At 70.4% G+C, this 41,135-nt stretch carries 33 protein-coding genes; 20 read left to right on the top strand and 13 right to left on the bottom strand.

The genetic code is table 11. From position 1 onward, the window contains the following. Positions 1–301: 301 nt before the first annotated feature. A complete protein-coding gene (locus M4D54_RS07755; protein WP_311199689.1) occupies positions 302–970 on the bottom strand; it encodes a hypothetical protein in 669 nt (222 codons plus the stop codon). A gap of 11 nt (positions 971–981) precedes the next feature. Here M4D54_RS07755 and M4D54_RS07760 point away from each other — a divergent pair, with 11 nt between their 5' ends. The 3 genes from M4D54_RS07760 (at position 982) to M4D54_RS07770 (ending at position 5,087) form a co-directional block, all read left to right on the top strand. Continuing rightward, the gene (locus M4D54_RS07760; protein WP_311199690.1) at positions 982–2,418 is read left to right on the top strand and encodes an MFS transporter; all 1,437 of its coding nucleotides are present in this window, start codon (positions 982–984) and stop codon (positions 2,416–2,418) included. Between the two features lie 23 nt (positions 2,419–2,441). After that, the gene (locus M4D54_RS07765) at positions 2,442–3,731 is read left to right on the top strand and encodes a hypothetical protein (RefSeq protein ID WP_259890877.1); all 1,290 of its coding nucleotides are present in this window, start codon (positions 2,442–2,444) and stop codon (positions 3,729–3,731) included. 270 nt (positions 3,732–4,001) lie between these two features. Beyond that, on the top strand, positions 4,002–5,087 hold the full coding sequence (locus tag M4D54_RS07770) for a transglycosylase family protein (protein ID WP_311199691.1): 1,086 nt from the start codon (positions 4,002–4,004) through the stop codon (positions 5,085–5,087). A 43-nt stretch (positions 5,088–5,130) separates the two neighbouring features. Here M4D54_RS07770 and M4D54_RS07775 read toward each other — a convergent pair whose 3' ends face one another. Then, a complete protein-coding gene (locus M4D54_RS07775) occupies positions 5,131–5,670 on the bottom strand; it encodes a TetR/AcrR family transcriptional regulator (protein ID WP_193865726.1) in 540 nt (179 codons plus the stop codon). A 183-nt stretch (positions 5,671–5,853) separates the two neighbouring features. Here M4D54_RS07775 and M4D54_RS07780 point away from each other — a divergent pair, with 183 nt between their 5' ends. From M4D54_RS07780 to M4D54_RS07800, 5 genes are all read left to right on the top strand, one after another. Beyond that, a complete protein-coding gene (locus M4D54_RS07780) occupies positions 5,854–7,377 on the top strand; it encodes an MFS transporter (protein WP_259890879.1) in 1,524 nt (507 codons plus the stop codon). 195 nt (positions 7,378–7,572) lie between these two features. Next, positions 7,573–8,589, top strand: a complete 1,017-nt coding sequence (locus M4D54_RS07785; RefSeq protein ID WP_193865725.1) for a methylenetetrahydrofolate reductase — start codon at positions 7,573–7,575, stop codon at positions 8,587–8,589. Then, positions 8,586–11,033, top strand: coding sequence for a 5-methyltetrahydropteroyltriglutamate--homocysteine S-methyltransferase (gene metE, locus M4D54_RS07790; RefSeq protein WP_193865724.1), 2,448 nt, complete (start codon positions 8,586–8,588; stop codon positions 11,031–11,033). The genes M4D54_RS07785 and metE overlap by 4 nt, the downstream gene beginning before the upstream one ends. A gap of 338 nt (positions 11,034–11,371) precedes the next feature. After that, the gene (locus M4D54_RS07795; protein WP_193865723.1) at positions 11,372–12,754 is read left to right on the top strand and encodes a hypothetical protein; all 1,383 of its coding nucleotides are present in this window, start codon (positions 11,372–11,374) and stop codon (positions 12,752–12,754) included. Between the two features lie 66 nt (positions 12,755–12,820). Continuing rightward, the gene (locus M4D54_RS07800; RefSeq protein ID WP_193865722.1) at positions 12,821–14,029 is read left to right on the top strand and encodes an ATP-binding protein; all 1,209 of its coding nucleotides are present in this window, start codon (positions 12,821–12,823) and stop codon (positions 14,027–14,029) included. On the opposite strand, the gene M4D54_RS07805 is transcribed toward M4D54_RS07800, so the two are convergent. The 4 genes from M4D54_RS07805 to M4D54_RS07820 all read right to left on the bottom strand — a co-directional run bounded on the left by M4D54_RS07805 (position 13,986) and on the right by M4D54_RS07820 (position 17,567). Further along, on the bottom strand, positions 13,986–14,186 hold the full coding sequence (locus M4D54_RS07805) for a hypothetical protein (RefSeq protein ID WP_193865721.1): 201 nt from the start codon (positions 14,184–14,186) through the stop codon (positions 13,986–13,988). The two genes, M4D54_RS07800 and M4D54_RS07805, sit on opposite strands and share 44 nt — an antisense overlap. A 603-nt stretch (positions 14,187–14,789) precedes the next feature. After that, the gene (locus tag M4D54_RS07810) at positions 14,790–15,689 is read right to left on the bottom strand and encodes a hypothetical protein (protein ID WP_228019181.1); all 900 of its coding nucleotides are present in this window, start codon (positions 15,687–15,689) and stop codon (positions 14,790–14,792) included. Then, positions 15,686–16,174: a hypothetical protein gene (locus tag M4D54_RS07815; RefSeq protein ID WP_259890881.1), complete on the bottom strand. Its 489-nt coding sequence runs from the start codon at positions 16,172–16,174 to the stop codon at positions 15,686–15,688. The genes M4D54_RS07810 and M4D54_RS07815 overlap by 4 nt, the downstream gene beginning before the upstream one ends. A gap of 43 nt (positions 16,175–16,217) precedes the next feature. Beyond that, positions 16,218–17,567, bottom strand: coding sequence for an MATE family efflux transporter (locus tag M4D54_RS07820; RefSeq protein ID WP_259890882.1), 1,350 nt, complete (start codon positions 17,565–17,567; stop codon positions 16,218–16,220). 90 nt (positions 17,568–17,657) lie between these two features. Here M4D54_RS07820 and M4D54_RS07825 point away from each other — a divergent pair, with 90 nt between their 5' ends. The 5 genes from M4D54_RS07825 to M4D54_RS07845 all read left to right on the top strand — a co-directional run bounded on the left by M4D54_RS07825 (position 17,658) and on the right by M4D54_RS07845 (position 26,197). Next, the gene (locus M4D54_RS07825) at positions 17,658–17,852 is read left to right on the top strand and encodes a hypothetical protein (RefSeq protein ID WP_193865720.1); all 195 of its coding nucleotides are present in this window, start codon (positions 17,658–17,660) and stop codon (positions 17,850–17,852) included. A gap of 10 nt (positions 17,853–17,862) precedes the next feature. Then, positions 17,863–19,110, top strand: coding sequence for a hypothetical protein (locus M4D54_RS07830; RefSeq protein WP_259890883.1), 1,248 nt, complete (start codon positions 17,863–17,865; stop codon positions 19,108–19,110). A 220-nt stretch (positions 19,111–19,330) separates the two neighbouring features. Then, on the top strand, positions 19,331–22,768 hold the full coding sequence (locus M4D54_RS07835; protein ID WP_193865718.1) for an efflux RND transporter permease subunit: 3,438 nt from the start codon (positions 19,331–19,333) through the stop codon (positions 22,766–22,768). A gap of 216 nt (positions 22,769–22,984) precedes the next feature. Next, positions 22,985–24,823 carry a hypothetical protein gene (locus tag M4D54_RS07840; RefSeq protein WP_193865717.1) on the top strand — a complete coding sequence of 613 codons (1,839 nt, stop codon included), beginning with the start codon at positions 22,985–22,987 and terminating at the stop codon, positions 24,821–24,823. A 339-nt stretch (positions 24,824–25,162) separates the two neighbouring features. Next, positions 25,163–26,197, top strand: coding sequence for an IS30 family transposase (locus tag M4D54_RS07845; protein WP_193865716.1), 1,035 nt, complete (start codon positions 25,163–25,165; stop codon positions 26,195–26,197). Between the two features lie 166 nt (positions 26,198–26,363). Here M4D54_RS07845 and M4D54_RS07850 read toward each other — a convergent pair whose 3' ends face one another. After that, a complete protein-coding gene (locus M4D54_RS07850; RefSeq protein ID WP_396121479.1) occupies positions 26,364–27,848 on the bottom strand; it encodes a pyridoxal phosphate-dependent decarboxylase family protein in 1,485 nt (494 codons plus the stop codon). Between the two features lie 100 nt (positions 27,849–27,948). On the opposite strand from M4D54_RS07850, the gene M4D54_RS07855 reads away from it, so the two are divergent. Next, complete coding sequence (locus M4D54_RS07855; protein WP_193865715.1) at positions 27,949–28,281, top strand: GNAT family N-acetyltransferase; 333 nt, start codon at positions 27,949–27,951, stop codon at positions 28,279–28,281. Between the two features lie 106 nt (positions 28,282–28,387). Here the strand turns inward: M4D54_RS07855 and M4D54_RS07860 are convergent, their stop codons facing one another. Beyond that, positions 28,388–28,960, bottom strand: a complete 573-nt coding sequence (locus tag M4D54_RS07860; protein ID WP_193865714.1) for a MarR family winged helix-turn-helix transcriptional regulator — start codon at positions 28,958–28,960, stop codon at positions 28,388–28,390. A gap of 209 nt (positions 28,961–29,169) precedes the next feature. On the opposite strand from M4D54_RS07860, the gene M4D54_RS07865 reads away from it, so the two are divergent. Beyond that, the gene (locus M4D54_RS07865; protein ID WP_193865713.1) at positions 29,170–31,785 is read left to right on the top strand and encodes an MMPL family transporter; all 2,616 of its coding nucleotides are present in this window, start codon (positions 29,170–29,172) and stop codon (positions 31,783–31,785) included. A 344-nt stretch (positions 31,786–32,129) separates the two neighbouring features. On the opposite strand, the gene M4D54_RS07870 is transcribed toward M4D54_RS07865, so the two are convergent. Next, positions 32,130–33,557, bottom strand: coding sequence for a peptide MFS transporter (locus M4D54_RS07870; RefSeq protein WP_193865745.1), 1,428 nt, complete (start codon positions 33,555–33,557; stop codon positions 32,130–32,132). A gap of 534 nt (positions 33,558–34,091) precedes the next feature. Further along, positions 34,092–34,388 (bottom strand): hypothetical protein, encoded by a 297-nt coding sequence (locus M4D54_RS07875; RefSeq protein ID WP_259890886.1) that lies wholly within the window; start codon positions 34,386–34,388, stop codon positions 34,092–34,094. Between the two features lie 86 nt (positions 34,389–34,474). Between M4D54_RS07875 and dnaB the strand changes: the two genes are divergently transcribed. The 3 genes from dnaB to M4D54_RS07890 all read left to right on the top strand — a co-directional run bounded on the left by dnaB (position 34,475) and on the right by M4D54_RS07890 (position 38,024). Beyond that, positions 34,475–35,851, top strand: a complete 1,377-nt coding sequence (gene dnaB / locus M4D54_RS07880) for a replicative DNA helicase (protein ID WP_193865711.1) — start codon at positions 34,475–34,477, stop codon at positions 35,849–35,851. Positions 35,852–35,989: 138 nt separating this feature from the next. Then, on the top strand, positions 35,990–36,565 hold the full coding sequence (locus M4D54_RS07885) for a DUF421 domain-containing protein (RefSeq protein ID WP_259890888.1): 576 nt from the start codon (positions 35,990–35,992) through the stop codon (positions 36,563–36,565). Positions 36,566–36,893: 328 nt separating this feature from the next. Continuing rightward, positions 36,894–38,024, top strand: a complete 1,131-nt coding sequence (locus tag M4D54_RS07890) for an alpha/beta fold hydrolase (protein WP_259890889.1) — start codon at positions 36,894–36,896, stop codon at positions 38,022–38,024. A gap of 65 nt (positions 38,025–38,089) precedes the next feature. Here M4D54_RS07890 and M4D54_RS07895 read toward each other — a convergent pair whose 3' ends face one another. The 3 genes from M4D54_RS07895 to M4D54_RS07905 are packed head-to-tail and all read right to left on the bottom strand — an operon-like array spanning position 38,090 to position 40,175. After that, positions 38,090–38,569: an NUDIX hydrolase gene (locus M4D54_RS07895; RefSeq protein ID WP_259890890.1), complete on the bottom strand. Its 480-nt coding sequence runs from the start codon at positions 38,567–38,569 to the stop codon at positions 38,090–38,092. Next, complete coding sequence (locus M4D54_RS07900; RefSeq protein WP_259890891.1) at positions 38,569–39,957, bottom strand: NADP-dependent succinic semialdehyde dehydrogenase; 1,389 nt, start codon at positions 39,955–39,957, stop codon at positions 38,569–38,571. The genes M4D54_RS07895 and M4D54_RS07900 overlap by 1 nt, the downstream gene beginning before the upstream one ends. A 41-nt stretch (positions 39,958–39,998) precedes the next feature. Continuing rightward, the gene (locus M4D54_RS07905; protein ID WP_259790003.1) at positions 39,999–40,175 is read right to left on the bottom strand and encodes a hypothetical protein; all 177 of its coding nucleotides are present in this window, start codon (positions 40,173–40,175) and stop codon (positions 39,999–40,001) included. 87 nt (positions 40,176–40,262) lie between these two features. Here M4D54_RS07905 and M4D54_RS07910 point away from each other — a divergent pair, with 87 nt between their 5' ends. Together M4D54_RS07910 and M4D54_RS07915 are read left to right on the top strand one after the other, a co-directional pair. Then, complete coding sequence (locus M4D54_RS07910; protein ID WP_259890893.1) at positions 40,263–40,688, top strand: hypothetical protein; 426 nt, start codon at positions 40,263–40,265, stop codon at positions 40,686–40,688. Between the two features lie 146 nt (positions 40,689–40,834). Continuing rightward, on the top strand, positions 40,835–41,029 hold the full coding sequence (locus M4D54_RS07915) for a CsbD family protein (RefSeq protein WP_259890894.1): 195 nt from the start codon (positions 40,835–40,837) through the stop codon (positions 41,027–41,029). Positions 41,030–41,135 lie beyond the last annotated feature (106 nt).

Here is a 41,135-nt window from a genome sequence, read left to right on the forward strand (position 1 = left end):
TCGAACTCTCGAGGCGCTCCACGCGGCGCCGACCACGGCTTGACAGACATAGAAGAGTCCATCGGCCCCACACCGCCTGCGGCGATCAGCCCCCGGCCCCACACCGCCCGCGGCGATCAGCCCCCGGCCTCACGCCTCCGCACCGGCGTCGACAACGTCATGACCAACTACATCTAACCGCCCTACGCGGGCATTAAGAAGGCCCTGCCCATCCGGCTGTACCGCTGAGCCGAGCTGGTTCGATCACTGCGCCGCTGTGCTGGGCAACGCGCGTCCGGGAATTACGCTGGTGTGCTGGCCCTCAGGTATCACCTGTGCCCAGCCACCGGCCGAGCTCTGCGACGTGCCCCGCGATCACGTCGGCCGATCGGCGCGCCACCTCAGGGGACCGGCCGTAGGGATCCAGCACGTCGGCGGCCGAAAGCTGCGCACCCGACCGCGCCCAGGCGCGGATCCCGGCCCGATGCGCTCCTGCGCCCACGCCGGGGGGTGAGTCCGCTGACGCGCCGGAGTCAGCCAGCGCACCGGTTGAGGTGAGCATCACCGTGCGTAGCCCTACTGCGGGCCATTCCTCGATGATCCACGCCCGCTGCCGCTTGCTCATCGTCACGATCAGATCGGCACGCACCGCGGCAGCCTGATCCAGCTGCGCCCCGACCAGCCCGTCGGGCGAGAGGCCGAACCGTGCGAACTCCGGCAGCATCTCGGCGGCCACCGGCGCTCCTACCAGCGCCATCGTTCCCCTGGAGCGCACCTCGACTCCCGCCACGCCGCTCCCTGCAAGTCGGCGTCTCAGCAGTGCTTCGGCGAACGGTGACCGGCACACATTACCGGTGCACACCATGAGGATCGAGAAGGGCAAGGAGGCCATGCTCGAGTATGGCGGCGGTTGGTCCGTGCGGCGCAACTGGCGGCTCGGCCCGCTCCACCTCGCGCGCCCCCTCACACGCTTAGTCGGCGCCCGAGGCATATCCTGCACAGGTGAGTTCCGCCGCCCATCCCGCCGCTCAGCCCCCGGTGCGGCGCAAGCCCCTGCTCGCCGTCCTCCTCGCCCCACTGTTCATGGCACTTGTTGCCGTGAGCGTCATCAACGTGGCGCTGACCGCCATCGGCGAGAGCCTGGACGCGAGCTCCGGCGGCCTGCAGTGGGTGATCTCCGGGTACGCCCTCGCCTTCGGCATGCTGCTGGTGCCGGCCGGACGCGCGGGCGATGCCACCGGCAGGCGTCGCATGCTCGTGATAGGCATCGGGATCTTCACCCTGGGCTCCCTGCTCTCCGGTTTCGCGCCCAGCGTGGAGATCCTCAACGTCTCCCGCATCCTGCAGGGCATCGGTTCGGGCCTGCTGAACCCGCAGACGGTCGGCCTGATCCAGCAGCACTTCCGTGGGCAGGCCCGCGCCCGGGCCTTCGCGTTCCTGGCCACCACCGTGGCCGTCGCGACGGCCGTCGGCCCCGTGATCGGCGGCCTGCTGATCCAGATCCTGGGGCCCGACCAGGGCTGGCGCTGGATGTTCTTCATGAACGTCCCCATCGGCGTGCTCGCCATCCTGGGCGCCTTCCACTACCTGCCCGACGACCGCGCCTCCCGCACCGGCCGACGCGCGGACCTCGACCCGGTGGGCACGATCCTGCTGTCCGTGGCGATCCTGTGCATCATGCTGCCGTTCCTGGAGCGCGGCGTGAACGCCCTGATCTGGCTGGCCTTCCCCGTGGGACTGCTGCTGGTGGGCCTGTGGTGGGGCTGGGAGCAGCGCTACAAGCGCATTGGCCGCCCCCCGATGGTGGACCCCGCGATCTTCGCCAACAAGGCGTTCCGCAACGGCATCCTCATCGTCTCGGTGTACTTCCTGGGCTCTACCAGCATCTGGATCATCGTCCCGCTGTACCTGCAGATGCACCTGGACCACACCGCGTTCGAGGCCTCCCTGCTGGGACTGCCCTCGGCCATGGCGGCAGCCGTCTCCTCGCAGATCGCCGGGCGGTATGTGCTCGCCCTGGGCCGCCGCATGGTCATCTACGGCTTCGCCGTGGCGCTCGCCGGCCTGGGCGGCACCGCCCTGCTGGTCGGTCCCGTCGAGTCGGGCGCGATCTCCTTCTGGCTCCTGGCCGTCCCGCTGACGCTCATGGGACTCAGCAACGGCATGACCATCTCGCCGAACCAGACCCTCACCCTGAACTCCGTGGACCCCCGTTACGGCGGCGTGGCCGGCGGCATCCTGCAGCTGGGGCAGCGCGTGGGTGCAGCCCTGGGCACCGCCATGATCCCCGGCGTGATCTTCTCGCTGACCGAGTCCGGCACCGAATGGCTCGAGGCGTTCATGATCGCCCTGGTGGTCATCATGGTGCTGACCGTGATCGCGATGGGCGTGAGCATCCATGACCGGGCCCGTGAGAAGGCCCAGCCGGGCGCTTTGTGAGAAGAACCGGGGGACAGCACGACATGAGCAGGCGCAGGCAACGGGGCCACGCGCGCATCATCCCCACCGGGTGGGACGACGCATCCGGCATCCCCGCCGGGTGGGACGAGGTGCCCGGCCCCGCGGACCGCCCCGCCAGCGGCACGTCCGCCCGGGCACAGACGCGAACCGAGCCGGAGGGCCATGCCGGCGGAGCGGGGAAAGAGAAGTCCCGACGTCGGCTGATCGCCATTGCTGCCGTGCTGGCCCTGGTGATCGGCCTCGGGATCGTCCTGCCCGCGCTGCTGAACCGCGGCCGGGGTCCGGAGGCGACGGTGCGCGAGTACCTCGATGCCCTGGTCTTAGGTGACACGGCCACCCTGCGCGAGCACACCTCCACCGGCAGCGGGCCCGGCACCGCGGCCATGACCGATGAGGTCTACTCCGCCGCCACCGATCGGGTGCAGGACTACGAGGTGCTGGAGGTCCGCACGGAGGGGGAGAGCGCGACTGCCATCGTGCTGCTCGACAACGGCACCCACCAGTACGAGTCCACTGTCACCCTCACCGGCCGCTCCCGGAACTTCTACAGCCCGCTGGAATGGCGCATGGATCCCGTGGACTACGGGACGGTGGAGCTGCTCGTGCCGCCCTTCGCGGAGGAGCTCCTGGTCAACGGCACCACCATGGCCATGGACCGCGTGCGTCGCCCCACCGTGGACGGGCAGTACGAGACGGTGCTCCAGCTCCTGCCCGGCACCTACGAGATCGCCCTTCCCGACAGGGGCGAGCTGGTCGCACCGCTTCCCCTCGAGATCACCGTGCTGCCGTCCCTCGGGGCCGAGGCGCGCTACATCCGGGTCCAGGAGCTGGTGGGCTACGACATCACCGAGGCGGGCCGACAGGACATCGATCAGCAGGTCTCATCCCACCTCGAGGACTGTGCCCACAGCCAGGCGCGCCAGCCCGAACCCTGCCCTTTCTCGGTACCGATGGGGGAGCGGGAGGCCGGGCAGCCCTCGGGCGGGACCTGGGAGATCCTCGAGCAGCCGCAGCTGGAGATCACGCCTGCGCTCAACGGAGGGTTCGACGTCGTCGGGACCGGTGGCAGTGCACGCTTCACCCCGCACGCTGGGCCAGGCGGCACCGCCCAGGAGTCGATCACCGTGGACTTCGAGGTGAGCGCACTGGTGTTCCAGGACTCGGGAGGCGGTCTCCACGCCATCGTGCTGGGGGCGAGTGGGCGGTACGGAGTGGTCGTCTGCTACGACTCCGAGACGGGGCAGGGCTCGGTCTCGGCGGATGCGGTGACGGGAGCAGTCGACTGCGCGTGACCCGCCCCGAATCACATCGATGTCATTCTGAATCGCCTCTGACCTGCGTAAAAAGCGCGCAAAATTCGGTGGCAAGGCAAGGGGAGGCACTACCGAAGTCGGCACTTTGCAGGCACTGTGAGAAGGTCCGACCTCCCAGCGGCGTCGCTGGCGGATCGAACTGCGTGATGCATCACCCCGCTGTCCCCCGCCTGATCCGCTGTCCCCCGCCTGATCGAGCGGGCCCTGCCCTCCCCGGCAGGCCCCGCCCCTTCCCCCAGGAGCCTCTCCATGTCCGATCCCCGCCGTACCCCCACCCATCGCGCCGAGGGCGGTGCCGTCTACTTCCGCGGTGCTCGCGTGGCCCCCAAGATCGCAGCCGCCACCGGCGGCGCCGTGGTGGCGGCAGGGCTCAGCCTCACAGGGGCAGGCATGGCCAGCGCCGACGACTCCGTGTGGGACAAGGTCGCCCAGTGCGAGTCCGGCGGCAACTGGTCGATCAACACCGGCAACGGCTACTACGGCGGCCTGCAGTTCTATCCCTCCACATGGCGGGCCTTCGGCGGCACCGAGTACGGCTCGCAGGCGCATCAGGCCACCAAGGCCGAGCAGATCGCCGTTGCCAAGCGCACCCTGCACGAGCAGGGCCCCGGCGCCTGGCCCGTCTGCGGCAAGCGTGCCGGCCTGACCCGAACCAACGGCGGGGCCGATCCGAACGCCCGGCCCGGTGGCGGCTCGGCCGCTTCCCGTGGTGAGGATCGCGGCAGCACTCCCGCTCCGAGCTCCGGTGCATTGGTGGTGGACGGCAAGTTCGGCCCCAAGACCGCCCGCGCCCTGGAGGCCTGGATCGGTGTCGGCCAGGACGGTCGCCTCTCCACCGGGGACATCAAGGCCCTGCAGTCCAAGGTCGGCGCGCGTGCCGACGGGAAGATCGGGGCGGAGACCACCCGCAAGCTTCGTGCCGCGATCGGCCTGGGCAGCAACGGCGTGTGGGACTTCCGCACCAATCACGCCACCGTCTCGGCGCTGCAGAGCTACCTCAACAGTGGAGCCCCCGCAGCAGCCGCACCGGCACCGGCCCCCGCGCCGGCCCCCGGTGGCTCCTCCAGCGCCGACCTCGTGGTCGACGGCAAGTTCGGCCCCAAGACCACCCGCGCCCTGGAGGCCTGGATCGGTGTCGGCCAGGACGGCCGCCTCTCCACCGGAGACATCAAGGCCCTGCAGTCCAAGGTCGGCGCACGTGCCGACGGCAAGATCGGGGCGGAGACCACGCGCAAGCTGCGCGCCGCCATCGGCCACGGCAACAACGGCGTGTGGGACTTCCGCACCAACTACGCCACCGTCAAGGCGCTCCAGGAGTACCTCAACGCCCACTGACTGCGTCCGTCGAGTTTGGTGCGGTTGAGTGCGGTGCGGGGCATCAGCGCCGGCCGAGCTCCAGCAGGTGGTCGATGACGGGCAGCAGTTCGTCCACGGCCACCTGCGCCACCTGCGTGGACAGGGACCCCCCGGTCAGAGCGGCGTCGAAGTAGAGACCGTCGCCGATCAGCAGGATCGCGTGGGCGATCGCCGGCGAGCCGACCTCCTCGCGGATCTGCGCCAGCCACTCGTCCCGGGCGCGCGCCATCGCGGCCCGCGCCCCTGGATGGGACTCCTGGGCCAGGTGCGCCACGGCCACCAGGGCACGATCCAACGCCGAATCGGTCCACACCGAGGTGCGCACGTAGTGGCGGGAGGGGCCGTCCTCGGCGGTGCGCATCTCCTCCAGGTCCTGGACCACCAGGGCGTCCAGGCGCTCGATGAGGCCCTCGGCCAGCGCTTCCTTGGACTTGAAGTGGTAGAGCAGCCCGCCCTTGGACACCCCTGCTCGGGCCGCGACCGCCTCCAGGGTGGTGGCACGCTGCCCATCCTCCAGGAGCATGGCCTGGTAGGCGTCGAGCACGGCATCACGGGCGGACATGCCTCAACCGTACTGGCAGCGACGGTGCGTAAGGACGCTGGGGCAAGTGGTGTGGAGCGCTCTGCCATGCCGGTCACAGCGCGGCTCCGCCCGATTGACTGTACCGTCTGGACGGTTTAGTTTCGGCGGTGTCCGTGGAGGCCGCGGACGAGGATCCGTCCCACCACGACCCCGGAGGTTCCTGTGCTGCCCGCCCCCGCCCGCACCGCCACCACGCGCCACGACAGGCCGGGCGCGCGCTGGTGGGCGCTCGCAGTGCTGATGCTGCCGGTGCTGCTGGTGGCGGTGGACAACACCGTGCTGTCCTTCGCCCTGCCCGCGATCTCCGAGGCCCTGGCCCCTACCGGGCAGCAGCTGCTGTGGATCGTGGACGTGTACCCGCTGGTCCTTGCCGGGCTGCTGGTGCCCATGGGCAGCCTCGGGGACCGCATCGGCCGCCGCCGCCTGCTGCTGCTCGGCGGCAGCGGCTTCACCGTGATCTCGGCGCTGGCCGCGTTCTCCCAGGACGCCCCCACCCTCATCGCCGCCCGCGCCCTGATGGGCTTCTTCGGCGCGATGCTGATGCCCGCCACCCTCTCCCTGATCCGCAACATCTTCACCGACGCCACCGAGCGCCGCACCGCGATCGCCATCTGGGCGGCCGGTTTCTCCGGGGGAGCGGCACTGGGGCCGATCGTGGGCGGCTTCCTGCTGGGGCACTTCGCCTGGGGCTCGGTGTTCCTGCTGGCAGTGCCGGTGATGCTGCCCCTGCTGATCCTGGGGCCGCTCCTGATCCCCGAGTCCAAGGACCCCACCCCCGGGCCCGTGGATCCGCTGAGCGTACTGCTGGTGCTGGCGACCATGACCCCGCTGGTGTACGCGATCAAGACCTTCGCCACCACCGGAATGGGCGTGCTGCCCGTGGCGGCGGCCGCAGTGGCGATCCTGGCGGGCATCGCCTTCGTGCGTCGTCAGCTGCGCCGCGGGGAGCCGATGCTGGACGTCACCCTGTTCACGCGTCCCGTGTTCACCGGCGCCGTCACCGCGAACCTGCTGAGCGTGTTCTCCATGGTGGGATTCCTCTACTTCATCTCCCAGCACCTGCAGCTGGTCAGCGGCCGCAGCCCGATGGAGGCCGGCATGGTGCTGCTGCCCGGACTGCTGGTCACGATCGTCGCGGGCCTGGCGGTGGTGCGCCTGGTGCGGCACGTCTCGCCCGCCGCTGTCGTCACCGTCGGCCTGCTGCTGAACGGCGTGGCCTTCACGATCGCCGCAGTGACCGGGTCCTGGGGCTCGGATCTCATGCTGCTGATCGCCTTCGCCCTGCTGGGCGCCGGAGTGGGTGGCGCCGAGACCATCAGCAACGACCTGATCCTCTCGGCCGTCCCCGCCGAGAAGGCCGGGGCCGCCTCCGCGATCTCCGAGACCGCCTACGAGACCGGTGCCGTCCTCGGCACCGCCGTGCTGGGCAGCCTGCTCAACTACGCCTACCGCAGCCACGTCCAGCTGCCCGCCGAGCTGACGGCGTCCCAGCAGGCTGCCGCGTCGGAGACCTTGGGTGGGGCCACTGCGGTCGCCGAGCAGCTGCCGGCATCGGTGGCCGGGCCGATGCTCGACTCCGCGCGCCACGCCTTCGACTCCGGTGTGGTGATCACCAGCGGCATCGGCGCTGCACTGATGGTGCTGGCCGCCGTGATCGCCCATCGCACCCTGCGCGCCACGGACTGACGACGCGATCTGGGCGCGCGTCGGACCATGCGCGCCACGGTCCGCGAACGAGCCACGTCCCCGCGGCTGGACAGGGCCCTGTGCGTGACCAACGCATGAACGCATGCGTCGGCCACGGCCCCGCACATGACGCACAGGTTCACAGGCGCTCATGTTTCTTCCGAGCAGCGGCTGAGCGGTCCTAGCTTCCTGAGCATGCCACCAACGAAGCTCGTCACACCCCCTGCCACCGCGCCTCCCGTCACCGCATCCACTGCCCCCGCAGCTGCCACCGGCACATCAGCCGTCGCCCTGCTCGACGCGCCCCCGCGGCGACGGCCCGCCCTGAGCTACGAACTGTTCCCCGCCCGCAGCGGAGCCTCGTTCGAGCGCCTCCAGCAGACCGTCGCGCAGCTGGAGCAGACCGCCCCCGACTACGTCTCGGTCACCTCCCGCACCGGCTACCAGAACTTCGCCCGGGTGCTCGAACTGACCGACCACGTGCTGGGGGAGACCCGCCTGCGTCCCCTCGTCCACCTCACCAGCGTGGGCGCCCGCCGCCAGCACCTGGTGGCAGGCATCGAGGCCCTGCTGGACCGCGGCGTGCGCGGCATCCTCGCCCTGCGCGGCGACGTCCCCGAGGATCACGTGCCGGAGGAGGACGAGTTCCCCTTCGCCCGCTACCTCGTCGAGCTGATCCGCGAGGTGGAGCGCGACCGCAGCGCCCTGCTGGCCGGCGGACGCATCGCCGTGGGAGTGGCCGCCTACCCGGTGCGCCATCCCGAGTCCCCCACCCGTCAGCACGACATCGAGGTGCTGGTCTCCAAGGCCCGCTCCGGTGCCGACTTCGCGATCACCCAGGTGTTCTTCGACCCCGCCGCCTACTGCGACCTGGTGGCCCGGGCCCGCCGCGCCGGCGTCGACATCCCGCTGGTGCCCGGCTTCGTCCCCGCCACCGACCCCGCACGCCTGCAGCGCCTCGCGGAGCTCTCCGGTGTGCACGCCCCCCGCGAGCTGCTGCACGCCCTGGAGACCGCCCGTGACGAGACCGACCGCCGCCGCATCGGCACCCGCTTCACCGTCGATCTGATCCGCGGGGTGCTCGACGCCGGCGCGCCCGGCCTGCATCTGTACACCTTCAACCGCCACGCCGAAGCACTCGACGTGCTCGAGGCCCTCGACCTGGGCCAGTGGACCACCACCGACACACGCCACACAGGAGACCCCCGATGACCACCACGCCGCCGCCCACTGCTGCCCCGCTGCCCGCCGCCACCATCGTCGGCTACCCCCGGATCGGCCCTGACCGCGAGCTGAAGAAGGCCGAGGAGGCCTACTGGGCCGGCCGCATCGACCGCACCGAGCTCGACCGCCGCACCGCGGCCCTGCGCACCGCCACCCGCGAGCGCCTCACGGGCCTGGGCCTGGATGCCCCCGCGGCGATCCCGGAGACCTTCTCGCTGTACGACCAGGTGCTCGACGCCGCTGTCACCATCGGCGCGATCCCCGGGCGCTTCGCCGATGTGCTCGATGCCGACGGACGGATCGGCACCGATGGGTACTTCACCCTGGCCCGCGGCGATGCCCAGCGGCCTCCTCTGGAGATGACCAAGTGGTTCGACACGAACTACCACTACCTGGTGCCCGAGATCGGTCCTGACACCGACCTGCACCTGGCCTCCACCCAGGTCATCGACCTGTTCACCGAGGCGCTCGCCGCCGGCACCACCACCCGCCCGGTGCTGGTGGGCCCCCTCACCCTGCTGCTGCTGGCGAAGGCCGAGGACGGCGCCCCCGAGGGCTTCACGCCCCTGGATCGCCTGGACGACGCCGTCGCGGTGTACGCCGAGGTGCTCGAGCGTCTGGCCGATGCCGGCGCGCCCTGGGTGCAGGTGGATGAGCCCATCCTGGCCACCGACATCGACCTCGTCGCCGGCCCGTCGGCCGCGCGCGACGAGGGAGCAGGCAGTGCGGCGGCCCAGAGCGATGGGGGAGCGAGCAGTGCGGCGGCCCGAAGCGACGGGGGAGCGGGGGACGTCGACGACGTGATCGCCCGGGCGCTGCAGCGCTCCGTCGGCCGCCTCGCCTCCCTCGCCCAGCGCCCGCAGATCCTGGTGACCACCCCCTACGGCGGCATCGGCGATCACCTGCCCGCCCTCCTGTCCACCGGCGCCGAAGCCGTGCACCTCGACCTCACTCGCGGTGACCTGCCCACCGCCGAGCAGCTGACCGGCATCGGAGAGACCGCCCTGGTGGCGGGCCTGGTGGAGGGTCGCACCGTGTGGCGCACCGAGCTGCCCACGGCCGCCGCCCGCCTGGACGCGCTGCGTGACCTGGTGCGCACCGCCGGAGGGGACGAGCGCACCGTCTCCGTGGCCACCAGCGTGTCCCTCCAGCACGTTCCGCACAGCCTGGACCGCGAGAACGCGCTGGATGCCGCGCTGCGCGCCACGCTCGCCTTTGCCGACGAGAAGGTGGCCGAGGTTGTGCTCCTGGCATCCGGGGGCGTGGTCCCCGGCGACGTCGACGGTCCTCGCTCGGTACCGCGCGACTTTGCGGGTGTGCACGATGAGTCAGTGCGGGAGCGGGTGGCGGCACTGGGCCCCGACGCGTCCACGCGCTCGCCCTTCAGTGCCCGAAGGGCGGCGCAGGAGCAGGCCCTGGACCTGCCGGTGCTCCCCACCACCACCATCGGCTCCTTCCCGCAGACGGCTGAGGTGCGCCGCGCTCGCGCCGACCACCGCGCCGGTCGCCTGGATGCGAGCGGCTACCGCCAGGCGATGCGGGAGGAGATCGCCCGGGTGATCGCCCTGCAGGAGAAGCTGGGGCTGGACGTGCTGGTGCACGGCGAGGCCGAGCGCAACGACATGGTCCAGTACTTCGCCGAGCACCTGGACGGCTTCGTGGTCACCGAGCACGGCTGGGTGCAGTCCTACGGCTCCCGCTGCACGCGCCCCTCCATCCTGTTCGGGGACGTGTCCCGGCCCGAGCCGATCACCGTGGAGTGGTCCGCCTACGCCCAGTCCCTCACCAGCAAGCCCGTCAAGGGCATGCTCACCGGTCCCGTGACCATCCTGGCCTGGTCCTTCGTGCGTGATGACCAGCCGCTGGCGCAGACCGCCACCCAGGTGGCCCTGGCCCTGCGCGAGGAGATCGCGGACCTCGAAGCCGCCGGCATCGGCATCGTCCAGGTGGACGAGCCCGCCCTGCGCGAACTGCTGCCCCTGCGCCGCGCCGACCAGGACGCCTACCTGCGCTGGTCTGTCGAGTCCTTCCGCATCGCCACCGCCGGGGCGGCCGACGGCACGCAGATCCACACTCACCTGTGCTACAGCGAGTTCAACGAGGTCATCGACGCGATCGACGGTCTCGACGCCGACGTGACCAGCATCGAGTCGGCCCGCTCCCGCGGCGAGGTGGTGGACGCGATCGACCCCGAACGCTTCGAGCGCGGCATCGGTCCGGGCGTGTGGGACATCCACTCCCCGCGGGTCCCCTCCACCGAGGAGATCGTCGAGCTGCTCCAGCATGCCCAGGAGGCCATCGGTCCGCGCGCCCTGTGGGCCAACCCCGACTGCGGCCTGAAGACCCGCGGCTACCGCGAGACGGAGGCCAGCCTGCGCAACCTGGTGGAGGCCACGCGACAGGTGAGGGCGCAGGTCGCGGCGCTGGCGTGATGTCGGGTGGGCGCCCGGTTCTGGAACGGCGCGGGGTGTCCCGCGCCGCGGGCGCCCACCCCGCCCTGGCGGCCGGATAGGCTCACTTGCAGGGGGTGCACGGGCCGCGCCCACGATCACCAGGCGTGAGAGGTGCACCCATGTCGGATCCGAACCAGTCGGGCTACATCCACGATTCTTCCGCCGGCTCCGCCTCCGGGAGCCCCGACCCTTACTCTGGTTCCGCCTCCGGGAGCCCTGACCCTTACTCTGGTTCCGCCTCCGGGAGCCCTGACCCTTACTCTGGTTCCGCCTGCGGGAGCCCCGCGGCGCCCGGCGCCACCGCAGGTGCGGGCACGATGTCCGCGGCGCAGGCCGGGAGCGCGCTGCGCCGGATCGGCATCGGCAACCCCTTGCCCACCTTCGTCGTCGGAGCTCTGGCCTACATCGCCGCCCTCGGCGCCGCACTGGTGGTGCTGGCCTCGCTGTTCCTGGCTGCCCTCACCGGCGGGCCCAACGACATCCCGAGCGGCGGCACCGATCCGCTCGGTGCTCCGTCAGGTCCCGGCGGTGGCTCGGGTGCCTCCCCGGGGGACGGATGGCGGGTGATCGTGGGCCTGCTGGGCATCCCGTTCCAGCTGGTGGCCCTGGGCACCTTCGGCTCCTATGGCATGGAGCTCGACCTGGGCTTCCTCGGGAGCATGGAGGCCGGATGGCGGGGGATGCCGCTGCTGATCACGGTGGCGCTGACGGCGACGGCCTTCCTCGGTGCCCGGTTCGTCCAGCGCCGCTGGGGCAGCGGCCGCTGGAGCTCCAACGGCCCGCTCGGTGCCCTGCTGTGGTCGGGGGTCTCCGGCTTCGCGCTGGCGGCGGTCGCACTGCTGGTCACCCGTGTCACGGCCTTCGCCTTCGTCGACGACTCGGTGGGGATGTCGATGTCCATGCACGCGGCCGGGGCGGACATGTTCATGGGCACCTGGCTGCTGAGCGGGCTGGCGCTGTTCCTGGGCCACCTGGCCGGCAGCACCAAGCCGTCCTGGTGGCCGCTGGTCGCGGATCTCGCGGCTGCACCCCGCCTGGCACTGGTGCACGCCCTGACCTTCGCGATCCCCGTCGGTGTGATGGCAGCGGCGGTCAGCGCGATCCGGATGGCCGTCGACGGGGAGGTCGACACCGCGCTCTCCCTGTTCCTGCTGCTGCCGGTCTGGGGGCTCACCGGGCTGGGCGTGCTCGTCGGCCTGGGGATGCTGCTCGTCCCGGTGCACGTGACCACGCGCGGAGACCTCGGTGACTTCGGCAGCGGGCAGCTCGACGAGTTCCTGTGGTTCTTCGACCTGCCCTGGTACGTGTGGATTCCGATGGTGCTGTTCGCTGTGCTGGTGCTGCTGGCGATCCCCCTGCTGTGGAACCGCGATCGGGTGATCGCCAAGGACAACGCCATGGGTGTGATCGCCTCCTGGATCGCCCTGCCCGTCGCCTACTTCGTGTGCTCGCTGGTGCTGCTGGCGCTGGTGTGGACCAGTGTGCGGGTGGAGATGGGAATGCTGGGCGATGGTGCATTCGCGCTGGCCCTGGGTGCGTGGATGCCGCTGGTGGCCTTCGTGATCGGCGCGATCGTGGAGCTGCTGGCCCGCTTCGTGGCCCCGCTGGTGGACCGCTTCGTGCCCGGGGTGCTGTTGGGCTGGTTCCGTCGTTCTGAGCGGCTCCGACGGGCCGAGACCGCTGCAAGTAACACTCCGTAACAGCATGTAGCGCATCGGGTGGGTACGCTGGCCGCGACGACTGCACGTCCCGCCGCAGGAGGCCCGATGGACCGCAACCCGTTCACCCCCGGCTTCGGGCTCACTCCGCCGGTGCTGGCCATGCAGGGCACCCCGGTGGAGGACTTCACCGAGGCCCTGGAGGGCACCCGCCCGGCCGGCCATCGCTCCGTGCTGATCTCCGGTGCCCGCGGTGTGGGCAAGACGGTGCTGCTGTCCCAGTTCCACGACGTCGCCGAGGAGGTGGGCTGGGAGGTCATCGTGCTGCACACCTCCTCGGACTCCCTGGCCGAGGAGCTGCGCGGCCGCGCCGTGCACGTGCTGCGGGACCTGGATCCCCAGGCGAGCAGCTCCCGCCTCACCTCCGCGAGCATCACCGCGATGGGCGCGGGGGCGAGCGTGGGGCGGGAGGTCAGCAGCCGGTACGACGAGGAGGAGGTGCCGCTGGCGGTGCTGCTGGACCGCCTGGCGTCCCTGGCCTCGCTGCGCGGCGGCGGGCTGCTGGTGCTGCTGGACGAGGTGCAGTCGGCTGATCCGGAGCAGGTCCACGTTATCACCCAGCACATGCAGGACCTGGGGCAGCGCGGCCACGCGGCCGGCTTCGTGGCCGCAGGGGTGCGGGCGGGCGTGGACGAACTGCTCGCCAATCCCAAGACCACGTTCCTGCGCCGCGCCCACCAGGTGGAGATCGGCAGCGTGGACGTGGGCACGGCCGCGCAGGTCATCATGACCACGGTCGCCGACACCGACAAGCACATCACCCCCGAGGCGGCCGTGCGCGCCGGCGATATCTCCCAGGGCTACCCGTACCTGATCCAGGTGGTCGGCGCCGAGGCCTGGCAGCGCAGCGGCACCGAGGAGACGATCGAGGTGGAGGACGTGGAGGGTGCGCGCGAGTACGCGATCGATGCCATGGTGCACAACGTGCACGGCCCCGCTCTGCGCGACATCACCGGTCGCAAGAACGACTACCTGATGGCCATGCTCGAGGACGACGGCCCCTCCGCGGTGGCCGACATCGCCCGCCGCATGGGCATCGACCTGAACAACCAGAACGTGTACCGGGCACGCCTGATCGCCGACGAGATGATCCGTCCCGCCGGCCGCGGCCTGGTGGAGCTGGCCATGCCGTACCTGCGCGATGCGCTGCTGCGCCGGCAGGAGGGCGGACGCTCCGCCCTGGCGCACGGCCCGGCGAGGGTTGCCAGGCCGGTCAGGCGTCGGCCTCCGCGGGGTTCCGGCGGACGAACAGGCTGATCACCACGGTCACCACACCCAGTCCGGCCGAGATCAGGAACGCCAGGGAGGTGCCCTGGGCGATGCCGTCGATCGGGGCGCCGCCCTGGGCGGCGACCCCGGCCGCGACCCGGCTCATCAGGGCCACCATCACGGCGGCACCCGTGGCTCCGGCCACCTGCTGCACGGTGCCAACGAACGATCGCCGAGCCGTGACCGTACAGGGGCGCGGGCAGTGCCCCGAGCCGTGGTGAGCAGCGGCGTGAGCACCAGCGCCAGGCCGGCCGACATGGTGACCCGCTGGGGACTCCGTGACCCGCTGGGGACTCCGTGACCCGCTGGGGACTCCGTGACCCGCTGAGGACTCCGTGACCCGCTGAGGACTCCGTGACCTGCCGAGGACCCCGTGACCCGCTGAGGACTCCGTGACCCGCTGAGGACTCCGTGACCCGCTGAGGACTCCGTGACCCGCTTGGGGCACTGAGAGTGGAGCGCATCTGAGAACCAATTGTGGTTCTGAGGTGCGCCCCGCTCTCAGTCCCCGAGTGGAGCGCATCTGAGAACCAATTGTGGTTCTGAGGTGCGCCCCGCTCTCAGTCCCCGAGCACGCACCTGGAGCGGGTTCCGGCTCGCCGGCGTGCACGGGCGGGAATCCCCCGTGGGACGAGGTGTGGGCTGAGCCGACAGGCGAGTGGCGGTCCCGAGCGGTGGCGGTCCCGAGCGGTGGCGGTCCCGAGCGGTGGCGGTCCCGAGCGGTGGCGGGGCGTGGCTGTGGATCGGTTCAGCGCCGACGCAGTCGAGCGGGCAGTTCCCGCAGTCGCTCGATGGGGAGGAACGCCGCCCAGCAGATCACAGTGGGCAGGAAGTGGATTCCCAGGGCGATGAAGGTGGTCAGATGGAACCCCACGAACACCGCCACCGCGAGGTAGAGCGCCTTGCCGCGCAGGAACAGGACCACGGGGGAGAGGGTCTCCATCGCCACCGCCGCCCACTGGGCGGGCACGAAGATCCACGGCGTCTCCAGCGTCCACTGCACGAAGATCGAGCCGCGCCGCACCACCGCCCACGCCAGGATCGCGCTGTTCGCCCAGGCGATCGGAGAGCCGGAGTAGATCCACTTGACCAGCACCGACAGGAAGTAGGTGGCGACCACCGCCAACTGGATGCACCGCAGCGCCCATCCCGCGGCTTCGCTGGGGGTGTCGTCGTGCCAGCCGCGTGAGGGCACCGTGGGCAGCACCCACACCGCCACCATCAGCGCCAGATGATCGTGCGACACGTATCCGTAGCCCTGGCTGTACAGCATCCAGATCCCGAAGGCGACGCCCACCACCATGCCGGCGATCCGTGGAAATCGGCCCAGCATCGCCATTAGGCACGCCACCACGATCACCACCAGCAGTGCGTACGCGAGCCCGGTTGTCACCGGAGGCAGGTGCAGCAGGCGGGCCAGCAGCAGCGGCCGGTAGTAGTGCGCGTTGCCGGCGTGGGAGGGCACGTCGTTCGCGATCAGGAGCACGTCCACGATCACGAAGGCGTAGACGATCGTGCGCAGTGCCGTGATGCGGGAGGCGGGCAGCGCCGGGATCAGCAGGCCAAGGAGCGTCGACGCGCCGGTCGGTGTGCGTTCCGAGGTGGCCCGACCGGTCTGGTCGGCACTCGAGGCCGCGGGTGTCGTCATTCGCTCGCCCTCCAGCGCACCACTTCGACGAACTCCGGCTCCCCGTGCGGCGCGCCGTCCTTCAGGTGGGTGATGCGCTGGCACAGGATCAGCTCCGTCAGCGGCGGCTCGTCGGGATGGCGGCGGTCGTACTCCGCGGCCAGAGGGGCGAGGCGATCCGGGTCCGCCACGATCTCGCGCTGGTGGTTCTCCACGTCGCCGCGCTGGATTCCCACGGACCGGTTGCCGAAGGGGATGTCGAAGGGCTCGCCCCCCTCGCGCACACCCTGCAGGCACGTGTTGACCACCTGCCCGTTCGGATCGGTGCCCTTGGAGTACTGGTCCAGCGAGCCGAAGGGGAAGAAGTCATTGGTGCGCAGGAACTGGCCCGCCAGCAGCACCGCCATCAGGGCCAGCATCAGCACGATCCTCCAGGCACGCGACACGGTGGGGAGGGTACGGGGGAGGGGGCGGTGGGCGCGGGGAGGGGCGCTGCGCTCACTCATTGCGCGAGCATAGCGCGGCCCCGTCGACCCGCGGCGAGCACGCTCATGCCCCCAGGCGCATCCAGGCATCGCCCCGCACACGCACCCCCAGAGAGACCGCGCGGGCGATCATGAACACCAGCGTGCAGGAGATCCACACCCCGGTCAGCGCCCACATCCCCGGCAGGTCCGTCCACGCCACCCAGGCCGCCCCCGGCAGGGTCGCGATCATGGTGAGCACACCCACCCGGGCCAGGTACGGCGCATCGCCGGCACCCATCAGCACCCCATCCAGCACGAACACGTAGCCCGCGATGGGCTGGGCGATGATCAGCACCCACAGGGCCGCTCGCAGGTTCTCCTGCACCGCCACGTCCGGTGTGAACAACGCCGGGGCCGTGTACGAGACCACCAGCAGCAGCACCGCTGTCACCAGACCGCCGCCCACGCCCCAGCTGACCAGGCGCGAGGTCACCGCTCGCACGGTCGCGGTGTCCGATGCACCCAGGTACCGGCCAACCAGGGCCTGACCGGCGATCGCCAGTGCATCCAGGGCCAGGGCGAACAGGTTGAACAGGGTGAGCGCGAGCTGGTGGGCGGCCAGCTGCACCGCCCCCAGGTCGGTGGCAACGAAGGTGGAGACCAGCAGCACCACGCGCAGGGTCAGGGTGCGCACGAACATCGGCACCGAGTCACGGCCCGCAGAGGCCACCTGCTTCAGCTGCGGCCGCAGGCTCACGCCATTGCGCCTCGCCCCCCGGGCCACCACGGTGAGCAGGGCGATCGCCATCCCCCACTCGGCGATGATGGTGCCGATGGCGGACCCGGCGATGCCCAGGTCCAGGCCGAAGATGAGGATCCAGTTCAGCGGCACGTTCACGGTGGCGCCGATGCCCGCCACCACCAGCGGAATGGTGGCCTTCTGCAGCCCCCGCACCAGGCCGGTGGCGGCCTGCACCGCGAGCATGGCCGGCAGGCCGAAGGCGCTGATGTGCAGGTAGGTGCGGGCCTCGGCGAGCACCTCGTCCGTCGGCCCGAACAGGGCCAGCAGCGGATCCCCCGCGGCGAGCAGCAGCAGGCAGCTGAGCGCGCCGATCGCGAGTGCCAGCCAGCAGGCGTCGATCCCGCGGGCGATGGCCTCGGCGCGCCTGCCCGCGCCGAAGGCCCGGGAGACGGCGGCCGTGGTCGAGTAGGCGAGGAACACCGACAGCGCCACCACCGTGGTCACCACCACCGAGGCCAGGCCCAGCCCCGCCAGGGACACGGTCCCCACCCGGGCCACGAACGCGGAATCCACCATCACGAACAGCGGCTGGGCCACCAGGGCGCCGAGGCTGGGGACTGCCAGGCGCAGGATGTCGCGGTCCACGCGACGGCGAGCCTCCCCGGGGTTCTGCTGGAAGGGATCGGCCATGCCTGCGAGTCTCCCACGCCCGCTGTAGATTCATCCCAACAGCACCGGTAGCATCTCGATGGGGGGCCGATGGCCGTGCAGGGGGAGAGCATGTCGGGGGCGACCGAGCGCGTCGAATCCCGTCGCCGACGCCGCCTGTTGGCAGCGATCGCCGTGCTGGCGGACTTCACCCCCGAGGGCGACGTCCCCGCTGAGGGCGCCCAGCACGGGCCGCATCCCAGCGTGATCTCCATCGACGGACGGGTACTGGTGGCCGACGACGGTTCGGTCTCCATCGAGATGTGAGGAGTCACCCATGAACGCCAGATCAGCGCGAGGCAGCGCCAGGGCGACAGCGGTGGTCGCCATGTGCGGTCTGCTGCTGGCATTCGCTGCCGGCTGCGGGCCGCTCCGCTCAGGCGGGGACGACGGTCCGACTGCTGCCGAGGCCGACGAGGGTGCAACGGCAACCGGCACCGAGCCCTCCGACCCCGCGACATCCACCCCGGCCCCCACCACCTCAGAGCCGCCATCGCCGCCGTCACTGGACGAATTGCGCAACTCAGCTCTGATGGTTCCTCCGGGATGCGCCGAGTACATGTACTTCGACGGCGAGCACGGGGGCACCGATCCCACCGCGGCTCCCGTGCAGTTCGTCGACGGGGAGGCCCCCGGGAACGCGCCCTCCAGCTCGTACACGCTCGGGGAGGAGGCCACCGCACTGGAGGTGGATGGGCAGGCCCTCTCCATCGTCGTCGTGCACTGCTTCGGCGGTGGCTCGTACACATACCCCGTGATCGCCGCGTACGATCCCGATCTCCACCTCGCAGGCTGGGTCGATCTCCTCGAGGACGGCTACCCCCAGCCCGGCGCCTCACCGAAGCCGTATCTCGAGGACATCACTGTCTCCGGGGCCACGCTCACGTACGTGCACGGCGGCATCGAACTGTTCGGGGACGAGCCCTGCAGCGCCTGCGAGAAGTCCGGTTCCGCCACCATGACCTGGCAGTGGACCGGCGAGGCCTTCACCTCCACCGACGTGGTGGTGCACACCCCCGGCGGTGATGTGCGGGAGCCTGCCATCGGCGACGTCCAGGACGTCGTGGACCTGCTGATCAGCGGTGATGATGCGGCCGCCTCGTACTTCGTCGAGGGAAAGGTGAATCCTGAGCTGGTGGAGGGGCAGACGGACTTCTCGACCATCGGTGACGGGACCCTTGACTTCGGTCGGGCCGATGTGGTTCCTCCCGGCACGCAGGTGCAGTCCTGCGAGGTGATCGGAGGGGGCATGTTCGGGGAGAACCACGGCTATGGCTCGTGGTACCAGAGCTATTTCATGCGCGATGGCTCGGAGATCGCCTACCCCTCCATGGTCGCGGGTTCGAGCGAACCGGTCTATGACACCTTCCCCGGTGACACCGTGTGCCTGCTGCGCAACGATGAGGACCCTCCCCTGGGGGAGTTCTACAACCAGGCCGGGTTCCACCTGGTCCTCAAGGGAACCGAGGACGGCTCAGTGATGGTTCGCGTGATCGGCCTGGGAGCCTTCGGCGCCGAGATCTGACCGTGCTCCGTCTCTGGGCGCAGCTCGGGCAGGGTGATCCACCTTGCCCGTGAACCGCACGGGTGACCAATCACCCACCTTCGTCGGATCCGCCACGGAGGTTGCCGTGAAAGAGTGCGATCGGGACAGTGCGCCCCGTGCTCCGTGAGGTGCTCGGGACGTATGCACGGCCGGTGCCGGCCCGTCCCGGCCTCACGTCTGCGCGCTCCAGGAGCATCCTATGCACCGTCTTGCCACTCTCAGCCTGAACAACCGGGCGTTCATCGCACTGGTGTGCGTGGTCATCGCCATCGTCGGCGCCATGAGCATGACACTGCTGCGCCAGGAGCTGATCCCCTCGGTGTCCCTGCCGCAGATCCAGGTGATCACCACCTCCCCGGGCGCCTCCAGCGAGCAGGTCAAGGACCGCATCAGCGACCCGATCGAGAACGGCGTGCGCGGCCTGGAGAACGTGGAGGCCACCAGCTCCACCTCGCAGTCCAGCCTGTCCATGGTCACCGTGGAGCTCACCTACGGCACCGACATGGCCCGTGCCTCCAACCAGGTCGAGGCAGCCGTCTCCCGCATCGAGGACCAGCTGCCCGAGGGTGCCGAGCCCGAGGTCATCTCCGGCGGCACCGGTGACATCCCCGCCGCCGTGCTGTCGATCTCCTCGGACCTGGACCCCTCCACCCTCGCCGACCGCCTGAACTCCTCGGTGGTGCCCGAGCTGGAGCGCATTGAGGGGGTCTCCGGCGTGATCGTCGTCGGCGCACCGCCGCAGATCGTGAAGATCACCCCCGACGAGCAGGCCCTGGCCGAGCGGGGCCTCAGCACCGGCTCCATCACCGAGGCACTGGACGCCAACGGCCTGTCCATCCCCGGCGGCACCGTCACCGACGGTGACACCTCCCTGGACGTGACCATCGGCCAGCCCATGGAGTCCGTCGAGGACCTGGAGACGATGGTGCTCCTGCCGCCCGAGGGCTCCGACGTGGACCCCGCGCAGGCACCCACCACCCTCGCGGACGTGGCCACCGTGGAGCAGACCCAGCAGGAGGCCACCAGCATCTCCCGCACCAACGGACGCGAGTCGCTGGTGATGGTGGTCAACACCACCGTGGACGGCAACGTGGTCGACGTGTCCGAGGAGGTCAGCGCGGAACTGGCCGACCTGCTTCCCGCCGTGGGCGGCGGCGCCGAGAGCCAGGTCGTCTTCGACCAGGCCCCCTTCATCCAGGAGTCCATCACCGCGCTCGCCGAGGAGGGCCTGCTGGGCCTGCTGTTCGCCGTCGCCGTGATCCTGCTGTTCCTGCGCGCGATCCGACCCACCGCGGTCACCGCGATCTCCATCCCGATGTCGCTGCTGATGGCCTTCGTGGGGATGCTGCTGGCCGACTACACGCTGAACATGCTCACTCTGGCGGCGCTGACCATCTCCATCGGTCGCGTGGTGGACGACTCGATCGTGGTGATCGAGAACATCACCCGCCACCTCACCTACGGCAAGACCAGGATGCGGGCCATCGTGGACGCGGTGCGCGAGGTGGCCGGCGCGATCACCTCCTCCACCCTGGCCACGGTGATCGTGTTCCTGCCGATCGCCGTGATCTCCGGCTGGGCCGGCGAGCTGCTGCGGCCGTTCTCCCTGACCGTCGCTATCGCGATGCTGTCCTCCCTGGTGGTGTCGCTGACGATCGTGCCGGTGCTGGCCTACTGGTTCCTGCGCGCACCCAAGAGCGCCCGGGACATCGACCCCGACGACGCCCACGCCGTGGCCGAGGTGCGCGAGGCCGCCGAGGCCAAGGAGGAGCGCGGCTGGCTGCACCGCCTGTACAGCCCCACCCTGGCGTGGGCGCTGCGGCACCGCTTCCTGGCACTGCTGCTCTCGGTGGCGATCCTGGGCGGCACCGTGGCCCTGTACCCGCTGCTGAAGATCAACATCCTGGGCGACACCGGCCAGAACCTCGCCGCCTACACCCAGACCCTGCCGGCCGGCACCACCCTGGAGGAGTCCAGCGCGAAGGCCGTGGACGCCGAGGAGGCGCTGGCCGAGTTGGACGGCGTCGACGTCGTCCAGACCACCATCGGCGGCTCCCAGTTCGGCTTCGGCGGCGCCACCAACGAGATCACCTACCAGGTCACCACCGATCCCGACGCCGACCAGGAGGCCCTGCGCGAACAGATGCTCACCACGCTGCAGGACCTCCCGGAGGCCGGGGAGATCGAGGACTCCTTCGACGCCGGCGCCATCGGCTCCTCCACCGTGGACATCCTGGTCACCGGCCCCACCCCCGAGGACCGAGAGACCGCCGTCGAGGCGCTCATCGCCGAGCTGGACCCGCTGCCGGACAGCGTCGAGGAGGTCAGCAGCGACCTGGAGGGCGAGCAGCCCACCGCCGTGATCACGGTGGACCGTGAGGCCGCCGCCCAGCGCGGCCTCACCGAGGAGGCCGTGGTGGGCCTGGTGGCCCAGCAGCTGTTCCCGGCCGCCATCGGCCAGGTCACCATCGGCGACGCCGAGCTGGACATCTTCGTCGAGCAGGGCGAGGGCATCGAGACCCTCGACGAGCTCGAGTCCATGCAGATCGCCGGCTTCCCGGTGACCGACGTGGCCACCATCGAGGAGACCCTGGAACGGCCCATGATCCGCTCCCAGAACTCCCTGGAGACGGTCACCGTGTCCCTCACCCCGGCCTCCACCGACGACGTGGGCGCCACCGCCCAGGCCGCCCAGCAGGCGATCGACGCGGTGGACGTGCCCGACGGCGTGCAGGCCACTACCGGCGGCGCCGCCGAGGACCTGCAGACCATCTTCGGCCAGCTGGTGCTGGCCCTGGTGGTCGCGATCCTGCTCACCTACGTGCTGCTGGTGTGGATCTTCAAGTCCCTGATCCAGCCCCTGATCCTGCTGGTGTCCATCCCCTTCGCGGCCACCGGCTCGCTGGGCCTGCTGGTGCTCACCGGGGTTCCCCTGGGCCTGCCTTCCATGATCGGCATGCTGATGCTGGTGGGCATCGTGGTCACCAACGCGATCGTGCTCATCGACCTGGTCAACCAGTACCGGCGTGACGGGATGGAACTGGACGAGGGCCTCATGACCGGCGCTCACAAGCGTCTGCGGCCGATCCTGATGACCTCCGCGGCGACGATCTTCGCGCTGGTGCCGATGGCGCTGGGCATCACCGGCAGCGCCGGGTTCATCGCCCAGCCGCTGGCAGTGGTGGTGATCGGCGGCCTGGTCACCTCCACCCTGCTCACCCTGATCATCGTGCCGGTGCTGTACCGGATCGCCGAGGGCCCGGGGGAGAAGCGCCGCCTGCGCGAACAGGCCCTGGATGAGGAGCGCCGCATCGAGCGGGAGCGCCGGGAGGTCGAGCGGGGACGGGGTGCCGCTGAACGGGCGCAGGGAGCCTCTGGGGTCGGGGGCGTCGGCCGCGTGGGCACTGCGACCACCGAGGCCGAGGGCACTCCTGCCGGGTCGGGCTCGAGCGTCGCCGCCCCGGCCGTCGATGCCTCGGCCGTCGATGCCTCGGCTGTCGAGGCCTCGGGCCGTGCCGGTGCCGCCGGAGTCGCGCCCGGCACGGTGGAGCGCGGGCACACGGCCACGCAGCGCCGTTCCCTGAAGGAGCGCGGCGGGCTGGTGGGAATCCTGAAGGGCCGCCTGCGCAGGGACTGAGGAGTCGGCGGCGGCATACCATGCCGTCATGCCCGCCATGCGCCCCCGCCGCAGCATCCTGCGCACCGCAGCAGGGGGTTGGACGGTGCGCACGCGTGTGCTGTCGGCACTGCTGGCCTTCATGGCGGGTGGTCTGGCGATCACCGGGGTGCTCACGCCCTGTGGCGCTCCGTCACCACGTTCAGCCGATGGTCGACTGATTGGTAGGTTCAGGGCGTGAGCGCTCTGGGTCCCGACAGCCTCCCCGCCCCCGGGGACGTCGCGGGCTCCCTGGCGCCGCCGCAGCTCGACGATCTGAGGGTCGCCCTGCGCCCGCCGGAACTGCCGACTCCCACCCCGCACGACGCGCTCAGCGCTGCCCATCGCGTCATGGACCTGCTGCATGCCGAGCAGTACCGCGACGCCGTGCGCGTGGCCGAGGTGCACCTCGAGCGCACTCGTGAGCAGACCGGTCCCACGGCTCCCCAGGATCGGCTCGAACTGCTGCGCGCCAGGCTGGTGGCCACCGTGATGATCGGTGGCGCTGAGGCGTGCGAGCAGGCCGCGGCGGATCTGGTGGGCCACCTGCGCCGCACCGGCCACCGCGCCCAGGCTGCCGCCACGGCGACGGTGCTACTGGAGCACGTGCCCCACTGGCGGGGGGAGGTGCGCAGCGCTGCCGCGCCCTCGGCGGTCCCCGTCTCCGAGCAGTCCGCCTCCGCGCCGGGGCGCCGACGCGGCAGCCGCACCGCGGTGAGCCCCGAGCTGCTGGCAGTGGTGCGCGGTCTGCAGTCGCCCCTCCTGCGGGGCCGGGTGGACCGGGCCGGGGGTGCGCTGGAGCCCTCGCAGCGCTGGGGCGGCAACGACCCGCGCATCGAGGTGCGCCTGCTGGGGGCGGCCCTGCAGTCCCTTCCCGCAGTGCGCGAGGAACTGCTGGGCGACCCCCGGCCCCTGCTCACGATCCGCCTGGCACAGGCCTACGAAGGGATCGGGGACCTCGCCACCGCCACCTCGCTGGCCCTGGACGTGCTCGAGGGGATGGAGCAGCTCGAGGTCGCCGGCGAGGCGGTCCCGGACCCGCAGCGTGCCCGCACCTCCGCCCACGCCCTGCTGGCGCGCACCCTGGGACAGACCCATCCGGTATTGGCCGCGCATCACGCGGTCGACGCCCTGCTCAGCCTGCGCACCGTGGATGACCCGCCGCTGCGGATCGGCCTGATCACCGACCTGCTGAACGCACTGATGGCGGCCGGGCTGACCGCTCACGCCTCCTTCACCGCGGGGCGCCTGCTGTCCCTGCAGCGCACCCTGAAGCGCGATGCCCACCGCACCGCACCCCTGCTCGCGGTGGCCGCCCAGCGCATCAGCGCCGAGCGGTACGACGCCGCCTGGGTGCCCTTGGAGCAGGCCCGCCTGATCGGTCGCCAGGAGCGGGACCGGCGATGCGGCCTGGAGGCCGCCCGCCTCGCGGCCAGCATCCACGAGCGCACCGGTGACCTGCGCGGCTCCCTGGTGGAACTGCGCCAGGTGGCGGCCGACGCGCACTGGCTGGCCGATGACCTCGCCACCTCCGCGTCGGAGCGCTCCCGCCTGGTGCTGGCCGAGCTGCAGGCCCAGTCCCTGGTGATGCGCCGGGCGATGGACCTGGAGCAGACGGCCCTGGCACTGTCGGCGGCCGCGGCGATCGAGCGCCGCACCCGCGACGACGGTGGACGCCCCGTGCTGCCGGCCGAGACGCTCTGGGACCACCGGGTCGATGCACTGGTGGGCCGTTTCATCGCCGTGGCCGCCGCCGCGGGACGCGGGGAGGACGGCGTGGAGGCGAGCGACGTCGACCAGCGCCGGCTCGAGGCTCTGCGGGCCATCGACCAGATGCCCCCCGGGCACGACGACCGTGCCCGCTACTGGGCCGCCTACCTGGACGAACGCCACGCCGCCCTGCTCGCCGAGCGCGGCGAGCACACCCAGGCGCAGAAAGTGGCGCACCGGGCCCATGAGGGATGGCTGGCCATCGGCGCCCAGGAGGATGCCGAGCGGGTGGCAGCACTGATCGAGGGGCTCGGCGCGGGGAAGTGAGCCAGACAATGAAAAACCCGACCCCTGAGGGGTCGGGTGGTGTGGATCCAATCTAAGCCCGAGTCATCCGAATAGACAACTCTCCGACCGCGGAACGTGTCTGGTCAGTCGACCTGGCATCGACGTCGGTGCGGTCTCCGCGGTGAACTCGCAGCTCATCGAGGACGGCAAGGACGCTGGATACTGTCAACTCCACAGTGTGAAACCTACTCTGACGATTGCAAGTGTGCAAGTGTTTGTTCGGGTGCGAATATGCAGGTGAGCGGAGCGTTGAAGGTGGTGTCATAGCGTCGAAGCAACACTCCCGGTCGGCGGGGGTCTGATCGGTGGAGTGTGCGGATGGCGCGGGTGGGGTTGTCGTTCAGTGACAGGTCGGAGATCTCGACGGCCTCGAAAGCGGGCTGGTCGGTGCGGAGGATCGCCCGTCACCTGGGGCGTTGCCCGTCGGTGATCTCGCGGGAGCTTCACCGGAACTCGACGAAGACCCGCGGCTACCAAGCCGTGACCGCAGACGTCAGAGCGCAGCGTCGGCGGGCTCGCCCGCAGCAGCGGAAGGTCGCTCGGGATCCGGTGCTGCAGGCGCGGGTGGAGGCGGATCTGGCCGCGTCGTGGACGCCGAACGAGATAGCGGGCCGGTTGCGTCTGGAGGCCGCAGACCCGACCGTTGAACGCATGGCGAACTCTCCTGACGCACGCGGCCGAACCGTCTCCGGTGAGGCTATCTACCAGTACATCTACGCAATCCCGAAGGGTGAGCTCGCCCGCAAGGGCATCTTCCTGCAGTCCAAGCGGACCAAGCGCAGGCCCCGCACCACCGGTCGGTCTCGGGGCGGCCCGATCGTGGGGATGGTGCCACTGAGCGAGCGGGGTGAGGACGCCGCCCAGCGTCGGGTGCCGGGGCACTGGGAGGGTGACCTGATCATCGGGAAGAACGGCACCTCGTGCGCGGCGACGTTGGTGGAGCGGATGAGCGGGTTCACCGGGCTGCTGGCCCTGCCCTCGAAACACGCCGAGCCAACCGCTGACGCGGTCATCGAGTTTTTCAACGACCTGCCCGAGATGATGAAGGCATCGTTGGCGTGGGACCAGGGCAGCGAGATGGCCCAGCACGCGAAGGTCTCCCTGGCCACGGCGATGCCGGTCTACTTCGCCGATCCCCACTCGCCCTGGCAGAGGCCCAGCAACGAGAACACGAACCGGCTCTACCGGGAGTATCTGCCCAAGGGCACGGTGATCCCCGATCACCAGCCCTACCTCACCACCATCGCCGAGGAGATCAACAATCGACCCCGCCGCCGACTGGGCTATCTCACGCCCACCGAGGCATTCGCTCGACTGCTCGCCGGCGAGCCCCATGTTGCTTCGACGCCTTGACATCGCCGAAGGTCAAAGTCCCACAGCATTCACAGTGACAGTCCGAACAGATTGTGAAGTGTCAGTCTGGTTGACTGGCGAGAGTGTCAACCAGGCACGTCGAACCGGACGGACGAGAACCCGATCAGGCCCTGGAAAGGATGCGTGGGATCGGACATGCCATCCCTCAGCTGCCGTCCGGCTCGCCCATGGTGCCGCTCAGCACCGCGATCACCGCATCGGGCTCCACCGACGGGTTCACGAAGGCCAGGCGCAGCGCCGGCTCCCCCTGGAAGGCTGTGGGCACGCACAGCATCACGCCCTCCTTCGCCAACCGGTGGGACCAGCGACGGTAGGCCTCGAGGTCCCAGCCGGGGCGGCGGAACACCACCACCGACAGCTCCGGCTCCAGCAGCAGCTCCAGATGCTCGCTGTCCCGGATCGCGGCGGCGACGGTGCGCGCGGTGGCCAGGCAGCGCTCCACAGCCCGGGTGTACGCCTCGGTGCCGTGCGTGGCAAGGGAGTACCACAGCGGCAGTCCGCGCGTGCGGCGCGAGAGGTGCGCGGCGAGGTCGGCCGGGTTGGACTCGCCGCGGTCGATCGAGTCCAGGTACGCGGCGTGCTGGGCATGCGCCTCCGCCGCGGGGCGCGGGTCGCGGTACAGCAGGGCGCAGCAGTCATACGGCGCGAACAGCCACTTGTGGGGGTCCACGATGAAGCTGTCTGCCTGCTCGATCCCGTCGAAGCGGTGGCGGGCACTGGGCGCGGTCAGCGCCGCGCCGCCGTAGGCGCCGTCCACGTGCACCCAGGCGCCGTGGCGGTGCGCCACCTCGACCACCGAGGCGATGTCGTCGACGATCCCGGCATTGGTGGTGCCGCCGGAGGCCACCACCGCGCAGATCCTCTCATCGGCCGCCAGCAGCGGCTCCAGCGCCTCGCCGGTGAGGTGCCCGTTGGCATCGACGGGCACCATCACCACGTCCATGTCCAGCAGCCGCGCGGCTGAGGAGATCGAGGAGTGGGCGGTGGAGGCGCAGGCCAATGCCCAGCCTCCGGCAGGTTTCCCACCGCGGGTGCGGCGGGCGTGCTCACGTGCGGTGGCCAGGGCCGAGAGGTTCCCGTTGGTGCCCCCGGAGACGAACACCCCGGCCGCATCCGACGGCCAGCCCAGCAGATCGGCCAGCCAGCGCAGCACCTGGTTCTCGGCGAAGATCGCCCCGGCGCCGCCCTCCCACAGCCCGCCGAACACGTTCGCAGCCGAGACCACCGTGTCGAAGGCGACCGCGGCCCGAGTGGGGGCTGCAGGGATGTAGGCGAGGTTCATCGGGTCGTCGGAGGCTCGGGTGGCGGGCAGCAGCACCTGGTCGAACAGCTCCATCGCCCGCTGGGCGCCGATGCCCTGCGCGGTGATGGTCTGCCCGGCCTGCTCCTGCAGCTCCTGGGCGCTGCGGGCGGTGGCCTTTGGGTCCGAGGCCAGCGCGGTGTGCGCCGCCGCCCACTCCAGCGCGATGCTCACCGCCTCCCGCTCATCGCCCCACACCGGCGAGGGCGGGCGGTGCCACTGCAGGGCGTGCGAGGCCTGCGCGAAGGCCGTGCGCTCCTCGTTGTGCGAGGTGGTGCGGGCGTCGCGGGCGGGGTGGTGGGGCTTGGGCGGTGTGATCACGCCCTGCATCGTTGCACGAGCTGTTCATGTGAATGCCTGCGAGGCGTACCGTAGAGGCTGCACGGACCGTGCCTGCGACTGCCCACCGGACTCATGAGTAGCGCCGACGATGGCCGACGACGACTTCGACAATCCCCTCTCCCACCCGAAGTTCGAGATCCGCCATGAGCTCAACGACTCCCGGTTCGTCGCCGTCGAGGGTGAGGACGTGGTGGGGATGCTGACATACGAGCGCACCGGCGACAGGGTGAGCCTGCTGCACACCGTCACCGATCCGGGCCATCGCAGCGAGGGGATCGCCTCGGCCCTGGTGCGCACGGCCTTCACCGACGCGCGGGCCGCCTCGATGCGCGTGGCCGTGATCTGCCCGTTCGTCGAGAGCTGGCTGGCACGTCACCCCGAGCAGGAAGACATCGTGGTGGATGAGGGCGCCGGGCGGTGACCGCAGCTGACCGGTGGGGACACCGGCCGGGCGCTGACGCCGGCGGGCCGGAGACAACGGCCAGGCTGCCCTTCCTGGCCTGGCTCTCCAGCGTCTCCTGGCTGTCCTAGTTGTCCTCGCGGTCCAGCGATGCGGCGAGATCCTCGGCGGTGCGTCGCAGGAACCCGATCACCACGTCCCTCTCCTGAGCCGTGAGAACGGTTGCGGCCCGCATGCGGCTGGCCTGGGTGCGGCCCATCGTGTCCATCGCGGCCGCGCGGGTGGAGGGGGAGACCGTCAGGGTCTGAGCGCGACGGTCGGAGGGGTGGCGGTGGCGCACCACGTGTCCGTCCGCCTCCAGCTTCGCGATCATCTTCGCGACGGCAGCGGTGGAGATGCCCAGTCGTTCCGCCAGCACCGTGGGCGTGGCCAGGGTGCCGTCGTTCTCGGCCACCATCAGCACGTGGATCGCTCGCATCGCGGTGGCGTTGAGCTTCATGTACTGCTGCGAGGCGTCCATGATCCGACGCTCCACGTCCCGCAGCGCCCCCATCGCCCCGAACAGCTCGCCGATCTGGGCGAGCTCCCCAGGGGAGAGCGCCTCGTGGTCGAACAGCTCTCCATGGGGATCGTTCGACGTCGGTGAGTAGAGGTTCTGGTTCACGTCTCTCTCGTCGTGCAGGATGAGGGCGGCCGCCATGGGGTTGACCGGCGGGTCGAGGCGGACGCAGATGTGTCCGAATCACCCCGCAGGAATCCACAACACTGTAGACCTCTTGCGAGGTGCATGGACTACGATGAACAAGCCGCTAACTAACGACGTTAGCAATCTTCTCCCTCGTGCCGCCCGGGTCACAGGTCCCGGCAGCTGCCACCCCGCACGCAGGCGACAGCCGTGGAAGGTGCCCGATGCCCACTGACTCCCCACCCCCCACGTCCTCCCACCGCGTGGATAACGGCAGCACCCGCGGGGTCGGTGATGGCAATTCCGCCGGACAGGGCGGCGGCAGCACCCGGGGGATCGGCGATGACAAGCCCGCCGGGCACGGCGACGGCAAGCCCCGCGGGACGGGCGACGGCAAGGCCCGCGGGAAGGCACGCCTGCTGCGCGTCGTCGTGCCCGCCGTACTGGTGCTGGTGTGGCTGACCCTCGCGGGCATCGGCGGTCCCTTCTTCGGCCGCATCGGGGAGGTCTCCTCCAACGACCCCACCACCTACCTGCCCTCCAGCGCGGAGTCCACCGCCGTGCAGGAGGCCCAGGCCGGATTCTTCGAGTCCGACGAGATCCCCGCCATCGTGGTCGCGCAGAGCGCCGACGGCAGCGAGCTCACCGAGGAGCAGATCGACGAGTTCACCGAGGTCATCGAATCGGTCACCGCAGATGCGCAGGCCGTGGGCGAGGCGTCCCCGCCCATCCCCTCCGAGGACGGCCAGGCCCTGCAGGTCTTCGTGCCGATCGATGCGGACGTCGAGGCCGGCGAGACCGTCGACTCCCTCCGCGAGGGCCTCAAGGGCACCGTCGACGGGATCGACGTGTACGTCACCGGGCCCGCCGGGTTCTCGGCGGATCTCACCGAGGCCTTCGCCGGCATCGACGGCCTGCTGCTGATCGTGGCCTTCGCCGTGGTGCTGGTGATCCTGCTGATCGTGTACCGCGCGGTGATCCTGCCGCTGCTCGTGCTCACCAGTTCCCTGTTCGCCCTGTGCGTGGCGGTGCTGGTGAACTGGCTGCTGGCCGACGCCGGCCTATTCCTGCTCAACGGCCAGGTGCAGGGCATCCTTTTCATCCTGGTGATCGGGGCCGCCACCGACTACGGGCTGCTGCTGACCGCCCGCTACCGCGAGGAGCTCGAGCGCAGCCGCGACCACGTCACGGCCCTGAAGTCCGCCTGGAAGGGCGCGGTCGAGCCGATTATCGCCTCCGGCGGCACCGTGATCGCCGGCCTGCTGTGCCTGCTGCTGAGCGACCTGGAGTCCAACCGCGCCCTGGGTCCCGTGGCCTCCGTGGGCATCCTCTGTGCGATCCTGGCCGCCCTCACCCTGCTGCCCAGCCTGCTCGCGCTGTTCGGGCGAGTGGCCTACTGGCCCCGCGTCCCCCGCTACGCCGGCGAGGAGGCCCAGGGCGAGCAGGCCGACGCCCGCGCCGACCAGTCCCTGGAGCAGGTGGTCGAGGGCCACGGCGTGTACGGCCGCATCGGCAAGTACACCGTGGGCCATCCCCGCCGGATCTGGGTGGGCGTGACCCTGCTGCTGATCCTGGGCGCGGCGTTCTTCCCGACCCTGAAGGCAGAAGGCGTCGCCCAGAGCGACCTGATCCTCACCGCCTCCGACGCCCGCGACGGCCAGGAGGTGCTCTCCGAGCACTTCCCCGGCGGCTCCGGCACCCCGGCGTACATCCTGGCCCCGGAGGAGGACGCCGAGGAGGTCGCCCAGACCGCCCTGGACCTGGAGGGCGTGGAGTCCGTCTCCCTCACCGCCAACGACGACCCGGCCGGTCAGCTCTCCTTCCAGGACGGCGAGTTCGTCGGCTCCATCCCCGATCCCAACGCTCCGGTCGCCGAGCCGACGGTCTCGGAGGGCAAGGTGCTTCTCCAGGCCACCCTCACCGACGCCTACGACTCCGCCGCCGCCCAGGAGACGGTGCGCGAGCTGCGCGAGGCCTACGGAGATGACGTGCAGGTGGGCGGCAACACCGCCACCGACGTCGACACTGACGACGCCTCCATCCACGACCGCAACCTCATCATCCCGATCGTGCTGGCGGTGATCGCCCTGATCCTGATCGCCCTGATGCGCGCCATCGTGGCGGCGCTGATGCTGGTGATCACGACGGTGCTGAGCTTCGCCGCCGCGATGGGTGTGGCGGCGCTGGTGTTCAACCACGTGCTGGACCTGCCCGGCGCCGATCCGGCCGTGCCGCTGTACGGATTCGTGTTCCTGGTGGCACTGGGCATTGACTACAACATCTTCCTGATGACGCGCGTGCGGGAGGAGAGCGAGCGTCACGGCACCCGCGAGGGCATCATCCGCGGCGTCGCGCTCACCGGCGGCGTGATCACCTCGGCCGGCGTCGTGCTGGCCGCCACGTTCGCCGCGCTCGTGGTGATCCCGATCCTGTTCCTGCTGCAGCTGGCCTTCATCGTGGCCCTCGGCGTACTCGTGGACACCTTCCTGGTGCGCACCCTGCAGGTGCCCGGCATCGCCACCGAGCTGGGCCGCCACCTGTGGTGGCCCCGCAAGCTCGCGGCCGACGGGCACGGCGGCACCGCCGCCGCCCATAAGGTGGTCGAGCACGATCGGGGGGCCGAGGACGGTGCCGATGCCGCGGTCTCCAGTGCGCCCACCTCCGAGCGCGACTCCGTGCGCGATGCCGAACCAGCCACGAATCGGGACACCGAACGCCCCGTGGATCAGGACATCGAGCCCACCACGGAGGAGGAGCCTGCCCACGGTTCACCGGAGGCCATCGAGAAGGCTGCCGAGGAGCTGGGCACCGGTCACGGCCGGCGCCGTAAGGAGACCTGAGGGTCGCCCGGATCGGGCGGCGGGCCCACCGCCCGATCCAGACTCTGCACGGGCCCGGCGGGCCTGCCGGACCCGTGCGGAGAAACGTCGGGGGTGGCGTGACGGTCGACGTGCGAGCAGTTGGCGTTATGGATGCCTCATAGCACCAACTGCTCGCACGTCGACGGGGGTGGGGTCATCCGACGGGGACCGGGGCATGGCCCGGCCGGCGGGCTTGGGGGCCAGCGCGCTCCGCGCATGGCCCGGCCGGCGGGCTTGGGGGCCAGCGCGCTCCGCGCATGGCCCGGCCGGCGGGCTTGGGGGCCAGCGCGCTCCGCGCATGGCCCGGCCGGCGGGCTTGGAGGTCAGCGCACTCCGCGCATAGCCCGGCCCACGGGCTTGGCGATCAGCAGCATCACCACGCCGATCGCGATCGTGATCGCGCCGAGGGCACCGAAGTAGGCGGTCTCGTTGTCGGCGGAGTAGAACTGCGCCAGCGAGCCAGACAGCGAGGTGCCCAGGGCAACCGACAGGTTGTACAGCGCCATCATCATCACCGGGAAGGCGCGCGGGGCCAGCTTGGTGGCCAGGGACAGGCCCACCGGCGACAGCGACAGCTCACCCAGGGTGGCCACCAGCATGATCATCGCGACCCACAGCACGGGAACCGCGGCCACCGAGGCCATCGGCAGGAACAGCAGGAACGCCGCACCCATGAGGATGATGCCGATCGCGAACTTGGTGGGCGTGCCCGGCTGGCGACGACCCAGCTTGGTCCACATCAGGGCGAACAGCGGCGCCAGCACGATGATGTAGAAGGGGTTGAAGGACTGCGCCCAGGAGATCGGCATCTCCCACTCGCCCAGGAACGGCAGCTGCAGGGCGCGGTCCAGGCGGGTGTCCGAGTAAAGCGTGATCACGGTGAACTGCTGCTGGAACAGCGCGAAGAACGCCGCGGTGCCGATGAACAGCGGGATGAACGCGATCACGCGGGAGCGCTCGTCGGCGCTTATCTTCGGCGTGGTCAGCAGCAGGGCGAAGATGACGATGGCACCGATCACCGACAGCGCGGTCATGATGGTGGCGAGGTTCGCCGGGTTGACGACGCCGGTGAGCACCAGCACCAGGATCAGCACCAGACCGCCCAGGGCGATGCCGCCCCACAGGGGGTACTTCGAGCGGGGCAGCGGGTCGGGCACCACGTGGACACTGGCGGGCAGGCCCTTGCGGGTGAGCACGTACTGGGTCAGGCCGATGGCCATGCCGATCGCGGCCAGGCCGAAGCCGAAGTGGAAGCCCCACTCCTTCTGCAGCAGGCCGGTCAGCAGCGGGCCAAGCAGGCCGCCGATGTTGATGCCCATGTAGTAGATGGAGAAGCCGGCGTCACGGCGGGGGTCGGAGACGTCGTACAGCGACCCCACCAGGGTGGCGGCAGTGGACTTCAGGCCGCCCGAGCCCACGCCCACCAGCAGCAGGCCCGCCACCAGGCCGGGCACGCCCGGGATCAGGGCCAGGGCGATGTGGCCCAGCATGATCATCACCGCGGAGCCGAACAGGGTCTTCTCCGGTCCAAGCAGCCGGTCCGAGATCAGTGCGCCCAGGATGGAGAAGATGTACACGGAGCCGCCGTAGGCACCCACGATGCCCAGGGCCACGTTCTCGTCGATCCCCAGGCCGCCGTCGGTGGCCGCGAAGTACATGTAGATCGCGAGAATGCCCTGCATGCCGTAGAAGCTGAAGCGCTCCCACATCTCCACGCTGAACAGGTTCGCCAGCGGGCGGGGCTGGCCCATGAAGGTCTTGCCGGAGGGGTTGTGCTCGGCGTCGTACCCGCCGGGGGCACCCGCGACGCCGGGGGCGTTCGCGGCGCCGGGGGCGTTCGCGGCGCCAGGGCGCAGTGCGCCACCCGAGGGATCGCGAGGGTCGGGGCCGACGGGCACGGTGGCCGATGGCTGCGGTGCGCCAGCTGGGCTGTCAGGGGAGTGCTGGTCTCGATTCACGAGGATCGATGGTCCTCCTCTGCGCATGGGCATGCAAAGCTGCGGAAGGGATTGTGGTGCATCAGTCGATCCGTGCGGTCGACGCGCAACACCATCGAGACCATGTCTCATGGCGGGGCGCCGGCGGTGAAGACGGCCTCGAGGCCGCAGAGCAGGACGGACTCAGGATGCGACACGGCGCTCCAGTGCCTGCGTCCGGGAGCCGTCGCGCACGATGGCGCACTGGTCCAGCACACCGGTGCGACGAAGCGCCTCCACGATCACCTTCGTCAGCAGCCCGCCCAGCCTTCCCGGTGGAGGGGGCCGGTGGCCCCGTCCCGGTTCCGCTCACCGGCGCCGGCTCTTCTCGGGTGCTCCCCTCGGACGTGCGCTGCCTCCAGCGGTCCGCCCCGCGCGCCGCCCCCGTACCAGGTCCACGATCGCCCAGATCAGCAGTGCGCCCACCACGGCCAGCAGCACCCACTCCTCGGCGGCCAGTGCGATCGCGACCGTGACGGCCAGCAGGATCAGCTGCGCCACCTCGAGGGCGCGACGGGAGATGCCCAGCAGCGTCCCCGCCCAGCGGGTGCGCAGCAGACGCATCACCAGCAGGCCGACGATCAGGCCCAGGACGAGGTATCTCACGCGGTGACTCCATGACGGTGGGGGAGTTGTCCACCTTACGGCCCACGGCGGTCCCGGGGGCACGGTGGGCTTCCTACACTGGACCGGTGACATCGACTGACGCCTTCGAAGCTGGACCGGACCGCGGCCTGGAGCGCACCCCGCCCCAGGATCTCGCCGCCGAGCGCGGCGTGCTCGGCGGGATGATGCTGTCCAAGGACGCCATCGCCGATGTGGTGGAGAAGGTGCGCGGCATCGATTTCTACCGCCCCGCGCACGAGCTGATCTACGAGGCGATCGTGGACCTGTACGGCCGCGGGGAGCCGGCGGATCTGGTCACCGTCTCCGACGAGCTCACCAAGCGCGGCGAGCTGCAGCGCGTGGGCGGCGGCGCCTACCTCGCTGATCTGATCGACATGGTCACCACCGCCGCCAACGCCGGCTTCTACGCCGACATCGTGGTGGAGCGCGCCACCCTGCGCCGCCTGGTGGAGGCCGGCACCCGCATCGTCCAGCTCGGCTACGCCGCCGATGGCGGAGAGATCGAGGAGGTCATCAACGAGGCCCAGGCCCAGGTGTACGCGGTCACCGAGCGCGGCCAGTCCGAGGACTTCGTGGCCCTCGGCGAGGTCATCGACGACACCCTCAACACAATCGAGGCCACCCAGAACCGCGGCGGCCAGGTCACCGGCATCCCCACCGGCTTCGCCGAGTTCGACGAGCTCACCCAGGGCCTGCACGCCGGTCAGATGATCATCTTCGCCGGGCGCCCCGCCATGGGAAAGACGACGCTCGGCATGGACGTGCTGCGCAGCGCCTCGATCCACAACGGTCAGACGGCCGTCATCTTCTCCCTGGAGATGGACAAGACCGAGATCACCATGCGTCTGCTCTCGGCGGAGTCCCAGGTGCCGATGAACCGCATGCGCGACGGCTCGATGGACGACCGCGACTGGCAGGCCATGGCCCGGGCGATGAACCGCATCACCGATGCCCCGCTGTTCATGGACGACAGCGCCAACATGTCGCTGATGGAGATCCGCGCGAAGTGCCGCCGGCTCAAGCAGAAGCACGATCTCAAGCTCGTGGTCATCGACTACCTGCAGCTGATGAGCTCCGGCAAGCGCGTGGAGTCCCGGCAGCAGGAGGTCTCGGAGTTCTCCCGCGCGCTGAAGCTGCTGGCCAAGGAGCTGGAGGTGCCGGTGATCGCCATCTCGCAGCTGAACCGCGGTAACGAGCAGCGCCAGGACAAGACCCCGATGATGAGCGACCTGCGCGAGTCCGGCTCGATCGAGCAGGACGCGGACCTCATCGTGCTGATCCACCGCGAGGACTACTACGAGAAGGAGTCCCAGCGCGCCGGCGAGGCTGACCTCATCGTCGCCAAGCACCGCAACGGCGCCACCGCCACCATCCCCGTGGCCTTCCAGGGCCAGTACTCGCGCTTCAAGGACATGGCCAACATGGGCGGCTTCGGGGCCTGATCGGATCGAACTGATCGAAGGTCCTGCAGCGGTGCCCCGCAGCCCCACACTGATCGCTGCAGTCGCCGCGGTGGCCCGCCGGGAGGTCGCCGCGGTGCGTGTCCCGTCGCGCCGCGGCCGGGCCCCGATAATCGAAGCATGCTGCCTCCTGACGACATGCACCCCCTGTGGTTCCAGATCGGCGTCGACGGCTGGGGAGCCCTGGGCGTCGTCATCTCCACCACCGTGCTGTACCTCGTGTACACGCTGGTGATGCAGCTGCTGGGGCCGCGGCTGATGTCGGCCCCTTCGGTGCTGAGCTTCACCCTGGTGGCGCTGTTCGGGGCGATCGCGGCTCGCGCCATGCTGGGCAACTCGCCCACCCTGGTGGGGGCCTTGATCGCGATCGGCACCCTGATGGTGCTCGAGTCGTTGATGGGTCGGATCCATGAGGGGGCCTCGAAGGTGCTGCACCTGAAGGGACCGCAGTCCACGGTGGTGATGGTGAACGGTCAGGTGATCGCTGCGCACCTGAAGCGCCGCCACCTCCAGCCCGAGCACTTGATGGCCATGTTGCGCCGAGCCGGGATCCACCGCGTGGAGGACGCTGAGCTGGTGATCCTGGAGAACCGCGGCAGCCTCACCATCGTGCGGGCCGGTGAGAAGATCGATGCCGCGCTGCTGGCCGATGTGGACGGCCGCCGCCTGGTGCCCGAGGCGCTGATCGGAGACTGACGCCTGCCGGGATCGAGGACGGATCCCCTGGCCGGACGTGTGTGCTTTCACCCCTCTACCCTTGCTCTCGCCGTTGGCCTCCCCCTGGGGCCACTCCCGTTCGCGGCCTCACGACCCTCGTCGGACAGGATCCACCGAAAGTCTGGGGCGCTTACGGTCTGCGCGCCGGTACCTTCCCTGCATGGGGAACGGACGGAACCGCAGGAGGGCACGGACGGGGCATGATCGAGGCCGCTTTGAGACGCGAGCTGCTCGCTTGCGTCGCCGGCACCGCACCCGGTCCGTTGACCGACCCACCGCCTCCGGGTCGACCTTTCCACTGACGTACATGCGCACCGGTCCCTTCCCCGGCCGTCCCACCGTCGTGGTGATCCCCGGCGGGCCGGGTCTCGGCACCGCGACGCTGTACGGCGGGCTGCGCAGCTGGGCGCGCCGCAACAGCATCGATCTGCTGATGATCGAGCACCGTGGCGTGGGCCTGTCCCGGCGCGACGCCACCGGCGCCGACCTCACCGCGGACGACATGCGCTTGGGACTCGTGGTCGAGGACATCGCTTCCGTGCTCGACGCGGAGAACATCCAGAGCGCCGCGGTGTACGGAAGCTCCTACGGCACCTATCTCGCTCAGGCCTTCGCCGTTGAGCACCCGGACCGCGTCGCCTGCCTGCTGCTGGACTCGGCAATGCTCACAGCGCAGGACCACCTGGACGTACGAGCTGCCTCCCGGGACCGGCTGCTGCACGGATCCGGGCAGGACACCGCGCGAGCCGCAGGCAAGCTCCGGGCACTGTTGGCCGACGGCACCGTCCAGCGATCCGAGGCCGATGTCGTGGCTCGCATCGTCTACGAATACTGCGGCCCCGTGGTGCTGGAGCGTCTGCTCGACCAGGTGCGCCGTGGCACCGGGGGCTTCGCGTGGAAGAGCATCGCCGCCCTGGAGCCCATGGACACCGGAGAGCGTCGACCCTTCCTGATGGAGTTCGACCTGGTGGGGGTGATCGCCTTCCGCGAACTGAACTACGCCCCGGAGCCCGACGGGCTGCCCTTCGATCCCGGGGCATCCTTCGCCGATCTCGCGCAGCGCTTCCCGCCCTTCGAGGGCGAGCCGTACGACCTGCCGTCGACGATTCCAGGATTCACGATGCCGGTCGTCCTCCTCTCCGGGGAGCGGGACCTGCGCACCCCGCGGTCGGTGGCCGAACGGATCACCGAACTCGCTCCGCACAGCCATCTGGTGCCCCTGCGCGGTGCCGGCCACAGCCTGCTGGACTCCCATCCCGCCGCCGCTCGGCGCGTACTCACCCTGGTCAGCACCGAGGGTCCCCAGGCGGTGACGGCTGCAGCAGAGGAGCTGGAAGCGCTGATCGACCGCTCCCGTGCACGCACCCCGGCCACGCTCGTGCGCTCGCTGATGCGCCTATCACCCCTGGTCCCGCGCCGCCGAAGTCACGAGCGATGATCGGGTGCGCTGGCCGCACACCTGCAGGGGCGTACTTGTAGGAGTGCGGCCAGCCGAGTGTGCCCTCACCCCTCCCGCAGGTGCGCCTCCAGCTTCTCCCGGTGCCCGTCGTGCAGATCCTCGGGCAGGGTGTCCATGGTGGCCAGACGGTGGTCCGACACCTCGACGGATTCGTGCTCGTCGCGAGAGGGCAGGTCCCGCACGGTGCCCTCGAGCAGGATCTCCACCCGCATCCGGTGGCCGGTGCTCATGTCCAGCACCCGGATGTCCTCCACCACACCGCCGCCGATCTCCTCGTGCAGCTCGCGGGTGACGCATTCGGCCAGGGACTCGTTCGGCTCGAGGTAACCGGAAGGCATGCCCCACTGCTGTCCCGTCGGCCAGAACGTGTTCCGCACCAGCAGGAACTCATCGTCCTCGGTTCTCAGCAGCGCGCACACCGCCACCAGGAAGGTGGGCTGGGTCAGGCGCAGCAGCCGCCACTGCACCCAGGGCATGGAGCGCCAGATGCGGGGAAGCAGGCCGCGGGCCCGTTGGACGAGCATCAGGCCACCCACACGGTGGTGAGGTTGCAGAACTCGCGGATCCCCGCCGCGGACAGCTCACGGCCGTAGCCGGAGCGCTTGATCCCCCCGAAGGGCAGTGCCGGGTTCGAGACCGTCATCCCGTTGACGAATACCCCGCCGGCCTGGACCTCCTGCACGAAGTACTCCTGCTCCTGGGCATCGGTGGTCCACACGGAGGAGGACAGGCCGAAGCTGGTCGCGTTCGCCACCCGCACCGCCTCCCGGGCATCGGCCACCTTGTACAGCGCCGCGACCGGACCGAAGGTCTCCTCGCGCGTCATACGGGCCCGTTCGGGCAGATCGGCGATCACCGTCGGCGGGTAGTAGAACCCCTTGCCGGGCAGGTCCGCGACTGCATCCGGGCCTCCCACCAGCACCGAGGCTCCCGTGGCGACGGCGTCGTCCACCAGCTCCGCGAGATCGTCCACCCCGCCCTGGCTGGCCAGCGGCCCCACGTCCACCTGTGCATCCAGCGGGTCGCCCACCCGCAGCTGTCGCACCTTCGCGGTGAAGCGCTCGGTGAACTGCTCGTACACGTCGGCGTGGATGATGAACCGCTTGGCTGCGATGCAGGACTGGCCGTTGTTCATCATCCGTGCATCCACGGCGGTGTCCACGGCCGCGTCCAGATCCGCGCTGGGCATCACGATGAACGGGTCCGATCCGCCCAGCTCCAGCACGGTCGTCTTGATCTCCTCACCGGCGGTCGCGGCGACGGCCTGACCGGCGGGTTCGGACCCGGTGAGCGTCACGGCCTTCACCCGCGCGTCGCGGATCACCGCATCGACCTGCGTCGACCCGATCAGCAGGGTGCGGAACACGCCGGCCGGGAACCCTCCGCGCTCGAACAGCTCGTCGAGGTACAGGGCCGTCTGCGGCACGTTCGAGGCGTGCTTGAGCACCCCGGTGTTGCCCGCCATCAGCGCCGGTGCCGCGAAGCGGATCACCTGCCACACAGGGAAGTTCCACGGCATCACCGCCAGCACCAGCCCCAGCGGCCGGTACCGCGCATAGGCCCGTGAGGCGCCGACGGCCGACGGGTCCTCCAGCACCTCGTCCGCCAAAAACCCCTCGGCGTGCTCGGCGTAGAACCGCAGTGCGTTCGCGGACTTGGTGATCTCGGCGCGGGACTGCTCGATGGGCTTGCCCATCTCCACGGTGACGATGCGGGCCAGCTCGTCTACGTCGCCCTCCAGCACGTCCGCGGTGGCGCGAGCCCACTGGGCGCGCTGGGCGAAGCTGGTGGCGCGCAGCTCCTCGTGGGCGGCGTGCGCCTGGGCGATGCGGCGCTCCACCTCGGCCTCGTCGTGGGCGGTGAACGTCTTCTCGGTGTCCCCGGTGGCGGGGTTGACGGTGGCAATGGCCATGATGTGCTCCTTCGACGACGTGGATGGGTGAGTGCTCGGGGTCAGGCCTGTGGTAGCCCGGAGGTGGACCGGGTCGCGCGGTCGTGCAGGTCGATCAGGCGCTGCGCGTCCTCCTCGGAGACGAAGGAGGACCCGCTGATCGTCATGCCCCAGGTGGCCCCGCCGCGGAAGGTGACCGTCCCGCGGTGCTGGGCCCCGTACGGGGGGATCGGCTTCATGCCTCGACGGTACTAGCCGGGCGGCCGGGCCGCCCGGGCCGACCGGGCGTTCCGGGGACGTGCAGTCCTTAGCCGTACGATGAGCCGATGAGATCCCTTCTGCGCCGCGTACCTGCCACCACCTCCCAGAACCTGACCCGGATCGGGCTGGGAGCGTTCATGACCTTCGCGGGGGTCTCCCACCTGACCTTCGCCCGGGACGAGTTCCGCGCCCAGGTCCCCTCCTGGCAGCCCTTCCCCGAGGACATCGTGGTGCTGGGATCCGGTGTCGTCGAGGTCGCCCTGGGAGCGTCCTTGACCGCACTGCCGCGCTATCGGCGGCTCACGGGGGTCGCGCTGGCCGCGTTCTACGTCGCGGTGTTCCCCGGCAACGTCTCGCAGTACCTGGAGGAGGTGGACGCCTTCGGATTGGACACCGACGCCAAGCGGCTGGCCCGCCTGTTCGGCCAACCGCTGCTCATCGCGGCCGCACTGTGGGGTGCCGGGATCCCGCAGCGGCGCTCGCACGACTGAGAGGCAACGCAGCCCCGTGCTGCTTCCCAGGTCTTTCGGAAGACTGAATGCGCATGTCAGGCCGGTGCGCTAGGTTCTCCCCACCGTCACGGAGCACCCGCACCGTGGCTGCCCCGCGGGGCACGATCCGACGAAGGGAAATGCACATGAACCTCGGCGACAAGATCAAGAACAAGGCCCAGGAGGCCTCCGGCAAGGCCAAGGCAGGCGTCGGTGACGCCACCGACAAACGCTCCCTCGAGGCCGAGGGCCGTGGCGACCAGGCCGAGGCGAACACCCGCCAGGCTGGCGAGAACGTCAAGGACGCCGCCAAGAACCTGAAGGACGGCTTCTCCAAGTGATCCTTCCGCGGCCCGGCCACCGCTGATCCACCGCCGCGGTTGGAGGAGGGGTCCCGACGTTGGGCTCCCCGCCAGGACACCGCAGCGCACGCCACGGCTGGTCCGC

The sequence above is a fragment of the Brachybacterium sp. p3-SID1565 genome, assembly GCF_025143785.1.
GTDB lineage: Bacteria > Actinomycetota > Actinomycetes > Actinomycetales > Dermabacteraceae > Brachybacterium > Brachybacterium epidermidis.

What these genes read in the sequence shown, in the direction of transcription:
- M4D54_RS07800 (WP_193865722.1), top strand. Translation starts at nt 12,821, where the DNA reads ATGGACCGCAACCCGTTCACCCCCGGCTTCGGGCTCACTCCGCCGGTG.
- M4D54_RS07845 (WP_193865716.1), top strand. Translation starts at nt 25,163, where the DNA reads ATGGCGCGGGTGGGGTTGTCGTTCAGTGACAGGTCGGAGATCTCGACG.
- M4D54_RS07905 (WP_259790003.1), bottom strand. Translation starts at nt 40,175, where the DNA reads ATGAAGCCGATCCCCCCGTACGGGGCCCAGCACCGCGGGACGGTCACC.
- M4D54_RS07755 (WP_311199689.1), bottom strand. Translation starts at nt 970, where the DNA reads ATGCCTCGGGCGCCGACTAAGCGTGTGAGGGGGCGCGCGAGGTGGAGC.
- M4D54_RS07765 (WP_259890877.1), top strand. Translation starts at nt 2,442, where the DNA reads ATGAGCAGGCGCAGGCAACGGGGCCACGCGCGCATCATCCCCACCGGG.
- M4D54_RS07860 (WP_193865714.1), bottom strand. Translation starts at nt 28,960, where the DNA reads ATGGCGGCCGCCCTCATCCTGCACGACGAGAGAGACGTGAACCAGAAC.
- M4D54_RS07810 (WP_228019181.1), bottom strand. Translation starts at nt 15,689, where the DNA reads ATGACGACACCCGCGGCCTCGAGTGCCGACCAGACCGGTCGGGCCACC.
- M4D54_RS07850 (WP_396121479.1), bottom strand. Translation starts at nt 27,848, where the DNA reads ATGCAGGGCGTGATCACACCGCCCAAGCCCCACCACCCCGCCCGCGAC.
- M4D54_RS07785 (WP_193865725.1), top strand. Translation starts at nt 7,573, where the DNA reads ATGCCACCAACGAAGCTCGTCACACCCCCTGCCACCGCGCCTCCCGTC.
- M4D54_RS07825 (WP_193865720.1), top strand. Translation starts at nt 17,658, where the DNA reads ATGTCGGGGGCGACCGAGCGCGTCGAATCCCGTCGCCGACGCCGCCTG.
- M4D54_RS07830 (WP_259890883.1), top strand. Translation starts at nt 17,863, where the DNA reads ATGAACGCCAGATCAGCGCGAGGCAGCGCCAGGGCGACAGCGGTGGTC.
- M4D54_RS07895 (WP_259890890.1), bottom strand. Translation starts at nt 38,569, where the DNA reads ATGCTCGTCCAACGGGCCCGCGGCCTGCTTCCCCGCATCTGGCGCTCC.
- M4D54_RS07915 (WP_259890894.1), top strand. Translation starts at nt 40,835, where the DNA reads ATGAACCTCGGCGACAAGATCAAGAACAAGGCCCAGGAGGCCTCCGGC.
- M4D54_RS07815 (WP_259890881.1), bottom strand. Translation starts at nt 16,174, where the DNA reads ATGAGTGAGCGCAGCGCCCCTCCCCGCGCCCACCGCCCCCTCCCCCGT.
- metE (WP_193865724.1), top strand. Translation starts at nt 8,586, where the DNA reads ATGACCACCACGCCGCCGCCCACTGCTGCCCCGCTGCCCGCCGCCACC.
- M4D54_RS07835 (WP_193865718.1), top strand. Translation starts at nt 19,331, where the DNA reads ATGCACCGTCTTGCCACTCTCAGCCTGAACAACCGGGCGTTCATCGCA.
- M4D54_RS07865 (WP_193865713.1), top strand. Translation starts at nt 29,170, where the DNA reads ATGCCCACTGACTCCCCACCCCCCACGTCCTCCCACCGCGTGGATAAC.
- M4D54_RS07870 (WP_193865745.1), bottom strand. Translation starts at nt 33,557, where the DNA reads ATGGGCCAGCCCCGCCCGCTGGCGAACCTGTTCAGCGTGGAGATGTGG.
- M4D54_RS07770 (WP_311199691.1), top strand. Translation starts at nt 4,002, where the DNA reads ATGTCCGATCCCCGCCGTACCCCCACCCATCGCGCCGAGGGCGGTGCC.
- M4D54_RS07900 (WP_259890891.1), bottom strand. Translation starts at nt 39,957, where the DNA reads ATGGCCATTGCCACCGTCAACCCCGCCACCGGGGACACCGAGAAGACG.
- M4D54_RS07795 (WP_193865723.1), top strand. Translation starts at nt 11,372, where the DNA reads ATGTCCGCGGCGCAGGCCGGGAGCGCGCTGCGCCGGATCGGCATCGGC.
- M4D54_RS07775 (WP_193865726.1), bottom strand. Translation starts at nt 5,670, where the DNA reads ATGTCCGCCCGTGATGCCGTGCTCGACGCCTACCAGGCCATGCTCCTG.
- M4D54_RS07855 (WP_193865715.1), top strand. Translation starts at nt 27,949, where the DNA reads ATGGCCGACGACGACTTCGACAATCCCCTCTCCCACCCGAAGTTCGAG.
- M4D54_RS07890 (WP_259890889.1), top strand. Translation starts at nt 36,894, where the DNA reads ATGCGCACCGGTCCCTTCCCCGGCCGTCCCACCGTCGTGGTGATCCCC.
- M4D54_RS07910 (WP_259890893.1), top strand. Translation starts at nt 40,263, where the DNA reads ATGAGATCCCTTCTGCGCCGCGTACCTGCCACCACCTCCCAGAACCTG.
- M4D54_RS07820 (WP_259890882.1), bottom strand. Translation starts at nt 17,567, where the DNA reads ATGGCCGATCCCTTCCAGCAGAACCCCGGGGAGGCTCGCCGTCGCGTG.
- M4D54_RS07885 (WP_259890888.1), top strand. Translation starts at nt 35,990, where the DNA reads ATGCTGCCTCCTGACGACATGCACCCCCTGTGGTTCCAGATCGGCGTC.